At 71.3% G+C, this 54,998-nt stretch carries 58 protein-coding genes and 1 pseudogene (1 of these 59 cut by a window edge); 36 read left to right on the top strand and 23 right to left on the bottom strand.

What is annotated here, in order from left to right; genetic code table 11:
* The first annotated feature begins 166 nt into the window (after positions 1–166).
* A complete protein-coding gene (locus ACIGQF_RS24375; protein ID WP_361559573.1) occupies positions 167–1,156 on the top strand; it encodes a malate dehydrogenase in 990 nt (329 codons plus the stop codon).
* 105 nt (positions 1,157–1,261) lie between these two features.
* Here the strand turns inward: ACIGQF_RS24375 and ACIGQF_RS24370 are convergent, their stop codons facing one another.
* The 6 genes from ACIGQF_RS24370 to ACIGQF_RS24345 form a co-directional block, all read right to left on the bottom strand.
* Positions 1,262–1,927 (bottom strand): hypothetical protein, encoded by a 666-nt coding sequence (locus tag ACIGQF_RS24370; RefSeq protein ID WP_399713890.1) that lies wholly within the window; start codon positions 1,925–1,927, stop codon positions 1,262–1,264.
* An 88-nt stretch (positions 1,928–2,015) separates the two neighbouring features.
* Entirely contained in the window at positions 2,016–3,032 is a 1,017-nt protein-coding gene (locus ACIGQF_RS24365) for a hypothetical protein (protein WP_399713888.1), read from the bottom strand.
* Between the two features lie 174 nt (positions 3,033–3,206).
* A complete protein-coding gene (locus ACIGQF_RS24360) occupies positions 3,207–4,316 on the bottom strand; it encodes a hypothetical protein (RefSeq protein ID WP_399713885.1) in 1,110 nt (369 codons plus the stop codon).
* Positions 4,313–4,810: a hypothetical protein gene (locus ACIGQF_RS24355; protein WP_399713883.1), complete on the bottom strand. Its 498-nt coding sequence runs from the start codon at positions 4,808–4,810 to the stop codon at positions 4,313–4,315. The genes ACIGQF_RS24360 and ACIGQF_RS24355 overlap by 4 nt, the downstream gene beginning before the upstream one ends.
* Before the next feature lie 39 nt (positions 4,811–4,849).
* Positions 4,850–5,512, bottom strand: coding sequence for a hypothetical protein (locus ACIGQF_RS24350; RefSeq protein WP_399713881.1), 663 nt, complete (start codon positions 5,510–5,512; stop codon positions 4,850–4,852).
* 31 nt (positions 5,513–5,543) lie between these two features.
* Positions 5,544–6,491 (bottom strand): peptidoglycan DD-metalloendopeptidase family protein, encoded by a 948-nt coding sequence (locus ACIGQF_RS24345; protein ID WP_399713878.1) that lies wholly within the window; start codon positions 6,489–6,491, stop codon positions 5,544–5,546.
* Positions 6,492–6,833: 342 nt separating this feature from the next.
* Here ACIGQF_RS24345 and ACIGQF_RS24340 point away from each other — a divergent pair, with 342 nt between their 5' ends.
* From ACIGQF_RS24340 to ACIGQF_RS24260, 17 genes are all read left to right on the top strand, one after another.
* Positions 6,834–7,289: a hypothetical protein gene (locus ACIGQF_RS24340; protein WP_399713875.1), complete on the top strand. Its 456-nt coding sequence runs from the start codon at positions 6,834–6,836 to the stop codon at positions 7,287–7,289.
* A gap of 13 nt (positions 7,290–7,302) precedes the next feature.
* Positions 7,303–7,548 carry a hypothetical protein gene (locus ACIGQF_RS24335; RefSeq protein WP_399713872.1) on the top strand — a complete coding sequence of 82 codons (246 nt, stop codon included), beginning with the start codon at positions 7,303–7,305 and terminating at the stop codon, positions 7,546–7,548.
* A gap of 135 nt (positions 7,549–7,683) precedes the next feature.
* Positions 7,684–7,965, top strand: a complete 282-nt coding sequence (locus tag ACIGQF_RS24330; RefSeq protein ID WP_361559599.1) for a hypothetical protein — start codon at positions 7,684–7,686, stop codon at positions 7,963–7,965.
* Positions 7,966–7,988: 23 nt separating this feature from the next.
* Complete coding sequence (locus ACIGQF_RS24325; protein ID WP_399713869.1) at positions 7,989–8,741, top strand: hypothetical protein; 753 nt, start codon at positions 7,989–7,991, stop codon at positions 8,739–8,741.
* 1 nt (position 8,742) lies between these two features.
* Positions 8,743–10,047 (top strand): hypothetical protein, encoded by a 1,305-nt coding sequence (locus ACIGQF_RS24320; protein WP_399713866.1) that lies wholly within the window; start codon positions 8,743–8,745, stop codon positions 10,045–10,047.
* Positions 10,048–10,207: 160 nt separating this feature from the next.
* On the top strand, positions 10,208–11,695 hold the full coding sequence (locus ACIGQF_RS24315; protein WP_361559608.1) for an SCO6880 family protein: 1,488 nt from the start codon (positions 10,208–10,210) through the stop codon (positions 11,693–11,695).
* A gap of 38 nt (positions 11,696–11,733) precedes the next feature.
* On the top strand, positions 11,734–13,194 hold the full coding sequence (locus ACIGQF_RS24310; protein WP_399714417.1) for an ATP/GTP-binding protein: 1,461 nt from the start codon (positions 11,734–11,736) through the stop codon (positions 13,192–13,194).
* Positions 13,191–14,960, top strand: a complete 1,770-nt coding sequence (locus ACIGQF_RS24305) for a type IV secretory system conjugative DNA transfer family protein (protein WP_399713864.1) — start codon at positions 13,191–13,193, stop codon at positions 14,958–14,960. The genes ACIGQF_RS24310 and ACIGQF_RS24305 overlap by 4 nt, the downstream gene beginning before the upstream one ends.
* Positions 14,957–15,364, top strand: a complete 408-nt coding sequence (locus tag ACIGQF_RS24300) for a DUF4913 domain-containing protein (RefSeq protein WP_399713861.1) — start codon at positions 14,957–14,959, stop codon at positions 15,362–15,364. The genes ACIGQF_RS24305 and ACIGQF_RS24300 overlap by 4 nt, the downstream gene beginning before the upstream one ends.
* Before the next feature lie 25 nt (positions 15,365–15,389).
* On the top strand, positions 15,390–15,782 hold the full coding sequence (locus ACIGQF_RS24295) for a hypothetical protein (protein WP_399713859.1): 393 nt from the start codon (positions 15,390–15,392) through the stop codon (positions 15,780–15,782).
* Positions 15,783–15,835: 53 nt separating this feature from the next.
* On the top strand, positions 15,836–17,272 hold the full coding sequence (locus tag ACIGQF_RS24290) for a hypothetical protein (RefSeq protein ID WP_399713856.1): 1,437 nt from the start codon (positions 15,836–15,838) through the stop codon (positions 17,270–17,272).
* 305 nt (positions 17,273–17,577) lie between these two features.
* Positions 17,578–19,086 carry an aldehyde dehydrogenase family protein gene (locus ACIGQF_RS24285; RefSeq protein WP_399713853.1) on the top strand — a complete coding sequence of 503 codons (1,509 nt, stop codon included), beginning with the start codon at positions 17,578–17,580 and terminating at the stop codon, positions 19,084–19,086.
* Between the two features lie 280 nt (positions 19,087–19,366).
* On the top strand, positions 19,367–20,932 hold the full coding sequence (locus ACIGQF_RS24280) for a GMC family oxidoreductase (RefSeq protein ID WP_399713850.1): 1,566 nt from the start codon (positions 19,367–19,369) through the stop codon (positions 20,930–20,932).
* Positions 20,932–22,089, top strand: coding sequence for a glycine betaine/L-proline ABC transporter ATP-binding protein (locus tag ACIGQF_RS24275; RefSeq protein ID WP_399713847.1), 1,158 nt, complete (start codon positions 20,932–20,934; stop codon positions 22,087–22,089). The genes ACIGQF_RS24280 and ACIGQF_RS24275 overlap by 1 nt, the downstream gene beginning before the upstream one ends.
* The gene (locus ACIGQF_RS24270; RefSeq protein ID WP_399713845.1) at positions 22,089–22,271 is read left to right on the top strand and encodes a hypothetical protein; all 183 of its coding nucleotides are present in this window, start codon (positions 22,089–22,091) and stop codon (positions 22,269–22,271) included. The genes ACIGQF_RS24275 and ACIGQF_RS24270 overlap by 1 nt, the downstream gene beginning before the upstream one ends.
* Complete coding sequence (locus tag ACIGQF_RS24265) at positions 22,268–24,262, top strand: ABC transporter permease (RefSeq protein WP_399713843.1); 1,995 nt, start codon at positions 22,268–22,270, stop codon at positions 24,260–24,262. Before ACIGQF_RS24270 ends, ACIGQF_RS24265 begins: the two co-directional genes overlap by 4 nt.
* Before the next feature lie 2 nt (positions 24,263–24,264).
* Positions 24,265–25,263, top strand: a complete 999-nt coding sequence (locus ACIGQF_RS24260; RefSeq protein WP_399713840.1) for an ABC transporter substrate-binding protein — start codon at positions 24,265–24,267, stop codon at positions 25,261–25,263.
* Here ACIGQF_RS24260 and ACIGQF_RS24255 read toward each other — a convergent pair.
* Complete coding sequence (locus ACIGQF_RS24255; RefSeq protein WP_399713838.1) at positions 25,169–25,855, bottom strand: GNAT family N-acetyltransferase; 687 nt, start codon at positions 25,853–25,855, stop codon at positions 25,169–25,171. The two genes, ACIGQF_RS24260 and ACIGQF_RS24255, sit on opposite strands and share 95 nt — an antisense overlap.
* A gap of 114 nt (positions 25,856–25,969) precedes the next feature.
* Between ACIGQF_RS24255 and ACIGQF_RS24250 the strand changes: the two genes are divergently transcribed.
* On the top strand, positions 25,970–27,133 hold the full coding sequence (locus ACIGQF_RS24250; RefSeq protein WP_399713835.1) for a trypsin-like serine peptidase: 1,164 nt from the start codon (positions 25,970–25,972) through the stop codon (positions 27,131–27,133).
* A gap of 70 nt (positions 27,134–27,203) precedes the next feature.
* On the opposite strand, the gene ACIGQF_RS24245 is transcribed toward ACIGQF_RS24250, so the two are convergent.
* Positions 27,204–27,926, bottom strand: coding sequence for an isocitrate lyase/phosphoenolpyruvate mutase family protein (locus ACIGQF_RS24245; RefSeq protein ID WP_399713832.1), 723 nt, complete (start codon positions 27,924–27,926; stop codon positions 27,204–27,206).
* Positions 27,923–28,408: a carboxymuconolactone decarboxylase family protein gene (locus ACIGQF_RS24240; RefSeq protein WP_399713830.1), complete on the bottom strand. Its 486-nt coding sequence runs from the start codon at positions 28,406–28,408 to the stop codon at positions 27,923–27,925. The genes ACIGQF_RS24245 and ACIGQF_RS24240 overlap by 4 nt, the downstream gene beginning before the upstream one ends.
* Positions 28,409–28,455: 47 nt before the next feature.
* On the opposite strand from ACIGQF_RS24240, the gene ACIGQF_RS24235 reads away from it, so the two are divergent.
* Positions 28,456–29,937 (top strand): PLP-dependent aminotransferase family protein, encoded by a 1,482-nt coding sequence (locus tag ACIGQF_RS24235; RefSeq protein WP_399713828.1) that lies wholly within the window; start codon positions 28,456–28,458, stop codon positions 29,935–29,937.
* A gap of 99 nt (positions 29,938–30,036) precedes the next feature.
* Positions 30,037–30,117: pseudogene (locus ACIGQF_RS24230) on the top strand (oxidoreductase); the annotation flags it as partial.
* Between the two features lie 27 nt (positions 30,118–30,144).
* Here the strand turns inward: ACIGQF_RS24230 and pepE are convergent.
* Positions 30,145–30,876, bottom strand: coding sequence for a dipeptidase PepE (gene pepE, locus ACIGQF_RS24225; RefSeq protein WP_399713826.1), 732 nt, complete (start codon positions 30,874–30,876; stop codon positions 30,145–30,147).
* 5 nt (positions 30,877–30,881) lie between these two features.
* Positions 30,882–31,688, bottom strand: coding sequence for an IclR family transcriptional regulator (locus ACIGQF_RS24220; protein WP_399713823.1), 807 nt, complete (start codon positions 31,686–31,688; stop codon positions 30,882–30,884).
* A 151-nt stretch (positions 31,689–31,839) separates the two neighbouring features.
* Here ACIGQF_RS24220 and ACIGQF_RS24215 point away from each other — a divergent pair, with 151 nt between their 5' ends.
* The 6 genes from ACIGQF_RS24215 to ACIGQF_RS24190 all read left to right on the top strand — a co-directional run bounded on the left by ACIGQF_RS24215 (position 31,840) and on the right by ACIGQF_RS24190 (position 38,290).
* Entirely contained in the window at positions 31,840–32,817 is a 978-nt protein-coding gene (locus ACIGQF_RS24215; RefSeq protein ID WP_399713820.1) for a DUF1177 domain-containing protein, read from the top strand.
* Between the two features lie 38 nt (positions 32,818–32,855).
* Positions 32,856–34,583: an OPT/YSL family transporter gene (locus ACIGQF_RS24210; protein WP_399713818.1), complete on the top strand. Its 1,728-nt coding sequence runs from the start codon at positions 32,856–32,858 to the stop codon at positions 34,581–34,583.
* A gap of 62 nt (positions 34,584–34,645) precedes the next feature.
* On the top strand, positions 34,646–35,419 hold the full coding sequence (locus ACIGQF_RS24205) for an AroM family protein (protein ID WP_399713816.1): 774 nt from the start codon (positions 34,646–34,648) through the stop codon (positions 35,417–35,419).
* 84 nt (positions 35,420–35,503) lie between these two features.
* Complete coding sequence (gene trpS / locus ACIGQF_RS24200) at positions 35,504–36,517, top strand: tryptophan--tRNA ligase (protein ID WP_399713814.1); 1,014 nt, start codon at positions 35,504–35,506, stop codon at positions 36,515–36,517.
* Positions 36,518–36,658: 141 nt separating this feature from the next.
* Complete coding sequence (locus ACIGQF_RS24195) at positions 36,659–37,240, top strand: 2'-5' RNA ligase family protein (protein WP_399713811.1); 582 nt, start codon at positions 36,659–36,661, stop codon at positions 37,238–37,240.
* A 138-nt stretch (positions 37,241–37,378) separates the two neighbouring features.
* The gene (locus tag ACIGQF_RS24190) at positions 37,379–38,290 is read left to right on the top strand and encodes a YihY/virulence factor BrkB family protein (protein WP_399713809.1); all 912 of its coding nucleotides are present in this window, start codon (positions 37,379–37,381) and stop codon (positions 38,288–38,290) included.
* 64 nt (positions 38,291–38,354) lie between these two features.
* Here ACIGQF_RS24190 and ACIGQF_RS24185 read toward each other — a convergent pair whose 3' ends face one another.
* Complete coding sequence (locus tag ACIGQF_RS24185) at positions 38,355–39,755, bottom strand: D-alanyl-D-alanine carboxypeptidase family protein (protein WP_399713807.1); 1,401 nt, start codon at positions 39,753–39,755, stop codon at positions 38,355–38,357.
* On the opposite strand from ACIGQF_RS24185, the gene ACIGQF_RS24180 reads away from it, so the two are divergent.
* Positions 39,754–40,026, top strand: a complete 273-nt coding sequence (locus ACIGQF_RS24180) for an SCO4848 family membrane protein (RefSeq protein WP_399713805.1) — start codon at positions 39,754–39,756, stop codon at positions 40,024–40,026. The genes ACIGQF_RS24185 and ACIGQF_RS24180 overlap by 2 nt on opposite strands.
* Positions 40,023–41,282 (top strand): metallophosphoesterase, encoded by a 1,260-nt coding sequence (locus ACIGQF_RS24175; RefSeq protein ID WP_399713802.1) that lies wholly within the window; start codon positions 40,023–40,025, stop codon positions 41,280–41,282. Before ACIGQF_RS24180 ends, ACIGQF_RS24175 begins: the two co-directional genes overlap by 4 nt.
* Here the strand turns inward: ACIGQF_RS24175 and ACIGQF_RS24170 are convergent.
* A complete protein-coding gene (locus tag ACIGQF_RS24170; RefSeq protein WP_399713800.1) occupies positions 41,248–41,442 on the bottom strand; it encodes a DUF397 domain-containing protein in 195 nt (64 codons plus the stop codon). The genes ACIGQF_RS24175 and ACIGQF_RS24170 overlap by 35 nt on opposite strands.
* On the bottom strand, positions 41,432–42,253 hold the full coding sequence (locus ACIGQF_RS24165; RefSeq protein WP_399713798.1) for a Scr1 family TA system antitoxin-like transcriptional regulator: 822 nt from the start codon (positions 42,251–42,253) through the stop codon (positions 41,432–41,434). Before ACIGQF_RS24165 ends, ACIGQF_RS24170 begins: the two co-directional genes overlap by 11 nt.
* 120 nt (positions 42,254–42,373) lie before the next feature.
* Between ACIGQF_RS24165 and ACIGQF_RS24160 the strand changes: the two genes are divergently transcribed.
* The 3 genes from ACIGQF_RS24160 to ACIGQF_RS24150 all read left to right on the top strand — a co-directional run bounded on the left by ACIGQF_RS24160 (position 42,374) and on the right by ACIGQF_RS24150 (position 44,158).
* Positions 42,374–42,628, top strand: a complete 255-nt coding sequence (locus ACIGQF_RS24160; RefSeq protein ID WP_399713795.1) for a hypothetical protein — start codon at positions 42,374–42,376, stop codon at positions 42,626–42,628.
* Positions 42,629–42,638: 10 nt separating this feature from the next.
* A complete protein-coding gene (locus ACIGQF_RS24155; protein ID WP_399713793.1) occupies positions 42,639–43,151 on the top strand; it encodes an FBP domain-containing protein in 513 nt (170 codons plus the stop codon).
* A 119-nt stretch (positions 43,152–43,270) separates the two neighbouring features.
* On the top strand, positions 43,271–44,158 hold the full coding sequence (locus ACIGQF_RS24150; RefSeq protein ID WP_399713791.1) for a hypothetical protein: 888 nt from the start codon (positions 43,271–43,273) through the stop codon (positions 44,156–44,158).
* On the opposite strand, the gene ACIGQF_RS24145 is transcribed toward ACIGQF_RS24150, so the two are convergent.
* The 9 genes from ACIGQF_RS24145 to ACIGQF_RS24105 all read right to left on the bottom strand — a co-directional run bounded on the left by ACIGQF_RS24145 (position 44,080) and on the right by ACIGQF_RS24105 (position 50,873).
* Positions 44,080–44,844: a TetR family transcriptional regulator gene (locus ACIGQF_RS24145; protein ID WP_399713788.1), complete on the bottom strand. Its 765-nt coding sequence runs from the start codon at positions 44,842–44,844 to the stop codon at positions 44,080–44,082. The two genes, ACIGQF_RS24150 and ACIGQF_RS24145, sit on opposite strands and share 79 nt — an antisense overlap.
* Before the next feature lie 11 nt (positions 44,845–44,855).
* Positions 44,856–45,341 (bottom strand): DCC1-like thiol-disulfide oxidoreductase family protein, encoded by a 486-nt coding sequence (locus ACIGQF_RS24140; protein WP_399713785.1) that lies wholly within the window; start codon positions 45,339–45,341, stop codon positions 44,856–44,858.
* A gap of 4 nt (positions 45,342–45,345) precedes the next feature.
* Entirely contained in the window at positions 45,346–45,750 is a 405-nt protein-coding gene (locus tag ACIGQF_RS24135) for a hypothetical protein (RefSeq protein ID WP_399713782.1), read from the bottom strand.
* A gap of 127 nt (positions 45,751–45,877) precedes the next feature.
* Positions 45,878–46,693: an alpha/beta fold hydrolase gene (locus tag ACIGQF_RS24130; protein WP_399713779.1), complete on the bottom strand. Its 816-nt coding sequence runs from the start codon at positions 46,691–46,693 to the stop codon at positions 45,878–45,880.
* Positions 46,694–46,786: 93 nt separating this feature from the next.
* Positions 46,787–47,563 (bottom strand): succinate dehydrogenase iron-sulfur subunit, encoded by a 777-nt coding sequence (locus ACIGQF_RS24125; protein ID WP_361559709.1) that lies wholly within the window; start codon positions 47,561–47,563, stop codon positions 46,787–46,789.
* Entirely contained in the window at positions 47,563–49,317 is a 1,755-nt protein-coding gene (gene sdhA / locus ACIGQF_RS24120; protein ID WP_361559712.1) for a succinate dehydrogenase flavoprotein subunit, read from the bottom strand. Before sdhA ends, ACIGQF_RS24125 begins: the two co-directional genes overlap by 1 nt.
* 20 nt (positions 49,318–49,337) lie before the next feature.
* The gene (locus tag ACIGQF_RS24115; RefSeq protein ID WP_030254128.1) at positions 49,338–49,808 is read right to left on the bottom strand and encodes a succinate dehydrogenase hydrophobic membrane anchor subunit; all 471 of its coding nucleotides are present in this window, start codon (positions 49,806–49,808) and stop codon (positions 49,338–49,340) included.
* Between the two features lie 9 nt (positions 49,809–49,817).
* On the bottom strand, positions 49,818–50,198 hold the full coding sequence (gene sdhC / locus ACIGQF_RS24110) for a succinate dehydrogenase, cytochrome b556 subunit (protein WP_361559716.1): 381 nt from the start codon (positions 50,196–50,198) through the stop codon (positions 49,818–49,820).
* A 180-nt stretch (positions 50,199–50,378) separates the two neighbouring features.
* Positions 50,379–50,873, bottom strand: coding sequence for a 2-oxo-4-hydroxy-4-carboxy-5-ureidoimidazoline decarboxylase (locus tag ACIGQF_RS24105; RefSeq protein ID WP_399713773.1), 495 nt, complete (start codon positions 50,871–50,873; stop codon positions 50,379–50,381).
* A gap of 396 nt (positions 50,874–51,269) precedes the next feature.
* Between ACIGQF_RS24105 and ACIGQF_RS24100 the strand changes: the two genes are divergently transcribed.
* From ACIGQF_RS24100 to ACIGQF_RS24085, 4 genes are all read left to right on the top strand, one after another.
* Complete coding sequence (locus ACIGQF_RS24100) at positions 51,270–52,928, top strand: glycoside hydrolase family 20 protein (RefSeq protein ID WP_399713770.1); 1,659 nt, start codon at positions 51,270–51,272, stop codon at positions 52,926–52,928.
* Between the two features lie 119 nt (positions 52,929–53,047).
* Positions 53,048–53,620: a hypothetical protein gene (locus ACIGQF_RS24095; RefSeq protein WP_399713767.1), complete on the top strand. Its 573-nt coding sequence runs from the start codon at positions 53,048–53,050 to the stop codon at positions 53,618–53,620.
* A gap of 211 nt (positions 53,621–53,831) precedes the next feature.
* Positions 53,832–54,428, top strand: a complete 597-nt coding sequence (locus ACIGQF_RS24090) for an RNA polymerase sigma factor (RefSeq protein WP_399713764.1) — start codon at positions 53,832–53,834, stop codon at positions 54,426–54,428.
* A gap of 10 nt (positions 54,429–54,438) precedes the next feature.
* On the top strand, positions 54,439–54,998 hold the 5' portion of the coding sequence (locus tag ACIGQF_RS24085; protein ID WP_399713761.1) for a hypothetical protein. It continues 265 nt past the right edge of the window; only the first 560 of its 825 coding nucleotides appear in the window; it begins with the start codon at positions 54,439–54,441; the stop codon falls past the right edge of the window.

The following is a 54,998-nucleotide window of genomic DNA, read 5'->3' as shown; positions in this document are numbered from 1 at the left end:
GCCGTCCGATAGCCTGACGCCCGGGTCTCTTGATACCGAGATACATCGACGAGATACATCAAGGCGTCGAGGGGCTCCGTATACATGGGCAGGAACTCCCACCGCCCACCGCAACATGGTGGCTCTGGGGCTTGCCCCCAGAAGAAACTCGCCGCAGGAGATCGCCATGACCCGCACTCCCGTCAATGTCACCGTCACCGGCGCCGCCGGCCAGATCGGCTACGCACTCCTCTTCCGCATCGCTTCCGGTCACCTGCTCGGCGCCGACGTGCCGGTCAAGCTGCGGCTCCTGGAGATCCCGCAGGGCCTGAAGGCCGCCGAGGGCACCGCGATGGAGCTCGACGACTGTGCCTTCCCGCTGCTGCAGGGCATCGAGATCACCGATGACCCGAACGTCGCCTTCGACGGCGCGAACGTGGGCCTCCTGGTCGGCGCCCGCCCCCGTACCAAGGGCATGGAGCGCGGCGACCTGCTGGAGGCCAACGGCGGCATCTTCAAGCCGCAGGGCAAGGCCATCAACGACAACGCAGCGGACGACATCAAGGTCCTGGTCGTCGGCAACCCGGCCAACACCAACGCGCTGATCGCCCAGGCCGCCGCGCCGGACGTACCGGCCGAGCGCTTCACCGCGATGACCCGCCTGGACCACAACCGTGCGCTCTCGCAGCTCTCGAAGAAGACCGGCGTCCCGGTCTCCGAGATCAAGAAGCTCACGATCTGGGGCAACCACTCCGCGACCCAGTACCCGGACATCTTCCACGCCGAGGTGGCCGGCAAGAACGCCGCCGAGGCCGTCAACGACGAGAAGTGGCTGGCCGACGAGTTCATCCCGACCGTCGCCAAGCGCGGTGCGGCGATCATCGAGGCCCGTGGCGCGTCCTCGGCCGCCTCGGCCGCCAACGCCGCCATCGACCACGTCCACACCTGGGTGAACGGCACCGCCGCCGGCGACTGGACCTCCATGGGCATCCCGTCGGACGGCTCCTACGGCGTGCCGGAGGGCATCATCTCCTCCTTCCCGGTCACCACCAAGGACGGCAAGTACGAGATCGTCCAGGGCCTGGAGATCAACGAGTTCTCCCGCACCCGCATCGACGCCTCGGTCAAGGAGCTGACCGAGGAGCGCGACGCGGTCCGCGGCCTGGGCCTGATCTGAGCCTGACGGCCAAGGCCTGACGGACAACAGCGGCCGTGCGGTCCAGCCCTCGCGGGTGGGCCGCACGGCCGTGTCGTGTCCCGGGGCGACGGCCCCGGGCGGTGCTCACCGCTGAGCGGGCCCCCGCTGCCGTTGCTCGGCCCGTGGATGACGGGGCTGCTGGTGCCGCTGCGCCAGCTCGCGTGCCGACGAGGCCCCCTCCCCGCGCAGCGAGTGCACCCGCGCCGCGTCGAGGCCCGAGCGCAGCCGGGCGGCGCTGCTCGTCGGCATGCGGCCGGCCCGCGCGGTGTCTGCTTGCAGCTGCGAGCGTAGGGCGCTGACCCGCGCCAGATGGCTGCTCAGCTGTCCCGGCGTCATGTCGGACACGGGCGCCTGCGTGGCTGCCAGCACGGTGGCCGGATGCGCGGGAATGGGCGCGGCGCCGCTGCCCCTGCTGCGCTCGGGGTCGATACCGACCGAGCGGAGCGCCGCCGCCTCGGCCCGCCGGCGCTCGCCGTCGGACGGCCGCTGCCGCGCTCCCGGCCCTGAGGACGCCCGGTAACGCCTCTCGGCCGGCGTCATGCGCGTGCGCCAGGTGACCGTCCCCGAGTACTCGTTCACGTAGAGGGCGACCTTGGCGCGGGGCGAGCGCTCGCGCGCTGCCGCCGCCCGCTCGCGCTCCGCCTTGGCGGGCTGCTCGGCCCGCTCACGTTCCTGCTGCCCGAGCCGCTTCTTGCGCGACTGCTCGTCCGCGGGCCGGTGTCCGTGCTGTGTGTGCACCCTGGGGTCCATTGCCTGTCCTCCGTGGCAGCGGCGGCGGGTCGGCGGGAAGCCGCGGCGATCGGGTCGCCGCGATGCCCGAGCTGAGGGGGTTCGTGGCTTACGCCGACGGCTGGCCTGGGTGGGCGGCATGCTGCGCGAGCCGGGTCAGCCTCTTCCGGGCCGCCTCGATCTTGTCCCCGTCCGCAGCGGCCGGGCCGCCGGGCCGGGCGAGTTCCGTCCACGTGTTGATCAGCTGCTGCCCGTAGACCAGGCCCTGCTGCGGGTCCCTGATGGACGACCACGCCTTGGCCGCGCGCATGAACGTGTCGTAGGCGGTCGGGTCGTTCTGCTTGTACCGGTGGCCGAAGACGTCGAGGTAGATGGCCACGGACTTCACGCTGTCGTGCGCCAGGTAGGCGATGTGCGCGAAGAGCTCCTGCAGATGCAGCACGTACGGGTGCCCGATGCCGAACTCCTGCACCGCGGTGCTGAGTGCGCTGTTCGCCGTCGCCGCTGCGAACTCCAGGCGCCCCAGCTGTACGGCGTCGTTGATCCGGGTGACGGCGTCCGCGAGCGCGGGAGGGATGGTGGGCGGCGCGGTGGCCCCCGGCCTGGGCGCCGGCTGCTGAGCCGGCACGCCGTGCCCCACCGACGGCCCGTACGCGGCGGGCGCGGGCTGCGGGGGCTGCGCGGGCTGTCCGGCGGCGGCAGTACGGGGATCGGCGACCGGGGCGTGCGGAGCCGGCTCCGGTATCTGCTCCACCGGCTGTCCGGTGGGCGGCGCGCCCTGCTGCTCGATCTGCTGCGGATGCGGCCGCGCCTGCGTGTCGGGAGCCGGGGGCGAGGGCGGAGACGGAACCGGCGTCGACGATGGCGTCTGTGCCTGCGTCTGCGCCTGCGGGGGAGTGGAGCTCGGCGCGGGTGCCGCTGTCGACGCCGCCGGTGGCGCCACCTGCTCCGGCTCCCCGGCGAAGTGGCTGGAGCCGTCCGTCTGCACCTCGATCGGGGTGAGATAGCCACTGCGAGCGTCGTGCACCAAGGCCCGTACCGGGTGCCCGGTGGCCATGGCCAGCCGGTACAGATAGTTGAGCACTGCATCGTGCAGCGCCTCGTCCCGGGCGGGGGACACGGGCATACCGCCGACCGTGCAGTCACCGTTCTCGGTGATCAGCACGTCGAACGGAGTCGGCGCCGGCTGCTGGCCTTGCTCAGCAGCCGGTTTCCGCTCACTGCGGCGGAATCTTGGCATATCGCACTCACTCAGGGTCTCGCTGTGGACATGGACTTCGGGCTGTCACGCAGCGGTTCATCAGTGGCCCCGGCCACGGCCATTGTTGTTCTGCTGGGGCAGCTGCCGCGGGCGCGCGGTGTTCTGCTGCGCGGCCGGCCCCTGCGCCGCGGTGTTCCCGGTGCTCTGCGCGTTCCCACGCGCAGAACGCTGACGCGCCAGCCCGGCGGCCGGATTGACCGCCTGTCCGGACGCACTCGATTGCGTACTCGACTGCGCACTCGACGCCGATTGAGTCTGCGTACTCTTCACTCCCCCCTTCAGCTCGGAGAGTTGTGCGACGGACATGTTCTGTTGCGTGGACTGGTTCGGCGCCACAGCCGGAGCGGGCTCGTCGGTGCGCTCGCGAACGACGGCGAGGTGGTGCTCCTGGGCGATACCCACCAGCTCGACCCGGGCGAAGGGCTTCGCCAACTGCTCGTGATCCCTCGGGATCTCGATCGGCAATTTTTCGCCGTTGACTTCGCGACACGTCTGATAACGCTCGTTCTGCAGCTGGTTGGCCGCGTCGATGTAGGGCCTGGCCCGCTTGACGCCGAACTCTTCTTCCAGTGCTCCTGACCTGGAGAGTTCGTATAACTTATGGTTGGCCATCTTCACGTCGAAGCTGTCCGGAGTATGCAGTTGCAGCTCGATGCGCTGACCGGTCTCCTGGTGCTCCCACGCACTGTTGATGCCCTTGTAGACAGGATCGGTCCAAGTGTTCTGAACCTTGATTTCGTCGAACCCACGCGCACGCAACTCCTGGAAGGCTTGCTGAACCCCGTGCGTATAGGACTCTGCTTCGAAGAGCAGCGTGTACCGATTGAGGTCTTTCATTCCCGCGAGTAGCTGGGCGGCGCTTTTCTCGGGATCTTCGCGGCGTTCGCGAGCTATCTTTCCCCGCAGGGATTCCAGCGTTTTCAGGGAGAAGTCGACTTCGGCCACGCCCTCGGAGAGTTTGTCTCCGGGTAGCTGACTTCCCTGCTCGTTCGTCCGGTCGCGAATCTCCCGCATCATCGCGTCGAACGCCGGCCGCACCGCCTCGGCCCGCTGCCAAGCAGCTTGGACCAGGGCGTCGTCTGTGGCGGTCAGCGTAAGATGCGATTCACCCTTTTCCGCGCTGCCGCGCCAGGCGACCTGTTCGCTCACAGCGCTGTGGCACCTGACACGCCGAAGACCCTCTGCAAAATCTCCTCCGCCTCATCCGCCGTGATCGGGACGAGGTGTGGCGCATCGTGCGGCCCGGCACTGTGAAAGTCGAAAATAGATGGGGTGCGGGCCCACACCTGGTCCCGGCCGAACGCCTCGTCGCGACTGCTTTCCGGGCTGGGCTTGCGGCGCACGACGCCGCCGGCCTGCTCCCCCGGACGAGGCTCGCTCCCGAATCGCGCCCAGTACAGGCACCAACGCGACCGGTCCTGCTTCAGTTCTTCGGCCCGCTCCGGTGTGACGGGCGTCAGGTCCGCCAGGACCGGGCCGTCCTTGAGCCGCTGGTCCGGGCCGACGAGGTGCCAGTCCCAGTCCCACAAGGACAGGTACTCCCAGTTCTGCGTCCCGGCGGCCCGCCGCCAGAGCGCTTCGCTGGTGCGGTGCACATATGGGTCTTCGTCGGTCTCGATGAAATACTCGTACTCTGCTGTCATTCTTCTCTCCATCGTATTCGTGAAGTGAGTGGTAAGTCCTCAGTCTTGTTTCTCGGAGGACGGTGGCGCGCTCGGGACGACCGCCGCCGGGACCGCGTCGACGCGGCTGACCTGCCAGTCGTCCTTCGCGCTGGTGCGGACGAGCGTGACGAAGGCCTGTACCCGCGGGCCCACGCCCTTCCAGCCGTCGCGGCCGGTGGCCGTGCCGGCGACCGAGATCTGCCGATGGGCCTTGGTGGGCGTGTCGGCCGGGGCGTCGCCGTCCACCTCCAGGTGGAGCTTCACCTTGGTCCACGCCTTGTGCTTCGCCCAGGTGTTCCACTCGTTGCCGGCACCGGCCGCGGGGTGGTAGCTGCGTTCGTCCTTGGCCTTCTTGCTGGTCAGGTACGGGGTGGTCCGCAGGATCGCGTCGTGGGGGCTCACGTCGTACTTCGTGTCGTAGCTGTAGGCCATGAGCGCCCACGCCTTCGCCACGGCAGTCGCGTCATGGCGGTCCGGGTCCGGTGCCTCGGGCACGTGGGCGTCGGGGCCGAGTGGCGACGCCGACGGCAGCGGGGCCTTCTCGGCGAACGAGGGTTGCGTCGCCTTCGGCTTCTCGTCGGGGCTTTCGAGGCCGGGGAGTCCGCAGCCCGTGAGCCCGGCCAGGCTTGCGGCAACGGCCACCGCCAGGCCCGCTCGCCGCATGCCGGCGGCCGCCGCCATGGTCTTCACCTCGAACCCCCGTTTCCCGCTGTCACTTCTTGAGCCCCAGCCACGGGGCCGGGTCCACGTAGTTGCCGTCCAGCTGCACCTCGAAGTGGCAGTGTGCACCGGTGGAGAAGCCCGTGGAACCCACCGCCCCCACCTGCTCACCAGTATTGACCTCCTGCCCGACATGGACGTTGATGGCGGACATGTGGTTGTAGGTGGTCGACACCTTTTTGCCGTCCATCGTGCCGTGCGAGATCACCACGCGGTTGCCGTAGCCCCTCGACCAGCCGGCGAAGGTCACTTTGCCCTTCAGGGCGGCGCGCATCGGGGTGCCCATCGGGGCCCCGAAGTCGATGCCGGTGTGCAGCTTGCGTACGTGCAGCGTCGGGTGCATGCGCATGCCGTAGGGCGAGGTGACGGGCGGGTTGCCACCTACCGGCATCGCCATCTTCTGCCCGGCCGGCACCTCGGCGCCGCCGCCGGTGGCCTGCTCGTATTTGGCGATCAAGGATTTGATGCGCGCGACGTAGGCCGTCGTCTCGTCGTACGGCGGCATGCCGCCGTATTTCTGCACCGCGCCGGGGCCGGCGTTATAGGCGGCGAGCGCCAGGTCCAGGACATTGCCGCTTTTCGCGTACGGCTTGATCTGCTTCGCGAGCGCGCAGTCGTAACGGCCCTGGGCCATGATGGCGTCCCCCGCGTCGTACGGGGAAATGGTGCCGCTGTTGTCGTCGTCGCGGCCCCAGGTCTTCCAGGTGCCGGGCATGAACTGTGAAAGGCCCTCGGCACCCACGGGTGATACGGCCTTGGGGTTCCAGCCCGATTCCGCCTCGATCTGGGCGGCGATCACGGCCGGACCGATCTCCTTGCACTGCGTCCCTGATTTGAGGACCCACGACACGTATTGCGCGGGCACCTGTTTGCTATTGAGGGAGCCGTTGCCGTCGGACGGCAGGTCGGAATCCGCTTCGTCGCCACCTGCCATGCCCATGAAAAGGACAATAGGTGCGAAAACTATAGCGACCGCTCCGCCGATGATCCATGCGGCCGCACCCCCGCCCCGTGACATGCATCCCCCTGTGCACTCCAGATCCCTGGGTAGCGCACACCTTAGCGCGGCTGGCATCATGCATCGCGCGGGTATCGACTGAACCAACGTCATCCCGTTGCACACTGTCGGCGCGGCCAACTGGCGAGCGGCGTCCGCTCAGTTGGGCGGGGGAGTTGGTTATCGGGGGAGAGAAGAACTGTGCGGGGGAATGCGGGGGAAACGCCCTTTGGGCCCGATATCTGGGTCCGAGGGCCGGTGAGTGGTGGGGGAGTCGCCGCTCTCGTGGAACGCGAGTCCGACGTCGAACAACGTTCTGCTCCACAGCAGTTCTCCTGGGTGAATGTCCACGGCGGTGCCGGTGCGACGACGTTGGCCACGCTCTTCGGTGGCGCGGATGTCGGTCAGCGATGGCCTGACCCGGCGCGCGGTGAGCCGTCAACGTTGCTGTTGGTGGCGCGCACGCACGCAGTTGGGCTGCGCGGGGTGTCACAGACGCTGGACCTTTTCCGACGCGGCGAGCAGCCCGCCGGGCTGCAGATCGCGGCCGTGGTGCTCGTGGCCGACGCTCCCGGCCGGTTGCCGCGAGAGCTTCAGCAAAGGATCAAGATCCTCGGTTCTGCGGTGGCCGTTCACCGGGTCCCGTGGATCGCGGCTTGGCGTACCGGCGCGAAGCTCGACGGCTCGCTCCCGCGTGAGCTCCTGGCTCTGGCCCGCCTCGTCGGCCATCCCGTTCAGTAGATGTGGAGCAATCGTGACGACATTCCTGCTGGCTGAGATGCCGCCCGACTACGTAACGAACCCGATCAACCAAGTCATGGGCTATGCCGCCTGGGTGGCGACCGCGGCGGGCGTCATGGGACTGCTGATCGTCGGGGCCAAGATGGCGCTGTCGATCCGCCACGGTGAGGGACAGGAACACATGGTCCAGCTCGGCACCGTGCTCGGGGCGTGCATCATCGCGGCCACCGCGGGCCCCATCGTGAACTTCATTCTTTAGCAACCCGAACTCTTCGTCGAGCGCCCGCACTTGCCCAGCTGCTGGTGAGTGCGCCGGACATCAGTTCCTGTTCCGACGCCGCCGAATCGAAGAACTACTGGGCGGGCAGCCCGAAAACGTAATAAGGAGAAAGCCGTGAAGAAGGCAGACATCTACCGCTATCTCGCTGATGGGGGTGTCCCGCAGCCCAAGAGCGATGCCCCGAAGGCGCTCACCGACAAGGTGGACACGGTGCTCGGCATCGTGGCCTGGGCGGGCACCGCGGCCGGCGTCGCGGGCGTGCTCATCACCGGCGCCATGATGGCGATGTCGATGCGCCGGGGCGAGGGCTCCGAGCACATGGGGCGCCTCGGCATGGTGCTGGGCGGCTGTGTCCTGGTCGCCACCGCCGGTCCGCTGGTCAACTTCGTCTTCTGACGAAGCGAAAAGGGAGTTAACCGATGGGTAAGCGCTCTGATTCCAGCGGCGAGTGGGAGAAGCCGTTCTGGCAGCAGCGGGGATGGATCATCTCGGCGGGGTTCCTGGCGGCCGTGGTGGTTCTTGCCGTCGTGGCGTTCGCGATGCGCGGCGGGGAATCGGAGCCGTCGGCACAGAACAATCCGACGTCCCGCCCGTCGCCGTCGGCAACCGAGGGCGGCTCGCAGGCTGATGACCGGCCAGCCGGCTGCAAGACGGATGACAGCGATCAGGAAAAGCCGACGAAGGCGCCTGCGGATATGCGGTGGAAGAGTTACGGAACCCATCCCGTGCCGGTTTCCGCGAAGTACGGGCCGACGAAGTTCTCCGGGAACGTTTGGTCGTGCTATTCGCACACGCCCGTGGGTGCCGTGATGGCTGTGCATGCCATTACAGACAAGCTGCCCTATCCCGGATGGCGAGACGTCGTCGCCCAGCAGTTCGTGCCGAGCGATGCCCGCGACTCCTATGTGGAGGGGCGCGCCAAGGACAAGGACAGGGCGCGCAACGCCGCCCAGGGAGGCGGTGTTTACGTCGGCTTTTCGGTACTCACCTACTCTCAGGAGCAGGCAACTGTGCAGTTGTTGACGAAGGTTGAGGGCCGGTACTTCTCGACTTCCGTATCGCTGAAGTGGATGACCGGGGACTGGAAGATCGACCCGCAGCCGAGCGGGTCACCGTACAGCGGTTTCGCGGAAACTTCGGGGACTGAGGGCTTCGTCCTCTGGGGGAAGTGACATGGGCTGCAGTTTCTCCGACCCATTCGCCTGCCCGGGCGATCTCGTCAAATGGGGCGCTGACAAGGTCACCGGAGGCGCCGAATCCGTAGCCAAATCGGCGTTCGGTGGTGCTGTACGGGCTCTCGCTCAGGCCATTGGTGAGGCCGTCGACTCGGCCATGCACGCCATGAACGGGTTGTGGATAGATGTCGACGCCTCCGGTGTCTACAGCGGTGAGACTTCGTACGGTGAGAAGCAAAAGCTCATCGAGCAAGGGGAGAGCCCGATCCACGCGATCCAGGGCCAGCTCAATTGGCTCGTGGGGTACGTCGCCGTCGCCGCCTTGCTCATTGCTGCGATCCGCATGGCCTTGGACCGCAAGGGTCAGACGATGCAGCAGGCCTTCCACGGCATGTGGCGGGTCGTCCTGGTGTCCGGGGCGGCGGTCATGGCGATGCAAGCACTCACTACTGCCTCGGACAGATATGCCGAGTACATCTACGACAAGGCGTACATCGGGTCGGCCGGCGCGCAAGTAGTCGGCGGGGGCGTGATGGCGCTGGGCCCCATGGCCGCGACCAGCCCGGGCCTTGTCATCATCCTCGGCCTGCTCGCCGTGCTGGCCATCACAGTCCAGATCATCCTGATGTATCTGCGCATTGGTGTGCTGGTCATGTTGGTGGGCACGTTGCCGCTGGCCGCCGCGGCCTCGATGACCGGGTGGGGCAGCGGCTGGTGGAAGAAGCACATCGGGTGGCTCGTCGCCTGGCTGCTGTACAAACCCGCCGCCGCGCTCATCTTTTACGCCGGTACCGTGATGACCAAGAACACGGATGATCTCAACCAAGTCATCGCCGGTCTAGGCGTGTTGATTCTCGGCGTCTTCGCCCTCCCCGCCCTGCTCAAGCTAGTCGTCCCGGCGACCGCGGCCCTCGGTGACACCTCCGGTGGTTCCGTGGCGGTCAATGCTGCCAACAACATCGCGACCGGCGCGGTCAGCATCGCCGGCGGCAGCGTCGGTGGTGGTGGCGGCGGTGGCGGTGCCGGAGCCGGCAGTGGTGGTGGCGGTGGCGGCGGCGCGAGCACGCCCAAGGGTTCCCCCTCCAGCGGCGCGGGTGCGTCCGCCGGCGGTGGCGGTGCGGCCGGTGGCGGTGCGGGGGCTGCCGGGGGCGGCGCGGCATCCGCTGCGGGCGGTGCGGCGACGGCCGGTGCGGCGACAGCCGCGCAAGCAGCCGCGGTCGCCGTGCAGACCGGCGTCCAAGCAGCCAGCGAGGTCGTCAACTCGCTCGGCGACAACGACGGCAACAAGGGACACAACGAATAGCGGGTCCACGGCACGGATCCGCAGCACGGATCCACGACGCGGGCCCACGACGCGGGTCCGCGCCCGGCCGCCACGGCCGACGACGTTCCGTCGGCCGTGGCCGGGAAGGGCGGCGCACCGGCGCTGCCCCGCGTCGCAGGGACTCATTGAAAGGAATCGCATGGCCTCCGAAGTCGCGCGTCCCACGTACGGGAACTGGCGGCGCCCCAGAAGGCCGGGGCTCGGGCCGCTCGGCCTGCTCGGCACGGTCGCCACCTTCGGCGGGCTGGTGGTCGTCCTGCTGGCGTCCCTGATCTCCCTCATGGCCGCGATCACCGTACTCGTACCGCTGTTCCTGGTGGTCGCGCCCGTCGCCGTCCGCACCGTGGACGGACGGAACATCTATCAGCTGCTCGCAGTTCGGATCGGTTGGATGCGCAGGAAGTCCAAAGGCTCACACATCTACGTCTCCGGTCCGCTGTCGCGGCGGCCGGGCGGGCGCTTCTCCCCTCCCGGGCTGCTGGCCCGGGTGAAGATGCGGGAGGGGAGGGACGCGTACGACCGTCCGTTCGGCGTGCTGCACCACCCCGGGCGCAATCTGTACACGGTCGTGCTCGCCTGCGAGCCCGATGGCGGTTCGCTGATCGACGGCGAGCAGATCGACATCTGGGTGGCCTCCTGGGGCGACTGGCTGGCCAGGCTCTCCCACGAGCCGGGCCTGCGGGGCGCGTCCGTGGTGGTGGAGACGGCGCCCGACACCGGGACCCGGCTGGCCGCCGAGGTGCTGCCCCGGCTCTCGCCGACCGCGCCGGCCGCGGCCCGTGCGGTGATGGAGGAGGTCGTGGAGCGGTATCCGTCCGCGTCCTCGGAGATGCACACCTACGTCACGCTGACGTACGGGACCGTGGGCACCCGCCGCGACCCCGAGACGGTCGTGACCGACCTGGCGATCCGCCTGCCGGGACTGCTGTCCGGTCTGGTCGCAGCGGGCGGCGGCTCCGCGCGCCCGCTCTCGGCGGAGCAGATCGCGGAGACCGTGCGCGTCGCGTACGACCCGGCGATCGCGCCGGACATCCTCTCCGTACGGGCCGAGAACAAGTCCACCGGGCTCGAATGGGAGGACGCCGGGCCGGCCTCGGCCGTGGAGTCGGTCACCTCCTACCAGCACGACTCGGGAGTCTCCCGCAGCTGGCTGCTCACCCTCGCGCCGCGCGGGACCGTACGGTCCAACGTGCTGCGCGGGCTGCTGGAGCCGGCGCCGGGGACGCGGCGCAAGCGGGTGTGTCTGGTCTACCGCCCGATCGACCCGGCCACCTCGGCGCGGATCGTCGAGGCGGACCGGCGCAACGCCCACTTCACCGCGTCGTCGGGGCGTGGACTGGTCCAGGCGCGTGCGTCCAACGAGATGCGGGCCGCGGAGCAGACGGCCGCCGAGGAGGCGTCGGGTGCCGGCCTGGTCGAGTTCTCGCTGATGCTGACCGTGACGGTGGACGACGAGTCGCAGCTCGCCGATGCCGCGACGACCGTACGTAACCTCCAGGCGTCCTCGCGCGTGCTGATGCGGCCCGCGGACCGTATGCAGGCGTCGGCGTTCACCTGCACGCTGCCCGTCGGCATCCTGCCGTGGGAGCACACGCTCATCCCGCGTGAGATCCGGGAGGCGCTGTGAGCAGGAAGAAGCCTCAGGCGCGTGCTCCGCGTACGCCGATGGCGCCGCCGCGTGGCTGGTACGGGCCGGGCGGCGGGCAGGTCGCGCACATGGACCCGCCGACGATGTGGCGTGCCACGACGGTGCAGGCCTGCGGCCTGTGGCCGTTCGCGGCGGGCTCCGGCGCTCCCATGACCGGCGTGCCGCTCGGCCAGCATCTGCACACCGGCGCGACCGTCTGCGGCGACCCCATCTCGTGGTTCACCAGGGCCCGTTACATCTCCAACCCGTCCCTCTTCATGCTGGGCATGCCGGGCCTCGGGAAGTCGACGCTGGTCAACCGCATGCTCATCGGCCTGGCCGCGACCGGCGTCGTGCCGCTGGTGCTGGGCGACCTCAAGCCGGACTACGCCGACACGGTGCGGGCCCTGGGCGGCCAGGTGATCTCCATCGGCCGTGGCGTCGGCGGCATCAACGTCCTCGACCCCGGTGCCATGGGCGAGGCGGCCGAGCGGCTGGGCGGTGAGGCGGGGCGGGCGCTGACCTCCGAGGCCCACGGCCGGGTGCTCAACATGGTCGCCGCGCTGATCACCATCGTGCGCGGCCAGCCGATGGGCGACCACGAGATGTCGGTGGTCTCGGCCTGCCTGCACCACCTCAGGGAACGGACGCCCGCGGGACGCGCGCCGCTCCTGCCCGACCTGCTCCGGGTGCTCGACGAGGGGCCGGACCGGGTACGTGCCGTCACGCTCGACCGCGGCGACATGGCCCGCTACCGGGAGGCCGTCGACCCGCTGCACCGCTCGTTGCTGGGCATCCTCGACGGTCCGCTGGGCAGCACCTTCGCCTCCGAGACCTCGACCCGGATCAACCCCAACGCGCCGGCGGTGTGCATCGACATCTCCCGCATCGGCGAGGCCGACACCCAGCTGACCGCCGCGGCGATGCTCGCGGCGTGGTCGGACGGGCTCGGCACGGTCGCCGCCGCGCACGCCCTCTCCGATGCCGGGCTGGCGCCGCGCCGGTGGTTCTTCACGGTCCTCGACGAGCTGTGGCGGCCGCTCCGCGCCGCGTCCGGCATCGTGGAACGGATCGACGCGCTGACCCGCCTCAACCGTTCGCTGGGCCTCGGCGACGCGAAGATCACGCACACGCTCAAGGACGCGGAAGCGCTGGGCAGCGAGGCCGACCGGGCCAAGGCCAGGGGCTTCGTCGAGCGGGCCGGGATGGTGGTCTGCGCCGGGCTGCCCAAGGCGGAGATGCAGGACCTCAGCAACATCGTCGGTCTGTCGGAGCGCGAGATCGACCTGGTGTCGTCCTGGTCCTCGCCGCCCGGCTGGGCCGGTACCGGCGGCAACGAGGAACCGCCGGGCCGCGGCCGCTTCCTGATCAAGGTGGGCGGGCGCCCGGGCATCCCGATCCGGGTGGCGATCACCGACACCGAGCGCGAGCTCCACAACACCAACACCCGCTGGGTCGGGGCCGGAAATCCGGTGGAAGACATAGGGGCACGGGGATGAGCAAGCCGTACACGGGGGGACGGAAGGGCGGTACGGGAGCCGATGATGTGCTCCCCTGGGTGATCGTCGCCGTCGCCGCCTTCTGTTTCCTGGCGTTCTTCGGCGCGTGGTTCGGCGGCACGCTCGGCGCGGCCGTGTCGGGCGCGGGCTGGAACCCGCCCCCCTTCTCCCTCGCGTCCATGGCCGAGCTCGTGCAGGAGGGCCCGGCCGCGCTGTGGCCGGACGCCCCGGTGGGCGCGGTCGTCGCGGGCATGGTCGTGCTCTTCGTCCTCGCGATCGTGCTGATCGTGGTGGTGGTCGCCGCGTTCCGGCGGCGGCTGGCCAGGCCGAAGGGGCTGGCCGGGAAGCGCGAGCTGGCCGTACTGCTGCCCAAGGAGGCGGCGGCCAAGGCCCGTTCGCTGCGCCCCTCGCTGCCGAGGTCCGGCAAGCTGGACCCCGACGACACCGGCAACCTGCTGGGCAACCTCGAACCGAACGGCCCCGAGCTGCGGTCCTCCTACGAGGACGTGGAGCTGCACCTGATGGCGCCCCGGTCCGGAAAGTCGACCGGTGTCGCCGTCCCCCGTACGCTGCGCGCCCGCGGCCCGGTGATCCTGACGTCCAACAAGGCCGACGTCTACACGGTCACGAAGGCCGAGCGGGAGCGCGTCGGCACGGTCTGGACGTTCGACCCGCAGGGGATCGCGCACACGCCGCGCACCATGTGGTGGGACATGCTGGCGGAGGCGTCCACCATCGAAGGGGCCATGCGGCTGGCCGGGCACTTCGTGGGCGCGGTCAACGACGACGCCTCGAAGAAGGACTTCTGGATCTCCGCGGCGCAGAACACCCTCACCGCGCTGCTGCACGCCGCGAACCGCGGACAGCGGCAGGTGACCGAGCTGCTGGGCTGGCTGGCCGACCCGGCCGACCGTACGCCGATCGACCTGCTCAACGACGCGCAGATGCCGGCGCTCGCCGCGCAGCTGCAGGGCACCATCCAGGGCGCGGTCGAGACGCGGGACGGGATCTTCGAGACGGCCCGGCAGTGCGTGTCCTGCCTGCTCGACCCCAGGATCTCGGCGTGGGTGACCCCGGACCCGAGGGTCGCGCAGTTCTCGCCCCAGCGGCACGCGCTCAGCCGCGACACCCTGTACCTGCTCTCCAAGGACGGCGGCGGTTCGGCCGCCGGCGTCATCGCCGCGCTGGCGGACTCGGTGATGCGGGCGGGGGCCGTCGCGGCAGAGCGGCAGGGCGGGCGGCTGGATCCGCCGATGACCGCCGTGCTCGACGAGGCGGCCAACGTCTGCCGCATCTCCGATCTGCCGGACCTCTACTCGCACTTCGGTTCCCGCGGGATCAACGTCGTGACCCTGCTGCAGAGTTACCGGCAGGGAAGCCGGGTGTGGGGCGACGCGGGCATGGACGCCCTGTGGAGCGCGGCGACGATCAAGATGCTGGGCGCGGGCCTCGACGACGCGGACTTCGTCGAGAAGGTGTCCAAGCTGGTCGGCGAGCACGATGTGAGCACGGTGAGCATCTCCCGCAGCAAGGACGGCCGTACCCGGTCGACCTCGTACCGGCAGGAGCGCGTGATGCCGGTCGACCGCATCCGCGCGCTGCCGAAGGGGACCGCGCTGCTGCTGGCGACCGGTATCCGGCCGGCGCTGATCCGGCTGCGGCCGTGGTTCAAGGAGCCGGGCGCCGAACGCATCCAGGCAGCCGCGCAAGCAGAGTCGCAGGCGATGACGGCGCGTGCGGCGCAGATCGTGATGGAGAAACCGTGACGGCACAGACGTTCGACGACGGGGCGGGCGGCGCCGAGCTGCAGGCCCCGCCCTTCATCCTCTACCTGGAGGGCGACGAGTACGCCGAGGAACTGCGGGGCCTCGCCTTGTGGGTCAACGGCCTGCTCGTACCGGTCTACGGGCGCGAGGCCCGCTCCCAGTCGCCGTGGTGCCCGCGCTGGTGGGAGCACGCGGAGGCGGTGGCCCGGCTGCACGCGCTGTGGCTCGCGTGGCAGGAGCTCACCGACCCGGCATCGGGCGCCAGCGGGCCCGCGGTGTGGCACCGCGACCACCTCGGCCCGACCATGCTCGAACTGCGCGATCCGGCGGGCCCGTTCGCGGGCTGCAAGGCCGGCGCACACCGCGCGAAGGCCGCACCGGAGGTCGACGCGTACGACGGGTGAGCGGGTACGGGAGCGAGGGGGCCGGATGCGCCGCCCAGAGCTGAGTCAGCTGGCCGCGACCGTCCACAGGGTCGTGGGCGGGGCCGCCGCCGAGGTGCGTGAAGAGTCCGGCGGCGGCGTCGTGATCGAACTGCGGCACGGCGGGCTCACCGTCGTGGTGGAGAACGCTTACGGCCTGTGGCGGGTGTCGGCGGGGACCTCGGCGAGCGGGGAGTCCACCCCGCCGAGAACCCTCTTCGCCACGCTGGAGGAGGCCCTCGCCGTCGCCGCGCAGCTGCTCCACGAGGAGGAGCAGGGCGCGGAGCGGGCCCCCGAACCGGCTCCCCGGCTCCGGCCGGACCCGCCGCCCCGTACGCCGCCGGCCGTCGTGGCCCGTAACTCCCGGCGGCGCCCACCGGGCCCGTCACGATTCCGCTGACCGAGTCAGCCGGCAACGAGCTGACCCAGTCATCCAACGAAGCGAGGACGTTCGTGCGTAGCGCAAAGGCGCTGTTGAGTGTGGTGTTGGCCGGAGCGTTCCTGGCCGGGTGCGGCAGCGGGAGCTCCACCCCGGCGAAGGAGACCGGCAAGGACGGGAAGAAGGAGCAGAGCGGCGCGACGGCCGAACCGATCACGGAGATCACCGCGCCCTCCGGCTACCGGAGCCGCGAGGGGTGGCAGCAGAAGCTCACCTGGCTCCCGGAGAGCGCGAAGTCCGTACCCGTGGCGGCGGCACCGCGGTCGGACCGGGTGGCCTATCTGACGGTGGTCGACGAGACCGGATACGTGGTACAGGTCAGGAACGCCTCCACCGGCACCGTCGAGTGGACCGGCAAGCCGTGGAACCCTCCGACGCCCCTGTCGGAGGTGAATGAGGCCAGCTCGTTCCAGAGCGGTGAGCCGGAGCTGCCCGGTGTGACGACGGTGCACCAGGGCGACCGCGATTACGTGGTCGCCTGGGGCCACGGCATCCGGGGCAGGGACGAACTGAACAGCGGCAGGGAGGTCGTGGAGCTGGAGATCTTCCCCGTCGACGCCTCCGGCAAGAACGTCACCCCGGCGCATCGGGTCTCCGTACCCCTCAAGAACGATGACGACAGCGACCCCATCGTCAGCGCCGACCCCGACGACCTCCGGGTCCGGGACGGCGGCGCCGGGCTCCTCGTCACCTGGGACGGTTACACGACGTACGGCGCCTCGGTGAACATGGAGACCGGTAAGGTCACGAGCTACGGCAACGGGACCGAGCTGGGTGTCGACTGCGACGGCGACAAGTGTCCGGCGCAGGTTGCGGCGGTCACTGCCGATGGCCCGGTCGCCTTCAACGACCTGGACGGCGGCTTCGAGGTGCCGGGGCGGTGGAGCAGCCAGGACGTGATCCCGGACGGAGCCTCCGCCGGCCCCCTCCGCGCGGATGACAAGCGTAACGGCGAAGTGATCGGCGTGACCGGCACCCGTCTCGTCGCCCGATGGGTGCCCGAGGGAGAGGACCCCGAGGACGACAGCATCTGGTCCGTGCACGACACGAAGACGGGCCGGATCCAGGCGAGCACCGCGTGTGCCGGCCCGGATTACGACATGCAGGGCGGCCCGGACGGGCCCGTGGTCGTGACATCGCCCAGCGGCCGGTACGTGGCCTACGGTCCCCTCCTCTTCGATACCCGCGACCGCAAGGGCACCTGCCTCGCGGGCGACCAGAGCCGCAATGGCGTCCTGCTCCGTGCGGTCCGCGACGACGGCACTGCCTACGGCAGCGTGCCGTCCGCCGACACGGAAGGCACCGTCGCCGAGGTGCGGGCCGCCGACGGAACGGTCAAGGCCCTGCCCATCGGTACCGAGCCGCCGCTCCAGGCCCTGACGGACTCGGGGCTCTTCGTCACACGGAACAACGGCGCTGGGCTGCTCGTCACGGGACTCAGGAGCCGCTGAGCGGGTCGGGGAAGGGGGATTTCCGCGGGGCGCGGATGCCGGTGTGGGTGGCGATCGGGTACGTACGGGACGGGCCGGCGGACGAGGTCGAGGGCGGCCGAGGGAATCAATGACACCCCGCTGTATACCGCAGCTATCCGCGAAAATAGGACAAACAATGTCATTGTCGGCGTGATTCCGTGACTCCGGTCACCTTCCGTGAAGTTTTGCGCATGAGGAGCGGATAAGGGGGGAGGGGTCGACGTTGCTGCTGGTGTGAACCGGCAGGCACGGAACGGCAAGTGGAATTGGAAGGCTGAGCGGACGTGTCGGCAATCGAGACCATTCACGTAGACGGGGTGTGGCGTGGCGCCGCATCCGACGCCACGCGGGAGGTCCTCGACCCCGCCGACGCCACGGTGCTGGCCACCGTGTCCGAGGGCGGCGTCGAGGACGTGGACGCGGCTGTCGCCGCGGCGTCGCGGGCCTTCGACGGCGGGCAGGGCGAGTGGCCCCGTACGCAGGCGGGCGACCGGGCCGCGCTGCTGCGCCGGGTCGCTGACCTGCTGCAGCGGGACCGCGAGGAGATCGCGCTCATCGAGAGCCGCGATACCGGCAAGACGCTGGAGGAGGGCCGCGTCGACGTCGACGACGTGACCAACGCCTTCCGGTACTTCGCCGACCTCGTGATGAACGAGAGCGGCGGGCGGGTCGTCGACGCGGGCAGCGAGGACGTGCACAGCGTCGTCGTGTACGAGCCGGTCGGCGTCTGCGCGATGATCACGCCCTGGAACTACCCGCTGCTGCAGGCCAGCTGGAAGGTCGCCCCGGCGATCGCGGCCGGCAACACCTTCGTGATCAAGCCCAGCGAGGTCACGCCGATGTCCACCGTGCACCTGGTGAAGCTGCTGGTGGAGGCCGGTCTGCCGGCCGGCGTCGCGAACATCGTCACGGGCGCCGGCGTGCCCGTCGGCCAGCGGCTGGCAGAGCACCCGGATGTGGATCTCTTCTCCTTCACGGGCGGTCTCGTCAGTGGTACCAAGGCCGGCGCTGCCGCCGTGTCCGGTGCGAAGAAGATCGCGCTGGAGCTGGGCGGCAAGAACCCCAACGTGGTGTTCGCGGATGCGTGTTCCACGGACGAGGAGTTCGACACCGCTGTTGACCAGGCGCTGAACGCCGCGTTCATCCACAGTGGGCAGGTCTGCTCCGCGGGTGCGCGGCTGATCGTCCAGGCGTCGGTCAAGGACCGCTTCGTCGCCGAACTGGCCCGCCGCGCAGAGCGGATCAAGCTCGGCCGGGGGACCGAGGAGGGCGTCGAGTGCGGCCCCCTCGTCTCCCAGCAGCAGCTGGACAAGGTCGAGGCGTACGTCGAGTCTGCGCTCAAGGAGGGCGCCCGCCTGCGCTGCGGCGGCTCCCGTCCGAAGCCGAGCGAGACCCGCCCCGAGGCCGGCTACTTCTACCAGCCGACCATCCTCGACCAGTGCCACCGCGACATGAAGGTGGTCCGCGAGGAGACCTTCGGGCCGATCCTGACGGTGGAGACCTTCACCACCGAGGACGAGGCCGTCGCGCTCGCCAACGACACCGAGTACGGCCTGGCCGGCGCGGTGTGGTCCGGTGACACCGCGCGCGCCCGCCGGGTCGCGGCCCGGCTGCGCCACGGCACCGTCTGGATCAACGACTACCACCCCTACCTGCCGCAGGCGGAGTGGGGCGGCATGGGCAAGTCCGGCATCGGCCGCGAGCTGGGTCCGGCCGGCCTGGACGAGTACCGCGAGAGCAAGCACATCTACGAGAACCTGCGCCCCGAGCCGGTGCGCTGGTTCGCGGGCTGACCCGCCCGCGGTGACCGGGTGGGCCACAGCACCGTCGCGGCCCACCCGGCCACCCGCAGCCCGCCCCTCCGCGCGGGCCCGGCCGTATCCCGTACCCGGTGACAGGCCCGGCCCGCCCCCCCCGAATTTGCCGGCCGCAAGGACGCGGCCCAGCGGAACCGCAGCCCCGCAGAGCGACCACCGCTCGCGCACGCCGGGCGCTCCCGCCCACCGGCCGAGCGCATCCGCTCTCAAGAACTGCGCCACCGCACGCACGTTGAAAAACCACAAGGAGCTACCCATGCCTCCCGCAGCAGCGAAGAAGAAGATGTCAGCGGACTACGTGATCGTCGGCGGCGGCACCGCAGGTTCAGTGATCGCCTCGCGCCTGACCGAGGACCCCGACGTCACCGTCGCCGTCATCGAGGGCGGCCCGTCCGACATCGATCGCGAGGACGTGCTGACGCTGCGCAAGTGGCTCGGCCTGCTCGGCGGTGACCTGGACTACGAGTACACGACCACCGAGCAGCCGCGCGGCAACTCGCACATCCTGCACAGCCGCGCCAAGGTCCTCGGCGGCTGCTCGTCGCACAACACCCTGATCTCCTTCAAGCCGCTGCCGTCCGACTGGGACGAGTGGGAAGAGGCGGGCGCCAAGGGCTGGAACGCCAAGGCGATGGACCCGTACTTCGGCAAGCTGCGCAACAACATCGTGCGGGTGGCGAAGAAGGACCAGAACCAGATCGCCACGGACTGGATCGAGGCCACCAAGACCGCCCTCGACGTCCCCGAGGTCGTCGGCTTCAACGACCAGCCGTTCGAGGAGGGCGTCGGGTTCTTCGACCTGTCGTACCACCCGGAGAACAACAAGCGGTCGTCCGCTTCCGTCGCCTACCTGCACCCGCACATGGAGGCCGGGGACCGCCCGAACCTCACGCTGCTGCTGGAGACCTGGGCGCACAAGCTGGAGCTGGACGGCACCACCGCCAAGGGCGTCCACGTCCGTACCAAGGACGGCGAGGAGATCTACCTGGAGGCCGGCCGCGAGGTGCTGGTCTGCGCCGGTGCGGTGGACACCCCGCGGCTGCTGATGCACTCCGGCATCGGTCCGAAGAAGGACCTGGAAGCGCTGGGCATCGACTGCGTGGTCGACCTGCCGGGCGTCGGCGAGAACCTCATCGACCACCCCGAGTCGGTCATCGTCTGGGAGACCAACGGGCCGCTCCCGGGCAACTCCGCGATGGACTCCGACGCGGGCCTCTTCGTGAAGCGGGACCCGGACCACAAGGGCCCGGACCTGATGTTCCACTTCTACCAGATCCCCTTCACCGACAACCCGGAGCGGCTGGGCTACGAGCGCCCCGAGCACGGTGTGTCGATGACCCCGAACATCCCGAAGTCCCGCTCCCGCGGCCGTCTTTACCTGACTTCCGCCGACCCCGAGGTCAAGCCCGCACTCGACTTCAAGTACTTCGAGGACGAGGGCGACTACGACGGGCAGACCCTCGTCGACGGCATCAAGCTGGCGCGCAAGGTCGCGCAGGCCGAGCCGTTCGCGAAGTGGCTCAAGCGCGAGGTCTTCCCCGGCCCCGACGTCACCGACGACGCCGAGATCAGCGAGCTCGTGCGCAAGGCCGCGCACACCGTCTACCACCCCGCCGGCACCTGCAAGATGGGTGCACCGGACGACGAACTGGCCGTTGTAGACCCGCAGTTGAAGATTCGCGGGCTGAGCGGTATCCGTATCGCGGACGCGTCCGTCTTCCCGACGATGCCCGCCGTGAACCCGATGATCGGCGTCCTGATGGTGGGGGAGAAGTGCGCCGAGATTCTCACCGAGACCCCGACCCAGGGAGGTGATGCGTGATGGCCGGTACCGTCATCGACGCATCCGCCAACGACAAGTCCCCGACCACGCCGGAGGGTTCGGCAGCCGGGCAGGACGCCGTCTTCGCCGTCCGCAACCTGTGGAAGGTCTTCGGGCCCAAGGCCGAGAAGGTGCCGGGGGACGCCGGCCTCACCGGCCTCTCCGCGCAGGAGCTGCGCGAGAAGACCGGCTGCACCGCCGCCGTCCGTGACGTCTCCTTCGACGTGAAGAAGGGCGAGGTCTTCGTCGTCATGGGGCTCTCGGGCTCCGGCAAGTCCACCCTCGTCCGCTGCCTGACCCGGCTCATCGAGCCGACCAGCGGCGACCTGGAGATGGACGGCGAGGACGTGCGCGGCATGGACAAGTCCGCGCTGCGCGAGCTGCGCCGGCACCGCGCCGCCATGGTCTTCCAGCACTTCGGCCTGCTGCCGCACCGTACGGTGCTGGACAACGTGGCCTATGGGCTGGAGATCCAGGGCGTCGGCAAGGCCGAACGCCGCGCCAAGGCCATGGAGATGGTCGAGAAGGTCGGTCTCGGCGGCTTGGAGCAGCGCCGCCCCGGCCAGCTCTCCGGCGGCCAGCAGCAGCGCGTCGGCCTGGCCCGTGCGCTCACCGTGGACCCCGAGATCCTGCTCTTCGACGAGCCCTTCAGCGCGCTGGACCCGCTCATCCGGCGCGACATGCAGGAAGAGGTCATCCGCCTGCACAAGGACGAGGGCCGCACGATGGTCTTCATCACCCACGACCTCGCCGAGGCCCTGCTGCTCGGCGACCGCATCGCCCTGATGCGGGACGGGAAGATCGTGCAGCTCGGCACCCCCGAGGAGATCGTCGGCTCCCCGGCCGACGAGTACGTCCGGGACTTCGTCCGCGACGTGCCGCGCGAGCAGGTCCTGACCGTACGCCGAGCCATGCGGCCCGCCGAGGACGCCGAGGCCGGCGAGGGCGCCACGCTCGCCCCCGACACGCTGATCTCCGACGCGATCGAGACCGTGGTCCGCTCCGGCGGCGCGGCGCGCGTCGTCGAGGACGGCCGCTGCCTGGGCGTCGTGGACCACGAGTGCCTCCTCAACGTCGTGGCCCGGCTCGACGAGACGGACCCCGCCAAGGACGGGCCGGTCGAGGACGAGACGGACCACGGGAAGGCGGCCGTCTGATGCATCCCCGTACCGTCCCCACCGTCCCCGTGACGCTGAACCTCAGAGCCCGCCCCGCGGCCGCCCGGCCGCTGACCCTGCGAGGGCTGCGTGCCGCGGCCCGCCGGTACTGGCACGAAGCGCAGCGCGCCGCCGCGCTGAACAACGTGCCGGCCGGTACCGCGAAGCGGGGGCGCGTGTGAGCGCCGCCACGACCAGTCCCGCCACCACCGCACCGGCCGGCGCTTCCCCGCGCGCGGCCCGCCTCACCGCCTCGCTGCGCCACGGCGCCCTCGGCAAGCTCCTCGTGCTCGCCGTCGCAGCGGCCGTCCTCGTGCCCCTCGTCAGCGGCAAGTGGGCGAGCGGCGTCTGGCCGCACGCGCTGACCGTCGACCTCTCCGGTCCGTTCGGCGACGCCAGCACCTGGATCGTGGACAACCGCGACTCGCACTGGCTCTTCGTCTACTTCCTCGGCCACCTCTCCAACGGCATCGTCATCTCCGTACGCGCCGTCTACGTCTGCCTCCTCGCGCTCGGCTGGACCGGCGTGACCGCGCTGGTCACCCTCGTCGCCTGGCGCGTCGCCGGACTGCGCATCGCCGCGACCGCGCTGGTGTCGCTGCTGGTCAGCGGCGTGCTCGGGATGTGGGTGCCGACCATGCAGACCATCGCCCTGATGGTCGTCGCGGTGCTCGTCTCGATCGTCGTGGGCGCGGCGCTCGGCCTCGTCGGCGGCCTCTCGGACCGGATGTTCCGCGTGCTGCGGCCGGTGCTGGACACCATGCAGGTGCTGCCGGCCTTCGCGTACCTGCTGCCGTTCGTCATGGTCTTCGGCATGGGTGTCCCCGCGGCACTGCTCGCCACCGTGATCTACGCGGCCCCGCCGATGGCCCGGCTCACCGCGCTCGGCCTGCGCGGCGCCGACGCCGGCGTCCTGGAGGCCGTGTCCTCGCTCGGTGCCACCGGACGGCAGCGGCTGCTGACCGCCCGGCTGCCGCTGGCCCGCAAGGAACTGCTGCTCGGCGTCAACCAGACGATCATGATGGGCCTGTCCATGGTGGTCATCGCCTCGATGATCGGCGCGGCCGGTCTCGGTGACCGCGTGTACCAGGCGCTGGCCTCCGTGGACGTCGGCTCCGCGCTGGCCGCCTCGATCCCGATCGTGCTGCTGGCCATCGTCATGGACCGCACCACCGCCAAGGCCGGGGAGCGGCTCGGCGCCGAGCAGGGCACCGGCCCCGCCTGGCTGCGCGGCCGGTTCGTCTGGCCCGCCGTCGCCGTCGTGACCGTGCTCGCGGTCGTGGCGGGCCGGCTCACCGGCTCGCTGATCTGGCCGTCCGCCGCGGTGACCGACATCGCGCCGCCGGTCAACGAGTTCAAGGAGTGGATGGTGGACCACCTCTACTCCGGCATCCCCGTCATCGGCGGCACCGCCGACTGGGCCGCGGGCTTCACCTCCTGGGTGCTCAACCCGCTCCGCGACGGCCTGACCGCACTGCCCTGGTGGGGTGCGCTGCTGATCGTCGCCGCGCTGGCCTGGCTGATCGGCACCTGGCGCACCGCGCTGACCGCGACCGTCGCGCTCGCCGTCATCGGCGTGCTCGGCGTCTGGGTGCCGTCCATGAACACCCTGTCGCAGGTGCTGTCCGCGCTGGTCGTCACCCTTGTCGTGGGCATCGGCGTCGGCGTGCTCGCGGCCGGCAGCGCCCGGATGGAGAAGATCCTCCGGCCGGTGCTGGACGTCTGCCAGACCATGCCGCAGTTCGTGTACCTGATCCCGGTGGTCGCGCTGTTCGGCGTGGGCCGCGCCCCGGCCGCCGCGGCGGCCGTCGTCTACGCGCTGCCCGCCGTCATCCGCATCACCACCCAGGGCCTGCGCCAGGTCAGCCCGGCCGCCATGGAGTCGGCGCAGTCGCTCGGCGCCACCCGCTGGCAGCAGCTCCGCCAGGTGCAGCTGCCGCTGGCCCGGCCCGCGCTGCTGCTGGCCGTCAACCAGGGCGTCGTGCTGGTCCTCGCCGTCGTCATCATCGGCGGCCTGGTGGGCGGTGGCGCGCTCGGTTACGACGTCGTCGCCGGCCTGTCCACCGGTGACCTGGGCCTCGGCATGATCGCCGGTATCGCCATCGTCTGCCTGGGCCTGATGCTGGACCGGGTCACGCAGCCCACGGACCGCCGTGCGGGGAAGGGAGCCTGACCATGACCCGTACACGTATGCGGACCACGGCCACGGCAGTCGGCGCGACCGCGCTGACCGGCGCCCTGCTGGTGGCCCTCAGCGGCTGCGGCAAGGCCGACATGACCAAGCAGACGTCGCCCTTCGCGGCGGCTGCCGGGACCAAGACGGTCACCCTCTCCACGCAGACGTGGGTGGGCGCGCAGTCCAACGTCGCGGTCGCCAAGTACCTGCTGGAGCACGAGCTGGGCTACCGGGTCGACACCGTCCAGGTGGACGAGACCCCGGCCTGGGACGCGCTCAGCCAGGGCCGGGTGGACGCGATCATGGAGGACTGGGGCCACCCCACCCAGGAGAAGCTGTACATCGACGAGAAGAAGACCATCACCCGCGGTGGTGATCTCGGCGTCGACGGCCACATCGGCTGGTGGGTCCCCAAGTACTGGGCGGACAAGCACCCGGACGTACTGAACTGGAAGAACCTCAACAAGTACGCCAAGCAGCTGCGGACCGCCGAGAGCGGCGACAAGGGCCAGCTGATGGACGGTTCGCCGTCCTATGTCACCAACGACAAGGCCCTGGTGAAGAACCTCAAGCTGGACTACGAGGTGGTCTTCGCCGGGTCCGAGGCGGCCCAGATCACGCAGATGCAGCAGTTCGCCAAGGAGAAGAAGCCCTTCCTGACGTACTGGTACGAGCCGCACTGGCTCTTCAACCAGCTGCCGCTGAAGGAGGTCAAGCTCCCGAAGTACACGAAGGACTGCGCGGACGAGGGCACCAAGGATCCGACGACGATCGACTGCGCCTATCCGACGACTCCGCTGCAGAAGTTCTTCAACGCCGACTTCGCCAAGGGCAACAGCTCGGCCGCGAAGTTCCTGAAGAACTTCAAGTGGTCGGTGGGCGACCAGAATTACGTCTCGGAGCTCATCGCGTCCAAGCACATGTCCCCGGAGGACGCGGCCGCGAGCTGGGTGAAGAAGAACCCGGACGTATGGCAGAAGTGGCTGCCGAAGAAGTGACCCGCTGAAACACCGGCGGTGAGACGGCCGGGCGCCCCTCGGGGGGTGCCCGGCCGTCGTCATTCGGCCGGGCCCGTTCCGCGGCGGTCAGCGCGTATTCCACGTCGCCGTGTTCGGCGCCCGGCAGCGGGTCCGGCCATTCCTCGTGGAAGGTGCGGACATACCGCAGCCCGCACTTCTCCAGCACCCGCCGGGACCCCGTGTTCACCGCCATCGTCGTGGCCGTCACCCGCGCCACGCCCAGCTCCGCGAACCCGCGGTCGAGCAGCGCCCGGGAGACCTCGGTGGCGTAACCCTTTCCCCAGGCGGAGCGCCGGAGCCGGTATCCCGGCTCGGCCTCGTCCGTGCGGTCCTCGCGCACGGGCCGGAATTCGAACCAGCCGAGAAACCCGCCGGTTTCCCGTTCCTCGGCGGCCCAGTATCCGAATTGCGCGGGGCCGGCGTACCGCGTGACGAGAAGTCCGGGCGCCGGCCGTCCGCTGTCCAGATATCGCATGACTTCGGGATCCGCGTGCAGCTCACGCAGATTGTCCAGGTCCGCCCCCGAAAAGGCGCGCAAACGCAGCCGTTCCGTCTCCAGTAAGACGTGCATCACAAGCCCCTACTCGCGCGTCAACCCCGGCTTGGCGGCATAGTAGGGCGGGCCCTGAATGGGGTCATGACAATTTGCCAGTCGCACAGTAGGTCATAACGGGGAGTAAGGGTCATGCCATCCATACGCCGTACCGCAGCAGCCGCAGTCGCGGTCGCCGCACTGCTCGTCACCGCCACCGCCTGCGGGCCTGAGGACACCAAGGCCGAGGGCCAGGACAGCGCGGCGGAGGCCGGCGGCTCGTCCGACCTGCCCAAGCTGCCCAACGGCCTGCCCAAGAGCCTGGACTCCCTGAAGAAGTGGGAGCAGGGCGGCTGGAAGAACTGGGACAAGGAGACCTGGGCCCGCAAGGCGTCCGAGTTCGCCAACCCCGTCATCAAGGACCTGTGGAAGCCGTCCCGGATGGCGAAGGCCGAGGACGCTCCCGTGGTGACCACGCAGAGCACCGGCTCCGGCGGCGCCACCGACCCCGAGCCGCGGCCCGTCACCGCCCAGCAGGTCGAGCGCCCGTACCACCAGCACATGGCGCCCATCGGGAAGATCTTCTTCGACAGCCCCGACGGCCCCATGGTCTGCTCGGGCACCGTCGTCTCCGACCCGGCCAACCCGGGCAAGTCCAACCTGGTGTGGACCGCGGGCCACTGCGTGCACTCCGGCAGCAGCGGCGGCTGGATGCGCAACATCGTCTTCGTGCCCTCGTACAACGACAGCGGGCTGCCCGCCAACCAGGTCGCCGCCTCCTCGCAGCAGAACGTCAGCCCGTACGGCACCTGGTGGGCCGACTGGTCGCAGACCTCCACGCAGTGGATCGAGGGCGGCGGCCACAGCGGCAACGCCGCGTCCGCCTACGACTTCGCCGTGCTGCACGTGAAGCCGGAGAACGGCGGCGGCAAGTCGCTGGAGGAGACCGTCGGCACCTCCGTCCCGGTCTGGTTCGACGCGCCCCAGGGCAACGGCGTGACCGGCGGCCTCAACGGCGTCAAGGCGATCGGCTACCCGCAGGCCCCGCCCTACGACGGCGCGAAGATGATGAACTGCCTCGACCGGCCGGTGCGGCTGACGATGGCTCAGTCCACCCCGGCCATGCACTGGATCGGCTGCAGCATGACCGGCGGCACCTCCGGCGGCGGCTGGCTCGCCGACCACAACGGCGAACTCTCCCTCGTCTCCAACAGCTCCATCGGCTCGCTGGACCACACCTGGCTGGCCGGCCCGCACCTCGGCCCGGAGGCCGAGGGCGTCTTCGACGCGATCAGCAAGAAGTTCGCCGGGCAGTGACCCACGGCGGGCGTCGGTAGGACGTCCGGTGGCCGCTTCCGTACCCGTACGGAAGCGGCCACCGCTGCGTTCAGCCCGCCCGCAGCGCCGCCGCCACCCCGCGCAGCGTCTCCATGGCCTGATGCTGGAGCCCGCCGCCGAAGGTGACGCGGGACGCGCCCGCGGCGCCCAGCTCGCGCGGGGCCGGCCCGCCGGGCACGGCCACCGCGTTGACCGGGGCGCCGATGCCCGCGGCCAGCTCCGCCAGCAGCTCCGGCGGCGCGAGGATCGGATATACGCAGTCCACGCCCGCCGCGACGTACCGCAGCCCCCGCTCCACGGCCGGCGCCGCCCCGGACACGCCGCGCAGGAACGTGTCGATCCGGGCGTTGATCACCAGCGCGTCGCCGGCGGCGGCCCGCACCTCCGCGAGCCACTCCGCCTGCTCCCCGGCGTCCCGCAGGGTGCCGGCCGCCGCGTCGGAGTCCTCCAGGTTGCAGCCCACGGCACCCGCGTCCAGGAGCCGCTCGACCAGCTCCTTGGCGGGCAGGCCGTACCCCGCCTCCACGTCGGCGGTGACCGGCACGTCGACCGCCCGGGTGATCCGGGCGACGGCCGCGAACATCTCGTCCGCCGGGGTGTGCCCGTCCCCGTATCCCAGCGACTCGCCGATACCCGCGCTCGGCGTGGCCAGCGCCTCGAAACCGGCGTCCGCGAAGACCCGCGCGCTCGCGGCGTCCCAGGGGCCGGGCAGCACGAGCGGGTCCCCGGGGGCCCGGCCGTGGTGCAGGGCGCGCAGCCGCGCCGCCGTCACTTCAGGGACTCCGGGGTGAGCCGGCAGGTCACAGCGAAGCGGTTCCAGGCGTTGATGGTGGTGATCAGAGCGATGAGCTGGGCCAGCTCGGCCTCCTCGAACCGCGCGGCGGCCTGCTCGTACACCGCGTCCGGCACAAAACCATCGGTGAGGACCGTGACGGCCTCGGTCAGCGCGAGCGCCGCCTGCTCCTTCTCGGTGTACGCGTCGGCGGCCTCCTCCCAGGCGCTGAGGAAGTAGATCCGCTGCTCGGTCTCGCCGGCCTTGCGGGCGTCCGTGATGTGCATGTCGAGGCAGTACGCGCAGTGGTTGAGCTGCGAGGCCCGGATCTTCACCAGTTCCACCAGCGCGGGGTCGAGGCCCTTCCTGGCCGCCGTCTCCAGGCGGAGCATGGCCTTGAAGACCTCGGGGGCGTGCTCCGACCAGTTCAGGCGGGGCCCGTGCGTGCCGGCGCCCTGGCCGGTCGTCGTGTTCGTCGTCATGAGTCCGACGCTACGTCCGGACCGGTCCCTCGGTATGGTCCATTTCCATGACCGATTCCTGGGCCGCTTTCGGGCGCGATCTGTACCTGGATCTCCCCGGTACCCAGGGCAAACGCGCCGCCCTCGTGCACGCCCTGCGCGACGCGGCACGCACCGGGCGGCTCGCGCCCGGCACCCGCCTGCCGTCCTCCCGCACACTCGCCGCCGACCTGCGCCTGGCCCGCAACACCGTCGCCGAGGCCTACGCCGAACTGGTCGCCGAAGGCTGGCTCACCGCACGCCAGGGGTCCGGCACCCGAGTGGCGGAGCGCGTGTCGCGGACCCCGGCCGCCCCCGCGCCGGCCCGCCCCCGGCCGCAGCAGCCCGCCGCGCCCCCGCCGCCCGCCTACGACCTCACCGCCGGCACCCCCGACGTCTCCGCCTTCCCCCGCACCGCCTGGCTCGCCGCGGCCCGGCAGGCGCTCACCACGGCGCCGAGCGAGGCCTTCGGGTACGGCACCACGGCCGGCCGGCCCGAACTGCGGACCGTCCTCGCCGACTACCTCGCGCGCGCCCGCGGCGTGCACGCCCACCCCGACCGGATCGTCCTCTGCGCGGGCTTCATGCAGGGCCTCTCCCTCCTCGCCCGGCTGCTGCGGCAGGCCGGGGCCCGCGAAGCCGCGGTGGAGTCCTACGGCCTGCCCTTCCACCGCGACGTCCTGGACCGCGCCGGACTGCGGACCGTACCGCTCCCGGTGGACGCGCACGGCGCCCGCACCGACACGCTCACCGGCCGGCCCGGCGCCGTGCTGCTCACCCCCGCGCACCAGTTCCCCACCGGCGTACCGCTGCACCCGGACCGCCGGGCCGCCGCCGTGGACTGGGCGCGGCGGACCGGCGGGCTGGTCCTGGAGGACGACTACGACGGCGAATTCCGGTACGACGGGCGGCAGGTGGGCGCCCTCCAGAGCCTGGACCCGGACCACGTCGTGTACCTGGGCACCGCCAGCAAGAGCCTCGCCCCGGCCCTCCGGCTCTCCTGGCTCGTGCTGCCCGACCGGCTCGTCGCGCCGCTGCTCGACCTGAAGGGCACCGGCGAGTGGCAGTCCGGCTCCCTGGACCAGCTGACCCTCGCGGAGTTCCTCTCCGGCGGCGCCTACGACCGGCACGTCCGCACCATGCGGCTGCGCTACCGGCGCCGCCGCGACCAGCTCGTCGCCGCGCTCGCCGCCCACGCGCCGCACGTCCGGGTCACCGGTCTCGCCGCCGGGCTGCACGTGGTCTTCCGCCTGCCCCCGGGCACCGAACCGGCCACGCTGCGGGCCGCCCGGCGCAACGGCCTCGCCCTGGAGGGCCTGGCGACCTTCACGGCCCCGCCGCCGACGGGCCCGGACGCGCAGCCCGGCCCGGACGACCGGCCCGGCCCGGACGCGCAGTCCCGTCCGGACACGCCCCCGGACGGCCTGGTCGTCGGTTACGGTCACCCGCCCGACCACGCCTTCTCGGGCGCCCTGGACGCGCTCCTGCGGTCCCTTCCCCCGGCTCCCTGAGCGCACGCGCGCACCGCGCACGCCCGACCGACCACCGCCCGGAACCGCCGCATGGCCACCACCCGCCCCGTCACCCTCGTCACCGGCGGCAGCCGCGGCATCGGCGCCGCCATCGCCTGGCTGCTCTCGCCGGACGCCTCGTACGCCACCGGGACGGTCCTCCGGGCCGCGGGCGGGCGCCGACGCCCGCCCGGCGGCAGGATTCCGCTAGCCGGCGCTGCGTACGTCGAACCGGGCGTCCGCCGTGAGCAGGGCGCTCAGGTCGGTACCGGGGCCGTGCTCGGACGGCGCGGCGCCGGGCGTGAACAGCCGCGCCCCGGCCGCGACCCCGGCCAGCTCCAGCCGGTCCCCGTCGCGCCGCAGCCAGGTGCCCTCGCGCATGCCGAGGACAGGGACGGCGTTCTCCTCCAGGAACTGCGTCAGCCGCTCCTCACGGGTCTCGCCCATGTGCGAGGTGTCTGGGGAGGCGTCCAGGTAGTGCGGGTTGATCTGGAAGGGCAGCAGCCCCAGCGTCGCGAAGCCGTCCGGCTGGACGATGGGCATGTCGTTGGTGGTGCGCAGCGTCGGGCAGGCCATGTTCGTGCCCGCGCTGGAACCCATGTACGGGGCGCCCGCCGCCACCCGCTCCTGGATCGCGTCCAGCAGACCGCGCTCCTGGAGCGACTTCAGCAGCCGGAAGCTGTTGCCGCCGCCGATGAAGACCGCCTCGGTGCGCGCCGCCAACTGCCGCGGCTCGCCGGTGTGGACGCCGCGCACTCGTATGCCGAGCGTCTCCATGAACGCGGCGACCTTCGCCGTGTAGCCGTCGTGGTCGGCCAACGCGTACGGCACGAAGAGCAGTTCGGACACGCCGCGCAGATGCTCCGCGATGGCGTCGCGGGCGTGGTCGAGGTACTCGCGGCCGGGCGCCGTGGAGTTGGACAGCAGGAGCAGCTTCATCGGGATCAGCCTTTCTTCGGGGCGGTGGGGCGGCCGGGACGGCCGTGGCGGCGCGGGGAGAGCAGCTCGCCGAGCGCCGTGGCGGCGGACCGCAGCGGACGGAGCAGCTCCTCCCGCGGGCCGCTCAGCTGTTCGTGCGGGCCTACCAGGGTGAGGGAGCCGATGGGGTGCGAGCGGACCAGTACCGGCACCGCCAGCCCCGCCGTGGCCGGGTCGTACTCGCCCTCGGAGTACGCGTAACCGTCCACCGGCACCCGGCACATCAGCTCTTCGAGGCGCTCCGGATCGGTCACCGTACGGTCGCTGAACCGCGCCATGGGCCGCCCGTAGAGCAGCGTGGCCCGGGCGCCGGGGGAGAGCATGCCGAAGTACGCGCGGGAGGTCGCCCCGGCGTGCCCCGGATACAGCTCGTCGGACAGCCGGTACGCGCGCAGCGGCCCGGACGCGCCCTCCGCGGGCTCGACGCAGCGCAGGTGCGCGCCGTCCGGCACCGCGAACAGCGCCGTGAACCCGCTGGCCGCCGCCAGCTCGCGCAGCGCCGGACGGACCAGTCCCGCCATGCCGCCGTGCCGTTCCCAGGCGGTGGAGAGGTGCCAGACGGCGGGGCCGAGGCGGTAGCGGCGGGTCACCTCGTCGGAGACCAGGAAGCCGCGGTGGGTGAGCGAGGCGAGCAGCCGCTGCGCCACGGACTTGTCCCAGCCGAACTCGGCGGCCAGGTCGGTCACGCCCCACTCGTCCCGGTCCTGGGAGAAGGCGAGCAGGGCCTGGAGGGCGCGGTCGACGGTCTGGAGGGGGGCGCGTTCTGCGGTCACGTCGGCATCCTAGGCACCCTGACGGCGGTATGCGAGACGCTTTCTCTCATATAGAGAAATGGTTGCTGAAAAAGAAAACCCGGGAGCAGGCTGCTGGAGACGTCGGGTCCCACCCGACTCCCTTCGCACCAACGCGCCCCAAGGAGCCCCCGTGCTCAAGCACGCCCTCGAAGTCCTCGACCTCCTCGACCGGCCGCGCACCAGCGGCCGCCTCCTCGCCGACCACCTGCGCTCCGTCCTGGAGACGGCCGCCGCGGAGACCGGTGAGGCCCTGCCGGCCGGGCCGAAGCCGGAGATCACCGTCACGCGCGTCGAGGGCCACCAGGGCGGCACCGACTTCGTGAAGGTCGTCGTTCCCGGCAGCCGCGGCAAGGCCGCCGGCGGCGGCGCGCCGACCCTCGGCATCCTGGGCCGGCTCGGCGGCGTCGGCGCCCGCCCGGAGCGCATCGGCCTGGTCTCCGACGCGGACGGCGCGGTCTCGGCCCTCGCCGCCGCGGCCAAGCTGCTCGACATGTACGGGCGCGGCGACGTCCTGGAGGGCGACGTCGTCCTCAGCACCCACGTGTGCCCCGACGCGCCCACCCGCCCGCACGACCCGGTGCCCTTCATGGACTCGCCGGTCTCGATCCTCGACTGCAACCGCAACGAGATCTCCCCGGAGATGGACGCCGTCGTCTCCATCGACACCACCAAGGGCAACCGCCTCCTCAACCACCGCGGCCTCGCCCTGTCGCCGACCGTCAAGGAGGGCTGGATCCTGCGCGTCAGCGACACCCTGCTCGGCGTACTGGAGACGGTCACCGGCGCCGACGCGCACGTCCTGCCGATCACCACGCAGGACATCACCCCGTACGGCAACGGCGTGCACCACATCAACTCGATCATGCAGCCGTGCGTGGCCACCGACGCGCCCGTGGTCGGCCTCGCGCTCACCACCGGCCCGGCGGTCGCCGGCTGCGCCACGGGCGCCAGCCACGAGACCGACATCGCCGCCGCCGCGCGCTTCGCCGTGGAGACGGCGAAGGAGTTCGGCCGGGGCGCGGTGCGCTTCCACGACGCCGAGGAATTCGCCCGCCTTGTGGAGCTGTACGGCCCGATGAAGCAGCTGCAGGCGGCTGCGGAGGCCTGAGCGACCGCCCACTGACCCACCCCGCCCCCGGAGTCCCCATGCGTCCCACCCCGGCCCCCGCCCCGGCCGCGCCCGCCGCGTCCGGCCGGCACCCCAGAGCCTTCGAGCCCGTCACGCTCGTCGTGACGGTCGTGCTGTCCGTGCTCGGCTCGGTCATCGGCCTCGTGCTGATCACCACCCTCGGCATCGCGCCCAACACCTCGGTCATCGGCGCCCTCATCGCCATGCTGATCGGCCGGATCTCCTTCGCCGCGCTGTCCCGCATGCGCGACCCGCACCGCCAGAACCTGGTGCAGTCCGCGATCTCCGGGTCCACCTTCGCCGCCGCCAACTCCCTGGTCACGCCCATCGCCGTGCCGTTCCTCCTGGGGCGGCCCGGACTGGTGTGGCCGATGCTGGGCGGCGCCGTCATCGGGCTCGCCGTCGACAGCTGGGTGCTCTACCGGGTCTTCGACTCCCGCCTGCTGCCCGCCTCGGCGGCCTGGCCTGCGGGGATCGCGGCGGCCGAGACGATCAAGGCCGGTGACGAGGGCGGCCGCAAGGCCGGGATGCTCGGCCTCAGCGCCGTCGTCGGCCTGGTCGGCTCCCTCTTCAAGCTGCCGATGAGCGCGGCGGGCGTGGCGTTCCTCGGCAACATCTGGGCTCTGCTGATGTTCGGCATCGGCCTGCTCGTGGCCCAGTACGCGCCGACCGTCCTGCACGTCGACCTCGCGGCGAACTACGTGCCGCACGGCGTCATGATCGGCGCCGGTCTGGTGGCCCTGGTCCAGGCGGTCCTGATGATGCGCGACCGCAAGGGCGCGAAGGGGAAGGCGAAGGAGAACGCGCAGGGGGAGGCGCAGGCCGCCGGGGGTGGGGCGGCCGTGGTCCGCGGCGAGGACGACCGCTTCGACGCCGGGGTGCGTACGGTCAGTGCCGCCCGGCTCCGCCGCGGCCTGCTGGAGGGCCTGGTGCTCTTCCTGATCGGCGCGGTCCTGATCGCCTTCGTCGGCGGCGTGAGCGCCGACATGTCCGGCGCCGGGCTGGCCGGCTGGGTACTGCTCGCCGGGTTCGCCGCCCTCGTCCACCAGCTGATCGTCGGCCTCGCCGCCATGCACTCCGGCTGGTTCCCCGCCTTCGCGGTGACGCTGATCTTCCTGATCGTCGGGCTCGTCGTGGGCATCCCGATGGTCCCCCTCGCCCTCCTCGTCGGGTACGCCGCCTCCACCGGCCCCGCCTTCGCCGACGTCGGCTTCGACTTCAAGGCCGGCTGGCTGCTGCGCAAGGGCGCCGTGCCGTGGCACCCGTACGAGACGGCCGGGCGCCGGCAGCAGTACCTCGCGCAGCTCGTCGGCTTCGCCGTCGCCGTCGTGGTGGTGGCCGTCGCCTGGAAGCCGTTCTTCTCGGACGGCCGGGTCCCGCCGGTCGCCCAGGTCTACGTCGACACCATCAAGGCCGGCCTCACCGACGGGCACGCGCTGACGATGATGGCGCTGTGGGCCATTCCCGGCGCGATCGTCCAGTTCTTCGGCGGCTCCTCCCGCCAGATGGGCGTCCTGCTGGCCACCGGCCTGCTGGTCGCCACCCCGCAGGCCGGCTGGCTGGTGCTGCTCGCACTCGCCGTCCGCTTCGCGTACGTCCGCCACCGCCGCCGGCGCGCGGCCCGGGAGAACGCGGACCCGGGTACGGCCGGCGAGACCGCCGACAACGACCTCGCCCTGGTCGGCGCCGGTCTGGTCGCGGGCAGCTCCCTCAACGACGTGAGTCAGATCTACAAGGCGTTCTGAGCCCCGTCCGGCGGGCGGGGCCCCGGCCCCGCCCGCCCGGTCGCCGCCGCGAAAGGAATCCCGTGCAGCAGCCCGCGCAGCGCCCCGTCCAGCAGCCCGTCCGGCCCCCCACGCTCGGCCTGGTCACCATCGGCCAGGCGCCCCGCACCGACCTGACCGGCGATGCCCGCCCGCTCCTCGCCGGCTTCGGGGTCGTCGAGCACGGCGCGCTCGACGAGGACCGCTTCGACGGCCCGGAGGGCGCGCGCACCCGTGCCGCGCTGGCCCCCGTCGAGGGCGAGGCGCCCCTGATCTCCCGGCTGCGCGACGGCTCCTCCGTCGTGCTCGGCCACGACGCGCTCGCGCCCCGTATGCGGGACGCCGTGGCCCGCTGCGAGCGCGATGGCGCCGACGCCACCCTGCTGCTGTGCACGGGCCATTTCCCGGCCGTGCCCGGTACGGGGCCGCTGCTGCACGCCGAGCCCCTGGTACAGCAGGGCGTACGGGCCCTCGCGGACCGCGCCGCGGTCGGTGTGGTCTGCCCGCTGCCCGCCCAGCGCGAGGACGTGGGCCGCCGCTGGGCGGAGCTGCTGCCGGGCCCGGTCTCGGTGGCCGCCGCCGACCCGTACGCGCCGGGCGCCCCCGAGGCCGTGGCGTCGGCCGCCCGGGAGCTGGCCGCCGCCGGTGCCCGGTGGCTGGTCCTGGACTGCATCGGCTACACCGAGCGGATGCGCGCGGCGGCGGCCGCGGCGGTGGCGCCCGGCGCCGTCGTCCTCCTCGCCCGCACCCTCGCCGTCCGGCTCGCCGCCGAGGCGGCCACGGCCGTCGCCGCCGCGCGCGGCGGTCGCCCGGGGTGAGCGGCGGGGCCCCGGTTCCGGCCGTACCCGGCGGTATTCCCACCGGCGGCCGGGCCGCCCCGGGGACCTGAGAGAATGTGTGCCATGGCTCTCGATCGTCCGCGTGTGCTTTCCGGTATCCAGCCCACCGCCGGCTCCTTCCACCTCGGCAATTACCTCGGCGCGGTCCGCCAGTGGGTAGCCCTCCAGGAGTCCCACGACGCGTTCTACATGGTCGTGGACCTGCATGCGATCACCGTGCCGCAGGATCCGAAGGAGCTGCGCGCGAACACCCGCGTCGCGGTCGCCCAGCTGCTCGCGGCCGGTCTGGACCCCGAGCGCTGCACCCTCTTCGTCCAGAGCCACGTCCCCGAGCACGCGCAGCTCGCCTGGGTGCTGAACTGCCTCACCGGCTTCGGCGAGGCGTCCCGCATGACCCAGTTCAAGGACAAGTCGGCGAAGCAGGGCCAGGACCGTACGACGGTCGGCCTTTTCACGTACCCCGTTCTGATGGTCGCGGACATCCTGCTGTACCAGGCCAACCAGGTCCCGGTGGGTGAGGACCAGCGCCAGCACCTGGAGCTGACCCGTGATCTCGCGGACCGCTTCAACCAGCGCTTCGGTGACACGTTCACGATCCCCAACCCGTACATCGTCAAGGAGACCGCGAAGATCCAGGATCTTCAGGACCCGACGATCAAGATGAGCAAGTCGGCGTCCTCGCCGAAGGGCATCATCGACCTGCTCGACGAGCCCAAGGTCACGGCCAAGAAGATCAAGAGCGCGGTGACCGACACGGACACGGTGATCCGCTTCGACCGCGAGGCCAAGCCGGGCGTCAGCAACCTGCTGACCATCCTCTCCACCCTCACCGGCACGGACATCCCGCAGCTGGAGAAGGACTACGAGGGCAAGATGTACGGCGCGCTCAAGACCGACCTCGCCGAGGTGATGGTCGATTTCGTCACACCGTTCCGGGACCGTACGAAGGAATACCTCGACGATCCCGAGACGCTGGACTCGATCCTGGCGAAGGGTGCCGAGAAGGCGCGCGCGGTGGCCGCCGAGACGCTGGCCACCACATACGACCTGATCGGCTTCCTGCCCGCCAAGCACTGACCGGTGCCGCCGGGACGGCGCCGGCCCCGCCAAGGGGGCCGGAGGTCCCGGCGGGGCGGGACCGACGACGCTCGCCGGAACGGCGTCGCACCCGGCACACTGGCATCCGGGGAAACCATCCTTTTCAGGGAGGAGAACGCAGTGGGGACCGTAACGCTCGGCGTTTCGATCGCGGTCCCGGAGCCGTACGGCCGCTTCCTCCAGGAGCAGCGCGCGGGCTTCGGTGACCCGGCCGCGCATGCCATTCCCACGCATGTCACCCTCCTCCCGCCCACCGAGGCCGACCCCGCCGACCTGCCGCGGGTCGAGGAGTACCTCGCGGAGGTCGCGGCGGACTTCCGGCCCTTCACGCTGCGGCTGAAGGGCACGGACACCTTCCGTCCGCTCTCGCCCGTCGTCTTCGTCAAGCTCGTCGACGGCAAGGCGGGCTGCACGGAGCTGCAGGAGCGCATCCGCGCCGCGTCCGGGCCGTGCGCACGTGAGCTGCAGTTCCCTTACCACCCGCACGTCACCGTCGCGCACGGCATCTCCGAGGAGGCGATGGACCGCGCGCAGCGGGAGCTGGCGGACTTCGAGGCGGCCTGGACGATCGGCGGCTTCGCGCTGTACCAGCAGGGCGCGGACGGCGTCTGGCGGCTGGAGCGGAAGTACCCCTTCGGCGCGCCGGTGGCGGGCGTGCCCCGGCAGGTGGACCTCTCCCGGCCGCCGGCCCCCTCCCACTAGCCCTCTTCCGGCCTTCCCGGTACACCCCGCGGGCCCCTTCCGCCTGCGCTGTCCCCCGCGCGTCGGCGCGTCGTTCGGCCATCCGGAGGTTAGTGTTCCGCCGGACGGGACGCCGGCCGGAGGGGGTACACACGGCTCATGGAGTGGATGACCAGGCTGCCGATGATCGGCCCGGCCGTCGTGTGGCTGATGCGTACGCACCTGTGGCGGGCGTATCAGCGGATGGACCGCGTGCACTGGACCCGGCTGGCCGCCGCCATCACGTTCACCAGCTTCGTGGCGCTCTTCCCGCTGCTCACGGTCTCGGCGGCGGTCGGCGCCGCGACGCTCACCGACGCGCAGCTCCGCCAGTTCCAGCACCAGCTGACCGAGCAGGTCCCCGGCATCGCCCAGCAGCTGGATGTCGGGGCGCTGGTGGACAACGCGGGCACGGTCGGGGTGATCGCCGGTGCCGCGCTGATCTTCACGGGCGTGGGCTGGGTCCAGTCGCTGCGGGACTGTCTGCGTGCGGTGTGGGAGACCGACGACGAGGACGGGAACTTCTTCGTCGCGAAGGCCCGGGACGGGGCCCTGCTGCTGGGCCTGGGCGGGGTGGCGGTCGCCTCGCTGGCCTGCTCGGCGGTGGCATCGGCCGAGGTGGGCCGGGTGGCGTACGCCCTGGGCATTCCCGAGGGCGGCGTGGGCAGCGTCCTGCTCAAACTGGCGGGCTTCCTGATCGCGGTCCTGGCGGACTTCCTGCTCCTGGCGTACGTCCTGACCCAGCTCCCCGGCGCCGTACCGAAGCCACGTTCCGTGGCCGTCGCGTCACTGATCGGCGCGGTCGGCTTCGAGGTGCTGAAGTACGCGCTCAGCGGCTATCTGCAGGGCGTCGCGGCGAAGAGCATGTACGGCGCGTTCGGCACGCCGATCGCGCTGCTGCTGTGGATCAACTTCACGGCGAAGCTGCTGGTCTTCTGCGCGGCCTGGACGGCCACCCAGGAGCCGGCCGACGAGCCGGTCGAGGTACCGGACGCCCCGCCGGCGGGCGGCGCGGTGGAGGACGCCGCCTGATCACCGGGGTGCCGGGTGCCCGGGCCGCGGAGGACGCCGCCCGGCGCCCTCCGCGACCGCCGGCTCAGCGGCCGCGGCGCCGTACCAGCTCCGGGAGCGGCCAGCGGCGGTGCACCGCGAGGGCCACGGCGCCCAGGACCACCACCGCGCCGCCCGCGATGCCGAGCGCGGTCCACGCGCCGCTCCGGCCCTCGGCGCCGTCCGTCGCGGCCAGGTGCGCGGCGGAGTGCTTACCGCTGCCCTTGGCGGCGCTGTGCTTGCTCGCGTCGCCCTCCTTGCTCTGCGGGCCGACCAGCCGGCCCACCGGCTCGACCTTGTCGCGCGCCGCGAAGCCCCAGTCGAACAGCGACGCTGTCTCCTTGTAGACCTCGTTCGCCTCGTTCTTCGCCGGGTTCATGACCGTGACGAGGAGGACCTTGTCGCCGCGCTGCGCGACGCCGGTGAAGGTCGCGCCCGCGTTGGTGGTGTTGCCGTTCTTCACGCCCGCGATGCCCTCGTACGGCTTGCCGCCGTACACGCCGGTCAGCAGCCGGTTGGTGTTCTGGATGCCGAAGGTCGGCCGCTTCTTGCCCTTCTTCGCCTCGCCGGGGAACTGCGCGAACGCCGTCGAGCAGTACTCCCGGAAGTCGGCGTTCTGCAGCCCTGAGCGGGCGAACAGGCTCAGGTCGTACGCGCTGGAGACCTGCCCCTTCGCGTCGTAGCCGTCCGGGGTGACGACGTGCGTGTCGTGCGCGTTCAGCTGGTCCGCGTGGGCCTGCATGTCCCGGACGGTCTGCTCGACGCCGTGGTTCATGGCGGCCAGCGTGTGCACCGCGTCGTTGCCCGACCGCAGGAAGACGCCCAGCCACAGGTCGTGGACCGTGTAGGTCTGGTGTTCCTTTATGCCCACCAGGCTGCTGCCCTCGCCCATGCCCTCAAGGTCCTCCGGCTCGACCTTGTGCTTCTCGGTCTTGGGGAACTTCGGCAGCAGGGTGTCGGCGAAGAGCATCTTCAGCGTGGAGGCGGGCGGCAGCTCCCAGTGCGCGTTGTGCGCGGCGAGCACCTCGCCGGACTCCGGGTCGGAGACGATCCACGAGCGTGCGGAGAGCCCCTTCGGCAGCTTCGGGGCGCCCTCCTTCAGCTGTACCTGGGTACCGGACTTCGCCAGCCGGTCGCCGCCCACGTGGGACATCGTGGCGGGCGGCTCGGGCTGCTTCGTGGACTTCTTGTCATCGGCGTGCGCGGGCGCCGTCATGGCCAGCGGCGCGGTCAGCGCGGCGCACACCAGGGCGGCGGCCGCGGCCCGGCGTCCGGTACGGCGGGCGCGGGCGGGTGTGGCGGCGGGGGACGGGGACAGCGCGGGGGAGAGGGGAATCGTCGGCACGTCGGTGAACGTACCCGCAGCGCCCGTCCCGGTAGCGGGCGCCCCGTGGTACACGGCCCCTGACGACAGCGCCGCCGGCCCGCCGCTCATACTGGAAGGCATGAAGCTCTCGCGCCCCGTCTCCTGGTTCCTGCTCGCCTTCGGGGTGTGGAGCTGGTTCATCTGGATCACTTTCGTCAAGAATCTGGTCAAGGACGGAAGTGGTCTCGCCTTCGATGACGCAGGTGACCCGACTGCCTATTTCTGGGTGCATCTGGCGCTCGCCGTGACGTCCTTTCTCTTGGGGACGGCAATCGGAGTGATCGGGTTGCGTGGCGTACGGGCCCTGCGGGCCAATGCCGCGGCCCCGGCGGACGAGAAGTCCGCTACGTGATCTTCGTCCTGGTCATCACGGCGATCTTCGCGCTGATCGGCGGGGTGCACTGGTACCTCTGGCGCCGCCTCGTCCGCGACACGACCACTCCCGGCAGCGGTACGCGCCGGACCGGCACCGCGCTCGCGGTACTGCTCCCGCTGCTGATCCTCGGCGCGTTCGTCGTGCCCCGCACGGGCGCCCCGTTCCCCCTCCAGCAGCTCTTCGCCTGGCCGGGCTATCTCTGGCTCGCCCTCGTCCTCTACCTCACGCTCGCGCTGCTCGTCGGCGAGGTCGTACGCGCGGTCTGGCTACGGGTACCGCCGCGCGCCGCGGTCGCGGCCGAGCCCGCGGAAGAACCGGAGGCGGAGGCGTCCCCGGCCCCCGAGGCACTGGCCCCCGAGGGCCCCCGGGACGGCGAGGGCTCCCCCTCTCCGGGCCCCTCTTCCGCCCCCTCCCGACGTCTCTTCGTCGCCCGCTCCGTGGCCGTCGGCGCGTCGGCAGCCGCGGCCGCGACCGTCGGCTACGGCACGTACAGCGTGCTCAGCGGCCCCCGCGTGAAGCGGGTGACCGTCCCCCTCGCCAGGCTGCCGCGCGCCGCGCACGGCTACCGCATCGCCGTCGTCAGCGACATCCACCTCGGCCCGATCCTCGGCCGCGCCCACACCCGGCGGGTCGTCGAGGCGGTCAACCGCACCAGTCCCGACCTGATCGCGATCGTCGGCGACCTCGTCGACGGCAGCGTCGCCGACCTCGGCCCCGCCGCCGAGCCGCTGCGCACCCTGTCGGCGCGGCACGGCGCGTACTTCGTCACGGGCAACCACGAGTACTTCTCCGGCGTGGAGGAGTGGGTGGACCACGTACGCGAACTGGGCGTCCACCCGCTGCGCAACGCCCGCGTCGAACTGCCCGGCTTCGACCTCGCCGGCGTCAACGACATCTCCGGCGAGAATCACGCCGACGGCCCCGACTACGCCCGCGCCCTCGGCGACCGCGACCCGGCCCGCGCCTCGGTCCTCCTGGCCCACCAGCCGGTGATGATCCACGAGGCGGTACGGCACGGCGTGGGCCTCCAGCTCTCCGGCCACACCCACGGCGGCCAGCTCTGGCCCGGCAACCTGATCGCCGCCGCCGCGAACCCCACCGTCGCGGGCCTGGACCGCTACGGCGACACCCAGCTCTACGTCACCCGAGGCGCCGGCGCCTGGGGCCCACCGGTACGCGTCGGCGCCCCACCGGACGTCACGGTCGTGCAGCTGGCGTCCCGGGACGCGTGACCAGCCCGTTTATGAACGAGGCCCAGGCGGCGTCGCCGAATATCAGCACGGGACCGTGGGGGTTCTTGCTGTCGCGGACGGGGACGCCGACGGCGCAACTGGCATCTATCTCAAGGCAGTTGGCGCCGTTGTTGCCGCTGTAGCTCGACTTACGCCACATGGTCGTACTCCTCCGCCACGGCTCTGAGCAGGGCGAGCGAGTCCGGGTGCGACAGCGCGTCGCTCAGGGCCAGTTCGTAGTGGGCATGACATTGCTGCACGACCGGCAGTTCGTCGATCAAGTGTCCGGTTTGCAGACCCTCAGCGTATGCAACAGGCGGCGCGTCGTCGAACGACATCAGCATGGCCGAGCCTTCCATCAACGAGTGCACGCCGATCGAGAAGGGGATGACGTGCACCCGGATGCGTTCGCTCTCGCCCAGGGCCGCGATGTACCGCAGCTGCTCCGCCATCACGGCCGGACCGCCGATGGGGCGACGCAGCACTGCCTCGTCGAGCAGGTCCCACATCACCGGCGTCGTGGGGTCATTGAGGATGCGAGCCCGCTCCAGACGTGTGACGACGATCTTGTCACAGGCTTCGTCGGTCCTCGGCGGGAAGTACGAGCGGAGCACTGCTCGTGCGTACGCCTCCGTCTGCAGCAGACCCGGCACCAGCGACGACGCGTACTCACGGATCATCGTTGCCCGCTTCTCCAGCTCGGCGGCCAGCGCGAAATAGTTCGGCAGCGACCGGTCGTCCAGCGTCGGCAGGAACCGCTCGAAGAAGCCCCCCGTCGCCAGCACCTCGTCCAGCCTCCGCGCGTCGTCCAGCGACGGCTTGCGGCGGCCCGCCTCGATATGGGCGATGTGCGTACGGGACATGATCGCGCGCTGGCTCAGCGCCTCCTGCGTCAGTCCGGCGGATTCGCGGCGCTGCCGCAGCTCGGTTCCGTACGCCGCGCGGGATTCCGGAATGCCCTCACCCAGCATGTGCCCAACCCCCTTCGGTGACGGACCCGATGTCACGTGTCACCTGCTGCTGAGCGTAGGGACGGCGGGTCAGGCTGGTGGGCAAGAGCTTGGTCCCGCCCCTCGAAGGAGTACCTCCGCATGCTGGCCGTACAGCCCCCCTCGTCCCTGCCCCTGCCGTCCCCGCCGCCCTGGCCCGACTGCGAGGAGTGCCTGCGGCTGGCACGCATGGAGCGGGCAGCGCGCGTGGCCCACGACCGGAGCCGGGCGACGGACGCCCGGGTCATGCTGCGCCACCACCACCGTGAGGCACACGAGGCACACGAGGCACACGAGGGGCGCGAGGGGCGCGAGGGGCAGGAAAACCAGGCGACGCCCGGTCGGCCGGGCTGTTAGCTTCCCGACCATGGAACCATTGTCCGAATCCGACATCCGCGCCTCTTTCGTGAACTGCTCGAAGGGGGAGGCGAAGCGGCTGAACATCCCCGCGGGGCTGGACAGCCTGCCGTGGGTGGACCTGGACTTCCTCGGGTGGCGTGACCCGCAGGCACCCGACCGGGCCTACCTGGTCGCGCCGCGGGACGGCGGGCCGCTCGGTGTGACGCTGCGGCGGCCGCAGAACGTCCGCCGTACGTTCACCAAGACCACGGTCTGCTCGCTCTGCCTGACCGGGCACGGCGGTTCCGGGGTGAGCCTGCTGGCCGCGCCCCGGGCCGGGGCCAGGGGGCGGCAGGGCAACACCGTCGGTGCGTACGTCTGCGCCGACCTCGCCTGCCCGCTCTACCTCCGCGGCAAGAAGAAGCCCGACCTCGCCGCGCGCTACGAGGAGCAGCTCAGCGTCGAGGAGAAGGTCGCCCGGCTGACCGCCAACCTCGACGCGTTTCTCGCGAAGGTGATCGAGGCCGGCGACCAGGGCTGACCCTCGCCGGGTGGCCGTTCGGGCGGCTGTTCGTTCACCGATCTCTGCCCCGACATCCCTGGCCGTACGGCGCCGCGCCCCGTATGCAGGAGGGACCTGACACTCGCGGAGAGGACCCCATGCACGCACGGGACACCAGCAAGGCCACCGACGGTACGACCCCCCGGCTGCCCGCCGGCCGGGTACCGGTGCGCGCCGCAGGCCCCGAGGCGTCGCTGCTCGCCCTTCAGCGGGCCGCCGGCAATGCCGCCGTGTCCCGTGCGGTGGGCGGGGCGCGGGGCGGCGCGGCCGACGTCCAGCGCGCCCCGAAGCAGACCCCCGGCGCCTCGAAGCAGGGCGAGCACGTCTTCAACGCCCTCGACGCGCTGGCCATGAAGGTCCACGCGACGCTGAAGGACATGCGGGAGAGCCGCATCGGCGAGCTGAACCAGCAGGTGAAGAGCAAGAGCCTCAGCCCGGAGCAAGCGGGCCGGGCGGGGGCACAGCGCGGGGTGAAGGAGCAGCTGGACCGGCTGAGGGACAGCGCGGCGGAGGCAGGGCGCAAACGGGACCACGCCAGGTTCCGCTCGGCGATGCAGGGGGCGGCGAAGGACGCGGGCGGCGACCAGAACTCCCGCGACTACTCGGAGCTGTCGAACGCCGTCATGTCCGCGCTGGCCACCTGCGGCACGAGCCAGTGGCGCGGCGGTGCGGCGCTGCAGAGCTACCGTGGCGCCAGGCTCGAATCGATCATCATCGACCAGGTCGCGCGGCAGCAGCTGCGCGACAACGAGCTGCCGAAGAGCGACAACAGGGCATTCGACGCCTGGTTCGAGGAGACCCGGGCCGCCATGCACGCGCTGTTCGAGGACATCATCGACACGGCGGACGCCATGCACGAGATGCTCCGGGTGACCCGCCGGGGCGCGGGCGGCTGGCCCGACAGGGGTCAGCCGGGAGCCGAGGGCCTTTCCGACACGGAGGGCGAGCCGGATTCCGAGGCGGACGCCGGGCCCGCGGACGACTGACCCGGCATCAGGAAGTCGTTCAGCAGCTCCGTCAGCTCGCGGACCAGCGGGCGCAGCACGCGGAAGCGGGAGGCGGAGATCAGCCGGGCCACGAGCGGGGCCGTACGGGTGACCAGGGCGCGGCTGCGGGCGCAGTCCGGCGAGCGGTCGTGGACCCAGAACAGCACCAGGCCCATCTGCTGGAGCCAGAGCAGCCGGGGGAGCTGGTCGGCCAGCTCGGGCGCCGACTTCACGTCCGCGCCGGCCAGCACCTCCCGGCACAGGGCGACAGCCGCCTCGCGGGGGCCTTCGGAGGCGTCCGAGAAGGGGCTGAGCGGGCTGTCGGGGTCGGCGGCGTTCTTGAAGAACTGCGCGGCGAACCGGTGGTACGGGGCCGCGACGTCCAGCCAGCTGAGCAGCAGCCCGCGGATGCGGGCCGACAGGTCCGTCTCCGTGGCGAGCACCCGGGCGGCGGCCGTCCGGTGCTCGTCGGCGATCCGGTCGTAGAACCCCTGGATCAGGTGTTCCTTGGAGGCGAAGTAGTAGTACGCGTTGCCGACCGAGACCCCGGCCTCCTGGGCGATGGCCCGCATGGTGGTCTTGTCGTACCCGCGCTCCTCGAACAGCTTCATCGCGGCCTGGAGGATGCGGGTGCGGGTCTGCTCGCCCTTGGCGGGCCGGGGCGCCCCGGTCGTCTCGTCGCTCACAGGGTCCGACCTTAGCCGGGGGCCGTCCGGCCCCCGGCAGCCCGTCGCTCCGGGACGTACGACCAGCCCCGTGCCCGGTCGTACGTCCAGCCGTCGGCCCGCTCCTGCGCGGGGCCCGTGGGGTGGTACGCCGCGCGGTACTTGGCCGCCGCCAGTACGGCCGCCCTGGCCAGCGGCGCGCCCGCCGGAGTGGCGAGGCGGTGGGCCGTGGCACGGTGGGCGGCCAGCGCCCAGAGGCAGACGATCCAGGCGGCGGCGCCCCGGTAGACCTGGCCCCCGTCCCCGACGCAGGTGATCTCCTGGCAGGTGGCCTCGTGGTCCAGCTCGGGGAAGCGGCGGCGCGCCTCGTCGGAGCCGGCCGGGACCGGTACGAGGGGGACGAGCTGCCGCTGCCGGGTCAGCCAGTCCCGTACGAAGGCGCAGAGCGCGCAGTCCGGGTCGTAGAGCACGCTGACGGACCGGAGCGGGGTCCGCGGCCGTGCCGCCGGGGCTGTCATGGCGTCAGGCCTGCGCCGGGGCGGTGAAGCCCTGCGGCTCGACCGGCGGCAGCTGCTCGCGCTCCATGGCGCCGCGGCGCCGGATGCGGCTGAGGACGTAGACGTTGGCCAGGTGCAGGACACCCAGTACGAGCAGGACGACGCCGAGCTTGAGCGAGAGGGTCTCGACCAGTCCGCGTGCGGTGGAGACGGCGTCGGCTGCGCGCAGGTACAGGGCGACGAAGCCCAGGTTGACCAGGTAGAAGCCGACGACGAGCAGGTGGTTCACGGCGTCCGCGAGCTTTTCGTTCCCCCGCAGGACGTCGGCCAGGAAGACCTGGCCGTTCCGGCTGAGCGTGCGGGCGACCCAGACGGTCAGGGCGATGCTGACCAGTGCGTATACCGCGTAGGCAACGACGGTGAGGTCCATGGGACGGCCTTTCTGAACGTGTTCAAATCCCCGTTGTCGTGAGGGTAGACCTGTTCTTGAACATGTTCAAGCGTGAGGGGGGCCCGCCCCTTTGCGGGGCGGGGGAGGGGGAGCGGGGGAGTGGGTGTCAGAGGCCGTGCTCGGTGAGGAAGTCGGTGATCAGCCGCTCCCACTTGTCCGGGCACTCGTGCATCGGCACGTGGCCTGCGGCGAGCCCGGCGTACCGCGCGCCGGGGATGCGGTCGGCGAGATAGCGGGAGTGCGCCGGGTCGACCAGCTGGTCGTGGAGGGTGGCGATGACGAGCGTCGGGGCGGAGACCAGCGGCAGGTCGGCGCGGGTGTCCAGGGACCGCACCAGCGCCGCCTGATCGGCCGAGCCGGCCGGCACCAGCTCGGGGCAGGGGTCCAGCAGCGTCTCGACGTCGTCGGCCGGCAGCCCGTCGAGATGGCCGGGGGCCCAGCCGCTGAGCGTGCGGGCCAGCGCGAGGCCCGTGTAGTCGTCCTGCTCCAGCAGCCGCTGCCACAGGGCCAGCCAGAGGTCCGTACGGCGGTCGGCCGCCGCGAGTCCCGCGGTGAGGACGAGGCCGCTGACCCGGCGCGGATAGCGCGTCGCGGCGCGGACGGCGACCGCCGTGCCGAGCGAGTAGCCGATGAGGGTGAAGGTCTCCAGGCCGGCCGCCACCGCGCCGTCCACGACCGCGTCGGTGAGGGCGTCCAGGGTGAGCGGACCGGAGGCGCGCGGAGTGCGGCCGGAGCCGGGGTAGTCGGGCGCGACGACGGTGTGGCCGGAGTCGGCGAGCACCGGTAAGAGCCGGGCGAAGTTGTCGTCGATGCTGCCGGTGGCACCGTGGGCCAGCACGATGCCGGGACCGGAACCGGTGACGGTGGCGGAGAGCGGGGGCAGGGGCCGGTGCGGGGAGAGGGGGGCGGTGTCGTTCGTCATACGGGAGAGCATTCCCCGGGACGAACACCGTACCTACGCGAAGGGCCCCTGCTCGGAACGAAATCCGGACAGGGGCCCCGCGCGCTCAGGAACTCAGAAGCGTCGCGTGATCAGCGCGCGCTTCACTTCCTGGATCGCCTTCGTCACCTCGATGCCACGGGGGCACGCGTCGGTGCAGTTGAAGGTCGTACGGCAGCGCCAGACGCCGTCCTTGTCGTTCAGGATCTCCAGGCGCTGCTCACCCGCCTCGTCACGCGAGTCGAAGATGAAGCGGTGCGCGTTGACGATCGCCGCCGGGCCGAAGTACTGGCCGTCGTTCCAGAACACCGGGCACGAGGACGTGCACGCGGCGCACAGGATGCACTTGGTGGTGTCGTCGAAGCGCTCGCGGTCCTCGGCGGTCTGCAGGCGCTCGCGCGTCGGCTCGTTGGTGTCCTTCGTGATCAGGAAGGGCATCACGTCGCGGTAGGCCTGGAAGAACGGCTCCATGTCCACGACGAGGTCCTTCAGGACCGTCAGGCCCTTGATGGCCTCGACCGTGATCGGCTTCTCAGGGTTGATGTCCTTGATCAGCGTCTTGCAGGCGAGCCGGTTCTTGCCGTTGATCCGCATGGCGTCGGAACCGCAGATGCCGTGCGCGCAGGAGCGGCGGAAGGTCAGCGTGCCGTCCTGCTCCCACTTGATCTTGTGCAGACCGTCGAGCACGCGCTCCTTGGGGTCCAGCTCCAGCTGGAAGTCCTGCCAGTCCGCGTCCGCCGAGACCTCCGGGTTGAACCGGCGGATCCGGAAGGTGACGGTGATCTTCTGGGCAGCGGTGCTCTCGGCCGCGTCCAGTGCCGCCGAGTGCTTGTCAAGCGTGGGGGTGCTCATCAGTACTTACGCTCCATCGGCTGGTAGCGGGTCTGGACGACCGGCTTGTAGTCGAGACGGATCGACTCCTTGCCGTCAGCGCCGACCTCGCGGTACGCCATGGTGTGCCGCATGAAGTTGACGTCGTCGCGGTTCGGGAAGTCCTCGCGGTAGTGACCGCCGCGGGACTCCTTGCGGGCCAGTGCGGAGACCGCCATGACCTCGGCCAGGTCGAGCAGGTTGCCCAGCTCGATGGCCTCCAGCAGGTCGGTGTTGAAGCGCTTGCCCTTGTCCTGGACGGACACGTTCAGGTAGCGCTCGCGCAGCTCGCCGATCTTCTCGACCGCGGTCTTGATCGTCTGCTCGGTGCGGAACACCATCACGTTGGCGTCCATGCACTCCTGAAGCTCGGTACGGAGCTTGGTGACGCTCTCCGTGCCGTTGGAGTCGCGCAGCCGCTCGACCTGGTCCTGGACCTGCTTGGCCGGGTTCTCGGGCAGCTCGACGAACTCGCTCTTGTGCGCGTACTCCGCGGCGGCGATGCCCGCGCGGCGGCCGAACACGTTGATGTCCAGCAGCGAGTTCGTGCCCAGGCGGTTGGCGCCGTGCACGGAGACGCAGGCGACCTCGCCGGCGGCGTACAGGCCCGGGACGACGGTGGTGTTGTCGGCCAGCACCTCGCCCTCGACGTTGGTCGGGATGCCGCCCATGGCGTAGTGCGCGGTCGGCTGGATCGGGATCGGGTCCGTGTAGGGCTCGATGCCGAGGTAGGTCCGCGCGAACTCGGTGATGTCGGGCAGCTTGGCGTCCAGCTGCTCCGGCGGCAGGTGGGTGAGGTCGAGGTAGACGTGGTCGCCCTCGGGACCGCAGCCACGGCCCTCGCGGATCTCCGTGTAGATGGAGCGCGAGACGACGTCACGCGAGGCGAGGTCCTTCATGACCGGCGCGTACTTCTCCATGAAGCGCTCGCCGTCCTTGTTGCGGAGGATGCCGCCCTCACCACGGGCGCCCTCCGTCAGCAGGATGCCCATCCGCCAGATGCCGGTCGGGTGGAACTGGAAGAACTCCATGTCCTCCAGCGGCAGCCCGCGGCGCCAGGCGGCGGCCTGGCCGTCACCGGTCAGGGTGTGCGCGTTGGAGGTCACCTTGAAGAACTTGCCGGTGCCGCCGGACGCGAAGATGATCGACTTCGCCTGGAAGACGTGGATCTCGCCGGTCGCCAGCTCGTAGGCGACGACACCGGCGGACTTCTTGACCCCGTCGACCTCGTTGAGCAGCAGGTCCAGGACGTAGAACTCGTTGAAGAACTCCACGCCCTCCTTGACGCAGTTCTGGTACAGCGTCTGGAGGATCATGTGACCGGTGCGGTCCGAGGCGTAGCAGGACCGGCGGACCGGGGCCTCACCGTGGTTACGGGAGTGACCGCCGAAACGGCGCTGGTCGATCGTGCCGTTCGGGGTCCGGTTGAACGGCAGGCCCATCTTCTCCAGGTCGAGGACCGAGTCGATGGCCTCCTTCGCGAGGATCTCGGCGGCGTCCTGGTCGACCAGGTAGTCGCCACCCTTGATCGTGTCGAAGGTGTGCCACTCCCAGTTGTCCTCCTCGACGTTCGCCAGGGCGGCGGCCATGCCGCCCTGCGCCGCGCCGGTGTGGGAGCGAGTGGGGTAGAGCTTCGTCAGGACGGCGGTGCGGCTGCGCTTCGTCGACTCGATGGCCGCGCGCATGCCGGCGCCACCCGCGCCGACGATGACGGTGTCGTACTTGTGGATCTTCATTGTTCCAGTCAGCCCCGGCTTTAGCGGATGTTCGGGTCGAAGGTGAAGATCACCAGCGTGCCCAGAAGGACGGTGAACACCGTGGCGGCGTACAGCAGCATCTTCAGCCAGAAGCGGGTGTTGTCCCGCTGCGCGTAGTCGTTGATGACCGTGCGCAGGCCGTTCGCGCCGTGCAGCATCGCGAGCCACAGCATGATCAGATCCCAGGCCTGCCAGAACGGCGAGGCCCAGCGGCCCGCCACGAAGGCGAAGCCGATCTTGCTCACGCCGCCGTCCAGCACCAGCTGGACCAGCAGGTGGCCGAGGACCAGGACGACCAGCACGATGCCGGACAGCCGCATGAACAGCCAGCCGTACAGCTCGAAGTTGGTCCGGGTCGACCGCGGGGTCTTCTTCGTACGGGCGCGGGGCGGCTCGATGACGGGAGCCGGGTTGTCCACGTCGTACAGGGACACGGAGTCGTTCACAGGAGTCGTCTCAGCAGAGGACATCGCGCTTCATCAGCTCCCGAACAGCGTGCGCAGGGTGTGCTGCAGCACGGGGTAGAAGGCGCCGGCCATCAGGACGGCCCAGACGCCGACAACGGTCCACAGCAGCTGCTTCTGGTACCTCGTGCCCTTGGACCAGAAGTCCACGGCCACGACGCGCAGGCCATTGAGCGCGTGGAAGAGGATGGCGGCCACGAGGCCGTACTCCATCACGTTGACGAGGGGCGTCTTGTAGGTAGCGACTACGTCGTCGTAGGCCTCGGGGGAGACGCGAACGAGAGCGGTGTCGAGCACGTGCACGAACAGGAAGAAGAAAATGAGGACGCCGGTGACTCGATGAGCCACCCAGGACCACATACCTTCCCGGCCGCGATACAGCGTTCCAGCCGGCACGGAAAAACCCTCCGGGAGCGGGGACTGGGGCCTGCCGGCTTCACTGTCGGTCTGGCCCGGCCGGGTACGGTCCACCGGCCCTGGCCATCGTAGCGACGACTTGTCGGTTCCTCCCGCCGGGGTCCTCAGGTGTGATCAAACAAGCACGGACGGACTATCGGACAGGGAGGAAACGGGCTATCAGGGACCTTGATCGACAAGCTGGGCGAGGCGGCCGCGGGCGATCCGGCGCAGCTCCTCGGCGGCGACGGCGCGCTCCTCGTCCGGGTCGTGCGCCAGCCGGTCCCGGATACCGCTCAGTACGTGATCCAGCAGCCGGTCCTCGCGCAGCCCGTCCAGGCAGATCACGAAGACATGGCGGAAGCGGCGCTCGTACTCCGCGTGGGCGGCGCGCAGCGCGGTATGGGCCGCGAGGGTGCCGCGGCCGCGGGCGCCCGCGAGCGGCTGCGGCGACACGGACTCCTCGGCCAGCGCCTCGGCGAGGTCGGCCGGGCTGAGGTCGTAACTGGCCTCGTCGGCGGCTGCCAGCAGCGCTTCCAGGTCGGGATACGGGCGGTGCGCGGCGATCCGGCGGGCCCAGCGGCGGCTTCCGCAGCAGGCCAGCAGCGCGGCCTCGGCGGCTCCGGCGGCGGCCGAATTGAAACGGTCGAGTCCGGGCGCGCCGTCCGGCGCCACCCGCCGCGGGCGGCACGTCTGCGAAGGTATGCCGGGCCGGGCAGTGGGCAGAGTGGTCGGCCGGGCGGGGGACTCGTCGGACAGCGTGAACTCCTGGGATTTCGGGATACATGGGGGGCGGCCCCGAGGGGGGTGCGCGGTCTGCGTCTCCGGTCAGGGCGGCCACACCGTCAGGGTGGCGAGGGCACTGAGGAAGGGGGGCTGTCGGCGCTCGCGCCGTCTCCTGGGGGTGGAGATCGGGTGACGGGCGGGCGAATCGTCACCGTAACGACGCGAGTCGGACTCTGTCCGACGGATGCGCGAATTTCACCCGGATGAGAGAGCTTTCGCGCGCGTAGTGGACGAGACGTTTCTCTAGCTAGCCATACTTCGCCCTGGAAAGGGAGGTTTGCGTAGATGAGGAAGTTGACGGCATGGGTGGCACTGGCCGCCTCGGCCCTGACCATCACCGGCTGCTCCGGCGACTCCGGAGAGCGCGGCAGCGGCAGCGGAAGCCAGGATTCAAAGTCCCCCACGTCCACCGCGTCCTCCGCCGCGCCCACGCCCCGCTGGGCCGCGGTCAAGGGAGCCCCGCGCACGATTCCCGCCGTCCGCTCCTTCAAGGCGGCCGACGGGAACGGCTGGCGGGTCTCGAAGAACGCCCGCGTCGTCGTCCCCGCGGGCCAGGACAGCCCGCTCGCCGACGAGGCCCGCCGGCTCGCCGCCGACCTCGGCGGCCTGAAGCTGTCCTGGCGGGACGACGCCCGGCCCGGCGACATCGAGCTGGCGGTCTCCGGCAACGGCAAGGCGGCGAAGGCGAACAACGCGGCCCCCGCGAGCACCGCCGACGAGGCCTACACGATCACCGCCCGCGACACCCGGCTCACCCTGACCGCGCCCACCGACACCGGGGTCTTCAACGCCACCCGCACGGTCGTGCAGTCCGTACGCGCCGCCAACGGCGTCCCCGAGGGCACCATCGAGGACCGCCCCGACCGGGCCCAGCGCGGCCTGCTCATGGACATCGCCCGCAAGCACTACACGGCCGACTGGCTGGAGAAGCGCATCCGGGAAATGGCCGATCTCAAGCTCAACCAGCTCCAGCTGCACTTCTCCGACGACCAGGCGTTCCGGATCGAGAGCTCCAGCCACCCGGAAATCGTTTCGAAGGAGCACCTCACCAAGGCCGAGGTCCGCCACCTGGTGAAGCTCGCCCGCGAACTGCACATCACCGTCATTCCCGAGCTGGACTCCCCGGGCCACCTCGGCGCGGTGATCGACAAGCACCCCTCGCTCCAACTGCGCAGCGCCGCCGGCACCTCCCAGCGCGGCGCGATCGACATCTCGCAGCCCAAGGCCGCGCAGATCGTCGACGACCTGCTCAAGGAGTACGCGAAGCTGTTCGCCGAGGAGGGCGTGCCCGGACCGCACTGGCACCTGGGCGGCGACGAGTACCGCGCCCTGACGGTGAAGTCCCCCGGCGCCACCTACCCGCAGCTCGCCCGCGCCGCCACGAAGAAGTACGGCGGCAGGGCCACCGTCCAGGACCTGACGACCGGCTGGCTCAACGACCGCGAGAAGACCCTGCGCAACGCGGGAGTACAGCAGGTGGAGGCCTGGAACGACGGCTTCCACGACAGCAAGGTGGTCACCCCCGCCAAGGACCGTACGGTCGCGTACTGGACCGGCAAGGAGATCGGCGCGAACGAACCCGCCCCGTTCCTGAAGGCGGGGCGCACGGTCGTGAACCTCAACGACGAGTACCTCTACTACGTGCTCGGCCAGCCGAACGACTTCACCTACCCGACCGGTGAGCGCATCTACAAGGAGTGGACCCCGGCCGTGCTGCGCGGCAGCAGCCCGGTGGCCGCCTCGCTCGCCGGGCCCGACCGCGTCCCCGGCGCCCGCCTCGGCGTCTGGGGCGACCTCCCGCAGTCCCAGACCACCGAGCAGGTCGCCCGCGGCATCCGGATGCCGCTCGTCGCGCTCTCCCAGAAGGTCTGGGACCCGCGGAAGCCGCAGCTGTCCTGGACCGACTTCAAGTCCCGGGCCGCGACGGTGGCGCCCGCCCGCTGAACGGCCCGGACGTACGCCTTTCCCCCGGTACGTCACGGTCCGCTGTGACGTTCCTGCGTCCCGGCACGCTGTACGGCGCAGCAAGGAAGTGCCCGGCTGCGAAGGGGAAGGCGTACGTCATGAGCCTGGTGGAACTGGTCGCGCGTGCCGATGCGCGCGGGCTGGCGGCGAGCGGTCTCGCCTGCCTGGACCGCTGTCTGCCGCTGCTCGGCGCCGACGACGACGCGCTGCGCCCGCTGTGGGCGAGCCTGACGGCGGACGGCACGGCATGGGCCCCCCAGCTGACCGCGGTACGGGCCTTGCTGCCGCAGGCGCCGGCCGACGCCGCGCCGGGCACCGAGGACCCCGCGGCGCTCGCCCGCCGGATGGCCGACGGCGCGCCGGCCGACCGCTCCGACGACGCGGCACTGCGCGCCTGGGCCGACGACTGCTCCCTCGCGGCGCTCCGCATCCACAGCCTGCTCGACCCCGGCGCCACGGACGCGGTCAGGCACACCTTGGAGGACCGCCGCGCGGGCCGTACGGACGGCATGACGCCGCTGGTCGAGGCCGAGCTCCGGCGCCAGACGACCATCCTGGAACTGCTCTCCGCGCACGGCCCCGTGGGCCTGCGGCAGGCGGTGGAGCTCTCCGCCGAGGGCCGCCGCGTGGTGCGCGCCGTCGTCTCACGGCAGGCCCGCGGCGCTGTCTGAACCTCCCGACCTCCCTGATCGGACGCCGGCCGGCCACGCGCCGCAGCCGGCGTCCGTCGTTGCTGGTCACGGGGGTACCGGCGACTTGGCGCCCGCGACACTGTGACATTTCCGTCCGTTCCCACGCTGATGACATCGGGGGCGCGGACGCCCTGATCCGTGCCACGCCACGCCGGGTGTCTCGGACCTGGACGCATGAAGAGGACAGCGGTTGGGCCGGAGAGCGGAACCCCGTCGCGCATCGGCGCACGACGGGGAGCTGAGCGCGGCCGTGGCACGGGCTCAGCAGGGGGACGAGGCCGCCTTCGCGGTCGCGTACCGCCTGGTGCAGCCGGGGCTGCTCGGCTATCTGCGCGGACTCGTCGGCGAAGCGGCCGAGACCGTGGCGGCCGAGGCGTGGCAGGAGATCGCCCGCGACCTCGGACGGTTCCGCGGCGACGGCGCGGCGTTCCGCGGCTGGACCACGGCCGTCGCCCGGCACCGGGCGCCGGCCGCGCCACGCCGCCCCGAAGCGGGACAGCGGGCCGCCGCTCCGGAGCCGGAGACGCCCGCGCCGGAGCCGGACGGGCCGGAGCCGGAAGGGCGGGCGCTGGAGCTGATCGCGGGGCTGCCGCGCGACCAGGGCGAGGCGGTGCTGCTGCGCGTCGTGGTCGGCCTCGACGGCCCGGCCGCCGCCCGGGTCCTGGGGCAGCGGCCCGAGACCGTACGGGCGTCGGCCCACCGGGGGCTGCGGCGGCTGGCGGCACGGCTGGACGAACGGGGAAACGGGGAAGACCGAAGCGGAACGAGGGGCAAGAGGAGAAGGTGAGGGGCCACGCATGGGTGGCGGTTCCAGGAGTGCCGGTGCGGCGCCCGCTGACGACGACGGGGGCGGCCCCGCCGCGCTGGGCGAACTGCTCGGCGCCGCGGTACGGGCCGGCTCCGCCGTCACCCCCGAAGGAGAACGACGGGCGGTCGCCGCGTTCCGCGCGGCCCGGGACGCCCGGGAGCACGCGGCGGGCGCGCGGCGGAACGCCCGGCGCCCGCGCGCGGCACGGCGCGCCGGATGGCCGGTACGCGCCGCTGTCGGGGCGCTGCTGACCTCGGTGACGCTGGGCGGCGTCGCCGTGGCGTCGATGGGCGGCCTGCACGGCAGCGCCCCGGAGCGGCCCCGCCCGTCGCCCACCGCGCCCGGCCGCGCGACACCCCCGTCCCTCCGCCCCGCCTCGCCCACGGACCCAGTGGCCCCCCTCATCAAGCCCCCGCACACCTCCCCGGAACCGCCGAGGACGAAGAAGCACGTCGGGCAGGGCCGGAGCGGGAAGGACCACGGCGGCAAGTGGCACGACGGGAAGGGCCACCCCGAGGGCAAGGGGCACCAGGGCAAGGGCCACGACAA

This window comes from Streptomyces sp. NPDC053560, from assembly GCF_044544605.1.
Taxonomy (GTDB): Bacteria; Actinomycetota; Actinomycetes; order Streptomycetales; family Streptomycetaceae; genus Streptomyces.
The sequence above is the reverse complement of the archived record's forward strand: the minus strand, read 5'-3'. Positions and strand labels throughout refer to the sequence as shown.

Excerpts from the sequence above, each read along its gene's own strand:
- ACIGQF_RS24320 (WP_399713866.1), top strand. The coding sequence starts at position 8,743 with ATGGGCTGCAGTTTCTCCGACCCATTCGCCTGCCCGGGCGATCTCGTC.
- ACIGQF_RS24135 (WP_399713782.1), bottom strand. The coding sequence starts at position 45,750 with ATGGACCTCACCGTCGTTGCCTACGCGGTATACGCACTGGTCAGCATC.
- ACIGQF_RS24350 (WP_399713881.1), bottom strand. The coding sequence starts at position 5,512 with ATGGCGGCGGCCGCCGGCATGCGGCGAGCGGGCCTGGCGGTGGCCGTT.
- ACIGQF_RS24260 (WP_399713840.1), top strand. The coding sequence starts at position 24,265 with ATGACCCGTACACGTATGCGGACCACGGCCACGGCAGTCGGCGCGACC.
- ACIGQF_RS24310 (WP_399714417.1), top strand. The coding sequence starts at position 11,734 with ATGGCGCCGCCGCGTGGCTGGTACGGGCCGGGCGGCGGGCAGGTCGCG.
- ACIGQF_RS24150 (WP_399713791.1), top strand. The coding sequence starts at position 43,271 with ATGCACGCACGGGACACCAGCAAGGCCACCGACGGTACGACCCCCCGG.
- ACIGQF_RS24155 (WP_399713793.1), top strand. The coding sequence starts at position 42,639 with ATGGAACCATTGTCCGAATCCGACATCCGCGCCTCTTTCGTGAACTGC.
- ACIGQF_RS24365 (WP_399713888.1), bottom strand. The coding sequence starts at position 3,032 with ATGCCCGTGTCCCCCGCCCGGGACGAGGCGCTGCACGATGCAGTGCTC.
- ACIGQF_RS24095 (WP_399713767.1), top strand. The coding sequence starts at position 53,048 with ATGAGCCTGGTGGAACTGGTCGCGCGTGCCGATGCGCGCGGGCTGGCG.
- ACIGQF_RS24295 (WP_399713859.1), top strand. The coding sequence starts at position 15,390 with ATGCGCCGCCCAGAGCTGAGTCAGCTGGCCGCGACCGTCCACAGGGTC.
- ACIGQF_RS24125 (WP_361559709.1), bottom strand. The coding sequence starts at position 47,563 with ATGAGCACCCCCACGCTTGACAAGCACTCGGCGGCACTGGACGCGGCC.
- ACIGQF_RS24165 (WP_399713798.1), bottom strand. The coding sequence starts at position 42,253 with ATGCTGGGTGAGGGCATTCCGGAATCCCGCGCGGCGTACGGAACCGAG.
- ACIGQF_RS24170 (WP_399713800.1), bottom strand. The coding sequence starts at position 41,442 with ATGTGGCGTAAGTCGAGCTACAGCGGCAACAACGGCGCCAACTGCCTT.
- ACIGQF_RS24140 (WP_399713785.1), bottom strand. The coding sequence starts at position 45,341 with ATGACAGCCCCGGCGGCACGGCCGCGGACCCCGCTCCGGTCCGTCAGC.
- trpS (WP_399713814.1), top strand. The coding sequence starts at position 35,504 with ATGGCTCTCGATCGTCCGCGTGTGCTTTCCGGTATCCAGCCCACCGCC.
- ACIGQF_RS24210 (WP_399713818.1), top strand. The coding sequence starts at position 32,856 with ATGCGTCCCACCCCGGCCCCCGCCCCGGCCGCGCCCGCCGCGTCCGGC.
- ACIGQF_RS24115 (WP_030254128.1), bottom strand. The coding sequence starts at position 49,808 with ATGTCCTCTGCTGAGACGACTCCTGTGAACGACTCCGTGTCCCTGTAC.
- ACIGQF_RS24235 (WP_399713828.1), top strand. The coding sequence starts at position 28,456 with ATGACCGATTCCTGGGCCGCTTTCGGGCGCGATCTGTACCTGGATCTC.
- ACIGQF_RS24250 (WP_399713835.1), top strand. The coding sequence starts at position 25,970 with ATGCCATCCATACGCCGTACCGCAGCAGCCGCAGTCGCGGTCGCCGCA.
- ACIGQF_RS24180 (WP_399713805.1), top strand. The coding sequence starts at position 39,754 with ATGAAGCTCTCGCGCCCCGTCTCCTGGTTCCTGCTCGCCTTCGGGGTG.
- ACIGQF_RS24240 (WP_399713830.1), bottom strand. The coding sequence starts at position 28,408 with ATGACGACGAACACGACGACCGGCCAGGGCGCCGGCACGCACGGGCCC.
- ACIGQF_RS24375 (WP_361559573.1), top strand. The coding sequence starts at position 167 with ATGACCCGCACTCCCGTCAATGTCACCGTCACCGGCGCCGCCGGCCAG.
- ACIGQF_RS24185 (WP_399713807.1), bottom strand. The coding sequence starts at position 39,755 with ATGCCTTCCAGTATGAGCGGCGGGCCGGCGGCGCTGTCGTCAGGGGCC.
- ACIGQF_RS24280 (WP_399713850.1), top strand. The coding sequence starts at position 19,367 with ATGCCTCCCGCAGCAGCGAAGAAGAAGATGTCAGCGGACTACGTGATC.
- ACIGQF_RS24130 (WP_399713779.1), bottom strand. The coding sequence starts at position 46,693 with ATGACGAACGACACCGCCCCCCTCTCCCCGCACCGGCCCCTGCCCCCG.
- ACIGQF_RS24370 (WP_399713890.1), bottom strand. The coding sequence starts at position 1,927 with ATGGACCCCAGGGTGCACACACAGCACGGACACCGGCCCGCGGACGAG.
- ACIGQF_RS24160 (WP_399713795.1), top strand. The coding sequence starts at position 42,374 with ATGCTGGCCGTACAGCCCCCCTCGTCCCTGCCCCTGCCGTCCCCGCCG.
- ACIGQF_RS24270 (WP_399713845.1), top strand. The coding sequence starts at position 22,089 with ATGCATCCCCGTACCGTCCCCACCGTCCCCGTGACGCTGAACCTCAGA.
- ACIGQF_RS24190 (WP_399713809.1), top strand. The coding sequence starts at position 37,379 with ATGGAGTGGATGACCAGGCTGCCGATGATCGGCCCGGCCGTCGTGTGG.
- ACIGQF_RS24275 (WP_399713847.1), top strand. The coding sequence starts at position 20,932 with ATGGCCGGTACCGTCATCGACGCATCCGCCAACGACAAGTCCCCGACC.
- ACIGQF_RS24315 (WP_361559608.1), top strand. The coding sequence starts at position 10,208 with ATGGCCTCCGAAGTCGCGCGTCCCACGTACGGGAACTGGCGGCGCCCC.
- ACIGQF_RS24345 (WP_399713878.1), bottom strand. The coding sequence starts at position 6,491 with ATGGGCATGGCAGGTGGCGACGAAGCGGATTCCGACCTGCCGTCCGAC.
- ACIGQF_RS24255 (WP_399713838.1), bottom strand. The coding sequence starts at position 25,855 with ATGCACGTCTTACTGGAGACGGAACGGCTGCGTTTGCGCGCCTTTTCG.
- ACIGQF_RS24100 (WP_399713770.1), top strand. The coding sequence starts at position 51,270 with ATGAGGAAGTTGACGGCATGGGTGGCACTGGCCGCCTCGGCCCTGACC.
- ACIGQF_RS24325 (WP_399713869.1), top strand. The coding sequence starts at position 7,989 with ATGGGTAAGCGCTCTGATTCCAGCGGCGAGTGGGAGAAGCCGTTCTGG.
- pepE (WP_399713826.1), bottom strand. The coding sequence starts at position 30,876 with ATGAAGCTGCTCCTGCTGTCCAACTCCACGGCGCCCGGCCGCGAGTAC.
- ACIGQF_RS24355 (WP_399713883.1), bottom strand. The coding sequence starts at position 4,810 with ATGACAGCAGAGTACGAGTATTTCATCGAGACCGACGAAGACCCATAT.
- sdhA (WP_361559712.1), bottom strand. The coding sequence starts at position 49,317 with ATGAAGATCCACAAGTACGACACCGTCATCGTCGGCGCGGGTGGCGCC.
- ACIGQF_RS24305 (WP_399713864.1), top strand. The coding sequence starts at position 13,191 with ATGAGCAAGCCGTACACGGGGGGACGGAAGGGCGGTACGGGAGCCGAT.